37 protein-coding genes, 1 tRNA gene and 3 pseudogenes are annotated in these 44,130 nt (G+C 64.0%); 27 read left to right on the top strand and 14 right to left on the bottom strand.

The features are described 5' to 3' along the window. The first annotated feature begins 439 nt into the window (after positions 1–439). The 5 genes and pseudogenes from ACMNI9_RS07140 to ACMNI9_RS07120 all read left to right on the top strand — a co-directional run. Positions 440–1,933, top strand: coding sequence for a LuxR C-terminal-related transcriptional regulator (locus ACMNI9_RS07140; RefSeq protein ID WP_418831346.1), 1,494 nt, complete (start codon positions 440–442; stop codon positions 1,931–1,933). A 41-nt stretch (positions 1,934–1,974) separates the two neighbouring features. Continuing rightward, a complete protein-coding gene (murB, locus tag ACMNI9_RS07135; protein WP_418831345.1) occupies positions 1,975–2,901 on the top strand; it encodes a UDP-N-acetylmuramate dehydrogenase in 927 nt (308 codons plus the stop codon). A 115-nt stretch (positions 2,902–3,016) separates the two neighbouring features. After that, entirely contained in the window at positions 3,017–4,744 is a 1,728-nt protein-coding gene (gene cydD, locus ACMNI9_RS07130) for a thiol reductant ABC exporter subunit CydD (protein WP_418831344.1), read from the top strand. A gap of 29 nt (positions 4,745–4,773) precedes the next feature. Next, entirely contained in the window at positions 4,774–6,540 is a 1,767-nt protein-coding gene (gene cydC, locus ACMNI9_RS07125; protein WP_418831343.1) for a thiol reductant ABC exporter subunit CydC, read from the top strand. Between the two features lie 123 nt (positions 6,541–6,663). Beyond that, positions 6,664–6,948, top strand: a pseudogene (locus tag ACMNI9_RS07120) (peptide chain release factor-like protein); the annotation flags it as partial. A gap of 160 nt (positions 6,949–7,108) precedes the next feature. Here ACMNI9_RS07120 and ACMNI9_RS07115 read toward each other — a convergent pair. Together ACMNI9_RS07115 and ACMNI9_RS07110 are read right to left on the bottom strand one after the other, a co-directional pair. Continuing rightward, a pseudogene (locus ACMNI9_RS07115) lies at positions 7,109–7,183 on the bottom strand (transcriptional regulator); the annotation flags it as partial. A gap of 39 nt (positions 7,184–7,222) precedes the next feature. After that, the gene (locus tag ACMNI9_RS07110) at positions 7,223–7,558 is read right to left on the bottom strand and encodes a hypothetical protein (RefSeq protein WP_216528557.1); all 336 of its coding nucleotides are present in this window, start codon (positions 7,556–7,558) and stop codon (positions 7,223–7,225) included. Positions 7,559–8,153: 595 nt separating this feature from the next. Here ACMNI9_RS07110 and ACMNI9_RS07105 point away from each other — a divergent pair. From ACMNI9_RS07105 to ACMNI9_RS07060, 10 genes are all read left to right on the top strand, one after another. After that, entirely contained in the window at positions 8,154–9,215 is a 1,062-nt protein-coding gene (locus ACMNI9_RS07105; protein ID WP_418831342.1) for a nucleoid-associated protein, read from the top strand. Positions 9,216–9,470: 255 nt separating this feature from the next. Next, positions 9,471–10,055, top strand: coding sequence for a helix-turn-helix domain-containing protein (locus ACMNI9_RS07100; protein WP_114565753.1), 585 nt, complete (start codon positions 9,471–9,473; stop codon positions 10,053–10,055). 121 nt (positions 10,056–10,176) lie between these two features. After that, the gene (locus tag ACMNI9_RS07095; protein ID WP_418831341.1) at positions 10,177–11,955 is read left to right on the top strand and encodes an AMP-binding protein; all 1,779 of its coding nucleotides are present in this window, start codon (positions 10,177–10,179) and stop codon (positions 11,953–11,955) included. Then, complete coding sequence (locus tag ACMNI9_RS07090; RefSeq protein WP_216528689.1) at positions 11,955–12,674, top strand: ParA family protein; 720 nt, start codon at positions 11,955–11,957, stop codon at positions 12,672–12,674. The genes ACMNI9_RS07095 and ACMNI9_RS07090 overlap by 1 nt, the downstream gene beginning before the upstream one ends. Before the next feature lie 101 nt (positions 12,675–12,775). Continuing rightward, a complete protein-coding gene (locus ACMNI9_RS07085; protein ID WP_114565750.1) occupies positions 12,776–12,982 on the top strand; it encodes a 4Fe-4S binding protein in 207 nt (68 codons plus the stop codon). A 2-nt stretch (positions 12,983–12,984) separates the two neighbouring features. Next, a complete protein-coding gene (locus tag ACMNI9_RS07080) occupies positions 12,985–14,049 on the top strand; it encodes a 3-methyl-2-oxobutanoate dehydrogenase subunit VorB (RefSeq protein WP_114565749.1) in 1,065 nt (354 codons plus the stop codon). A 1-nt stretch (position 14,050) separates the two neighbouring features. Further along, positions 14,051–14,890 carry a thiamine pyrophosphate-dependent enzyme gene (locus ACMNI9_RS07075; protein ID WP_114565748.1) on the top strand — a complete coding sequence of 280 codons (840 nt, stop codon included), beginning with the start codon at positions 14,051–14,053 and terminating at the stop codon, positions 14,888–14,890. After that, on the top strand, positions 14,887–15,423 hold the full coding sequence (locus tag ACMNI9_RS07070) for a 2-oxoacid:acceptor oxidoreductase family protein (RefSeq protein WP_114565747.1): 537 nt from the start codon (positions 14,887–14,889) through the stop codon (positions 15,421–15,423). The genes ACMNI9_RS07075 and ACMNI9_RS07070 overlap by 4 nt, the downstream gene beginning before the upstream one ends. 73 nt (positions 15,424–15,496) lie before the next feature. Next, entirely contained in the window at positions 15,497–16,048 is a 552-nt protein-coding gene (locus ACMNI9_RS07065; RefSeq protein ID WP_216528555.1) for a helix-turn-helix domain-containing protein, read from the top strand. Positions 16,049–16,241: 193 nt separating this feature from the next. Beyond that, positions 16,242–17,915 (top strand): AMP-binding protein, encoded by a 1,674-nt coding sequence (locus ACMNI9_RS07060; RefSeq protein WP_216528554.1) that lies wholly within the window; start codon positions 16,242–16,244, stop codon positions 17,913–17,915. 120 nt (positions 17,916–18,035) lie between these two features. Here ACMNI9_RS07060 and ACMNI9_RS07055 read toward each other — a convergent pair whose 3' ends face one another. The 7 genes from ACMNI9_RS07055 to ACMNI9_RS07025 are packed head-to-tail and all read right to left on the bottom strand — an operon-like array spanning position 18,036 to position 26,379. Beyond that, the gene (locus ACMNI9_RS07055; RefSeq protein WP_225749241.1) at positions 18,036–18,395 is read right to left on the bottom strand and encodes a multidrug ABC transporter; all 360 of its coding nucleotides are present in this window, start codon (positions 18,393–18,395) and stop codon (positions 18,036–18,038) included. Beyond that, positions 18,382–18,783: an EamA family transporter gene (locus ACMNI9_RS07050; protein ID WP_225749240.1), complete on the bottom strand. Its 402-nt coding sequence runs from the start codon at positions 18,781–18,783 to the stop codon at positions 18,382–18,384. The genes ACMNI9_RS07055 and ACMNI9_RS07050 overlap by 14 nt, the downstream gene beginning before the upstream one ends. A gap of 2 nt (positions 18,784–18,785) precedes the next feature. Next, entirely contained in the window at positions 18,786–19,925 is a 1,140-nt protein-coding gene (gene rffA / locus ACMNI9_RS07045) for a dTDP-4-amino-4,6-dideoxygalactose transaminase (protein WP_114565744.1), read from the bottom strand. After that, positions 19,922–21,181, bottom strand: a complete 1,260-nt coding sequence (locus ACMNI9_RS07040; protein WP_418831340.1) for a hypothetical protein — start codon at positions 21,179–21,181, stop codon at positions 19,922–19,924. The genes rffA and ACMNI9_RS07040 overlap by 4 nt, the downstream gene beginning before the upstream one ends. Then, a complete protein-coding gene (locus tag ACMNI9_RS07035; RefSeq protein WP_114565743.1) occupies positions 21,178–22,131 on the bottom strand; it encodes a glycosyltransferase family 2 protein in 954 nt (317 codons plus the stop codon). Before ACMNI9_RS07035 ends, ACMNI9_RS07040 begins: the two co-directional genes overlap by 4 nt. Beyond that, entirely contained in the window at positions 22,128–23,444 is a 1,317-nt protein-coding gene (locus ACMNI9_RS07030; RefSeq protein ID WP_418831339.1) for an ATP-grasp domain-containing protein, read from the bottom strand. Before ACMNI9_RS07030 ends, ACMNI9_RS07035 begins: the two co-directional genes overlap by 4 nt. A gap of 4 nt (positions 23,445–23,448) precedes the next feature. Beyond that, the gene (locus ACMNI9_RS07025; protein WP_225749237.1) at positions 23,449–26,379 is read right to left on the bottom strand and encodes a YfhO family protein; all 2,931 of its coding nucleotides are present in this window, start codon (positions 26,377–26,379) and stop codon (positions 23,449–23,451) included. Positions 26,380–26,671: 292 nt separating this feature from the next. Between ACMNI9_RS07025 and ACMNI9_RS07020 the strand changes: the two genes are divergently transcribed. The 3 genes from ACMNI9_RS07020 to ACMNI9_RS07010 all read left to right on the top strand — a co-directional run bounded on the left by ACMNI9_RS07020 (position 26,672) and on the right by ACMNI9_RS07010 (position 29,301). Continuing rightward, positions 26,672–27,451 (top strand): DUF4190 domain-containing protein, encoded by a 780-nt coding sequence (locus ACMNI9_RS07020; RefSeq protein WP_418831338.1) that lies wholly within the window; start codon positions 26,672–26,674, stop codon positions 27,449–27,451. 84 nt (positions 27,452–27,535) lie between these two features. After that, a complete protein-coding gene (locus tag ACMNI9_RS07015) occupies positions 27,536–27,955 on the top strand; it encodes an XRE family transcriptional regulator (RefSeq protein WP_216528548.1) in 420 nt (139 codons plus the stop codon). A 62-nt stretch (positions 27,956–28,017) separates the two neighbouring features. After that, positions 28,018–29,301, top strand: coding sequence for a serine/threonine protein kinase (locus tag ACMNI9_RS07010; protein WP_418831337.1), 1,284 nt, complete (start codon positions 28,018–28,020; stop codon positions 29,299–29,301). A gap of 73 nt (positions 29,302–29,374) precedes the next feature. On the opposite strand, the gene ACMNI9_RS07005 is transcribed toward ACMNI9_RS07010, so the two are convergent. The 3 genes from ACMNI9_RS07005 to selA form a co-directional block, all read right to left on the bottom strand. Next, positions 29,375–29,471, bottom strand: a tRNA-Sec gene (locus tag ACMNI9_RS07005). Between the two features lie 86 nt (positions 29,472–29,557). Next, positions 29,558–31,486: a selenocysteine-specific translation elongation factor gene (gene selB / locus ACMNI9_RS07000; RefSeq protein ID WP_225749235.1), complete on the bottom strand. Its 1,929-nt coding sequence runs from the start codon at positions 31,484–31,486 to the stop codon at positions 29,558–29,560. Beyond that, positions 31,483–32,961 carry an L-seryl-tRNA(Sec) selenium transferase gene (gene selA, locus ACMNI9_RS06995; protein WP_418831336.1) on the bottom strand — a complete coding sequence of 493 codons (1,479 nt, stop codon included), beginning with the start codon at positions 32,959–32,961 and terminating at the stop codon, positions 31,483–31,485. The genes selB and selA overlap by 4 nt, the downstream gene beginning before the upstream one ends. A gap of 338 nt (positions 32,962–33,299) precedes the next feature. Between selA and ACMNI9_RS06990 the strand changes: the two genes are divergently transcribed. The 4 genes from ACMNI9_RS06990 to ACMNI9_RS06975 are packed head-to-tail and all read left to right on the top strand — an operon-like array spanning position 33,300 to position 36,158. Then, on the top strand, positions 33,300–34,127 hold the full coding sequence (locus ACMNI9_RS06990; protein ID WP_216528544.1) for a formate/nitrite transporter family protein: 828 nt from the start codon (positions 33,300–33,302) through the stop codon (positions 34,125–34,127). After that, on the top strand, positions 34,128–34,742 hold the full coding sequence (gene yedF, locus ACMNI9_RS06985) for a sulfurtransferase-like selenium metabolism protein YedF (protein WP_418831335.1): 615 nt from the start codon (positions 34,128–34,130) through the stop codon (positions 34,740–34,742). 28 nt (positions 34,743–34,770) lie between these two features. Beyond that, positions 34,771–35,922 carry an aminotransferase class V-fold PLP-dependent enzyme gene (locus tag ACMNI9_RS06980; protein ID WP_418831334.1) on the top strand — a complete coding sequence of 384 codons (1,152 nt, stop codon included), beginning with the start codon at positions 34,771–34,773 and terminating at the stop codon, positions 35,920–35,922. After that, positions 35,919–36,158, top strand: coding sequence for a DUF3343 domain-containing protein (locus ACMNI9_RS06975; RefSeq protein ID WP_114565733.1), 240 nt, complete (start codon positions 35,919–35,921; stop codon positions 36,156–36,158). The genes ACMNI9_RS06980 and ACMNI9_RS06975 overlap by 4 nt, the downstream gene beginning before the upstream one ends. 41 nt (positions 36,159–36,199) lie before the next feature. On the opposite strand, the gene selD is transcribed toward ACMNI9_RS06975, so the two are convergent. Next, positions 36,200–37,255, bottom strand: a complete 1,056-nt coding sequence (gene selD, locus ACMNI9_RS06970) for a selenide, water dikinase SelD (RefSeq protein ID WP_418831333.1) — start codon at positions 37,253–37,255, stop codon at positions 36,200–36,202. Positions 37,256–37,749: 494 nt separating this feature from the next. Here selD and ACMNI9_RS06965 point away from each other — a divergent pair. After that, positions 37,750–38,256 (top strand): annotated as a pseudogene (locus ACMNI9_RS06965) (glycosyltransferase family 4 protein); the annotation flags it as partial. A 49-nt stretch (positions 38,257–38,305) separates the two neighbouring features. Beyond that, on the top strand, positions 38,306–39,055 hold the full coding sequence (locus tag ACMNI9_RS06960; protein ID WP_418831332.1) for a glycosyltransferase family 4 protein: 750 nt from the start codon (positions 38,306–38,308) through the stop codon (positions 39,053–39,055). Here ACMNI9_RS06960 and ACMNI9_RS06955 read toward each other — a convergent pair. Beyond that, a complete protein-coding gene (locus ACMNI9_RS06955) occupies positions 39,026–40,912 on the bottom strand; it encodes an APC family permease (RefSeq protein WP_225749230.1) in 1,887 nt (628 codons plus the stop codon). The genes ACMNI9_RS06960 and ACMNI9_RS06955 overlap by 30 nt on opposite strands. A gap of 479 nt (positions 40,913–41,391) precedes the next feature. On the opposite strand from ACMNI9_RS06955, the gene pyrR reads away from it, so the two are divergent. The 3 genes from pyrR to ACMNI9_RS06940 all read left to right on the top strand — a co-directional run. Next, positions 41,392–41,979, top strand: a complete 588-nt coding sequence (gene pyrR / locus ACMNI9_RS06950) for a bifunctional pyr operon transcriptional regulator/uracil phosphoribosyltransferase PyrR (RefSeq protein ID WP_114565730.1) — start codon at positions 41,392–41,394, stop codon at positions 41,977–41,979. Positions 41,980–41,981: 2 nt separating this feature from the next. Then, on the top strand, positions 41,982–42,926 hold the full coding sequence (locus tag ACMNI9_RS06945; protein ID WP_114565729.1) for an aspartate carbamoyltransferase catalytic subunit: 945 nt from the start codon (positions 41,982–41,984) through the stop codon (positions 42,924–42,926). After that, the coding region (locus tag ACMNI9_RS06940) for a dihydroorotase (protein ID WP_418831331.1) at positions 42,910–44,130 on the top strand (1,221 nt) is incomplete at its 3' end. The genes ACMNI9_RS06945 and ACMNI9_RS06940, both read left to right, overlap by 17 nt.

Raw genomic sequence — 44,130 nt, 5'->3', positions numbered from 1 at the left:
TTCTTTTTCGCCGCCTCGCGTGGTTGCGCACGAAAAACCGCCTTCGCTGGCAGGTTTTGACGGTTTGAGGTCGTCGAGCGCGCGCTATGGGCATCCTTTCTCCGGCGTTGCTTTCGACCGGGCTTCTGACCAGGTACGATGTCGAAGCGCTTGCGCTCTGCAAAACGAAGGGCGGAAGAGACGACCCCTAACCGTCAAAACCTGCCAAAGATGGGAGTTTTTCGTGCGCGGCGGCCTATCGGGGCTTGCAGGCGGACGAAACTTTTGTGCCGTGCCGTGCCGCATGGGGGGGGGGAGGGGTGCGGGCTCCCGGCACGTCTGTGCTCCCGAACTTCGGAGACTCGCGGGAGTTCGGACGGTTCCCGCGAGCGGTTCCCATCTCCTGCTATCATGGATGCGTACTGCGTATCGTATCGTATCGAATGGAATGGAGGGGTCAGTGCAGCTCGGCTTGCGACTCGACCGGATAACCGAGCCGTCCGCGGTGCGGGCCATCTTGGGGTTCGCCTGCAATCAGGGGTTCGTGTTCTCCTTGTTCTACCTGGGCGCCAACCGCGCCTTCGGGGAGGGGGAGTTCGCTTTCGAGCGCGCCGATTTGCTTCTGACCCTGGCGTTCATGGTGCTTTCGTTCGCGATGCTGCGCAACGCGTCTCCTCGCGCGCGCGATGCGCTGCTGTCCCGCACGCTGCTTTGGTGCTATGCGGGGCTGCTGGTGCTGGGGTCGGTCGTGTCGTCTTTGGCTGGGACGGGTGCGTGGGGCATCGCCGTGGAAGGGCTGCTCGTGGGCGTGCCCGCCGGGTTCATGCTGGCTGCTTGGGGCCGTGCGTTCGGCGTTCGCCCGGTTGATCGCTGCGTGCCCGAGGTGTTCATTGCCGCCGCGGTCGCTGCGGGGTTGTGCTTGGTGTTCTCCCTTATCCCGGTCGAGCATGCGCTGCTCGCTCTCAAGCTGCTGCCGTTGGGAAGCGCGTTCGCGCTGCGCGGCTTGGAGCCTTTCGCGCGAGAAGAGGATGCTTCGTCGCGCAAAGGGCCGTCCGCCGGGCTGCAGAGCTTCAGGTTCGGCGATCTGGTCGCCACGCGCGAGCAGCATGACGAAACGGCGCGCCTGTCGAAGAAGATCATCGCGGGAACCGGGTTGTTCGGCCTGACCGCGGGTTTCATGGAAACGTTCGCGTCGGATCCGGGCATGGCTTCGACGCCGGCGTTCTCGGCCAGCTTGCTGCTGCTGGTCCTGTTCTGCGTGGCGGCGCTCCAGCTGATCTCGAGCGGGGCTTCGGCGGGTTCGGATGCCGCCGATCAGCAAGGTCCCCTCGACGGCGTGTACCGCCTTGCCGTGCTGGTGATGATGGCCGGCTTTCTGTTCGTGCCGGTTCTGGGGTCGTTCGGGGTTCCGGGCGAGTCCATCATGCTGGCAGGCTATCTGGGGCTTACGTACGTGCTGGTTTCCCTGTTCCTGGTGATGGCGAAGCTGACCGGCCAGGATGCGGCGCTGTCCTTCGCGCGGGGCTTCGCCATGCTCTACTTGGGCGAGATGGCCGGCATCGCCTTGGGCAACGCCATCGAGCTGTTCGAGCCCGTCGAGCAGGCTCCGTACGCTATCGCCGCGTTCGCAGGGCTAGCGGCCCTGTACGCGTATTTGTTCCTGTTCACCGAGCGCGACTTCCGCGCGCTCTCGGTGATCGTGCGCGACGCCGATCGATTCGACGAAGCGTGCCGGGCCATATCCCAGGATCACGCCCTTTCGAAGCGCGAGTCCGAAATCCTGCCGCTTGCGCTGCGCGGCCGCACCGGCGAGCGCATAGCGGGCGAGCTGTTCATCTCGAAGAGCACGGTGGACACGCATTTGCGGCGCATTTACGCGAAGACGGGCACTCATGGGCGTCAGGAACTCATTGACCTGGGCGAGCGCACGGTGCGCCGCCTTGGCGGCAAGTAGCGCGCTTCAGGGCTTTCGCCCTGACGTGCAAGGAGGACTGCATGGTTGACGAAGAATTGAAGAGCGCGCTGCTTCGCCGTTTGGGCGACGAAGCCGTGCGGTTCGATGTGCCCATGGCGCAGCTCACGACATTTCGCGTCGGGGGTCCGGTGGACTGCCTGGTGGAGCCTCGCGACGAAGAGGGCCTTGCCTTCGCGTTGCGGGCGTGCCGCGAGGCGGGCGTCGAGGTGCGCATCGTGGGCCTGGGCAGCGACCTGCTGGTAAGCGACGAGGGTCTGCGCTGCGTTGTGGTGCGCATCGCCGACAACCTGTCGGACGTGAGCGTTTCGGGCAACATCGTGCGCGCCTGCGCGGGCGCTTCGAACGCGAAGGTCGCGCGCGTAGCATGCGAGGCCGGGCTGGCTGGATACGAATTCGCCAGCGGAATTCCGGGTACCGTCGGGGGCGCCGCCATCATGAACGCCGGCGCTTACGGGGGAGAGTTTCGCGACGTGGCAAGGTCGTTGCGCTGCCTGACGCCGGATGGCCGCATCGTGGAGGTGAGCGCCGAGGAAGCAGACTGGTCGTATCGTCACAGCATGATGGACGACGAGCGCTACGTGGTGCTGTCCGCGGTTTTGGAGCTTTCCTTCGACGATCCCGCGGCCATTGCGGAGCGCATGGAGGATCTGGAGCGGCGTCGGGCCGAGAAGCAGCCGCTCGAGCTGCCCAGTGCGGGCAGCACCTTCAAGCGCCCGGAGGGCTACTTCGCAGGAAAGCTGGTGCAGGATGCCGGCTTGCGAGGATATCGCGTGGGCGGGGCGCAGGTTTCGACCAAGCATTGCGGCTTCGTGGTGAACGTGGACGGAGCGAGCGCCGCGGACGTGCGCCGCGTGATAGCCGACGTGCAGGATCGCGTCCAGGCGAGCGCGGGCGTTAGGCTGCAGCCCGAGGTGCGGATGTGGGGCTTTCGGGAGGAAGCGCGCTGACGAACGCTGCGAGCAGCGTGCTGGCGAAGCGCTTGCGCCTGCCCGTCTCTATATGATATAAAAGAAGTAACAAATAATCGAGAGCGACGATGCTTCGCAGACGAGGGGGCGGGCGTTGATAGACAAGGCTATCTTCGCGCTACAGGGCGTGCGCGCTGCGCTTGTCGTATTGGTCGCATTTTCCTGTGCGCGCGCGTTCGCCGTGGTGGGGCAAGCTTGGGCCCTTGCTGCCGCGATCGTGGATTTGTGGAAGGGCGCTTCGGTGTCCGACCAGGTTTTCTGGATAGCGCTGTTCGTCGCGTGCTTCGTTGCGCGGCAGGTTCTTTTGTACGCGCAGGAAACGTACCTCGATCGCTACGCGGCCGCGCGGGCCGACGAACTGCGCCAGCGGCTGCTCTCGCGCGTGTTCGAAACGGGCGCGGCGGTGGTGCAGAAGCACGGGACGGGCAACGTGACCACCCTTGTTTTAGAGGGCGTCGACCAGGTGGAGACCTATATTCGCCTGATTCTGCCGAAGGCCGTGGGCGTCGTGGTCATCCCCCTGGTGCTTCTGTGCTGGATATTCCCGCTCGATTGGGTTTCGGGCGTGATCGCGCTGGTGGCGTTTCCCTTTATTATCCTGTACATGGTCATCCTGGGACACACGGCGCAGGATGAGGCCGCCAAGCAGCACGCGACGTTTCAGATGCTGTCGAACACGTTCATCGACGCGCTGCGCGGCATCGACACGCTCAAGCTGTTCGGTCGCGGTCGCTCCTACGGCAGCAGCATCTACGCGGCGAGCGAGCGCTTCCGCGAAGCAACCATGAAAACCCTGCGCGTGGCCACGCTGTCGAGCACCGTGCTGGATTTGTTCGCAACCGGCTCGCTGGCGGCTGTGGCGATCATGCTGGGGTTTCGCCTGGTGGACGGGACGCTTGCCTTTTTCCCGGCGCTCGTGGTGCTGGTGATGGTTCCGGAGTACTTCAAGCCGGTGCGCGAGTTCGCCGCCGACTACCACGCCTCGCTCGACGGAAAGAACGCGCTGGTTTCGATCCTCGGCATCGTCGACGAGCCGCAGGCCGCGCCTGTCGACGACGCTTCGGATCCCGTGCCGACCTGGGGGCCGGATTGCGCGTTTTCCGCCTGCGGCGTGGGTTTCTCGTACCCGGGTTTCAAGGCTCTCGAGGACGTGCGGTTCGAGGTGCGCGGCTTCGCGCGCGTGGGTATCGTCGGTGCGAGCGGCGCTGGCAAGAGCACCCTGGTCAACCTGTTGGGCGGCTTCGCCGATCCAAGTGCGGGGTCGTTTCGCGTGGGAGGCGCGACTGCGGCCGGGCTGCATCGGGTCGATTGGCAGCGGCAGACGGCCTACATTCCTCAGAATCCGTACGTGTTCCATGCCACGCTGCGCGAGAACATCGCGTTTTACCGCCCCGATGCCGACGAGGCGGACGTTTCCCGCGCAGTCGAGGCGATGGGCCTTGGCGATCTGGTTTCCCAGCTTCCTGACGGCTTGGATACGGTTATCGGCGAGGGGGCCCGGTCCCTTTCGGGCGGACAGGCGCAAAGGATAGCCCTTGCGCGCGCGTTTCTGGATGCTGATCGGCGGATTCTCTTGTTCGACGAACCGACGGCGCACCTGGATATCGAGACGGAATGGGAACTCAAGGAGCGCATGCTGCCCCTCATGGAGGGGCGTCTGGTGTTTTTTGCCACCCACCGGCTGCATTGGATGTCCGATATGGACTACGTGCTGGTGGTCGACGGGGGCCGCGTGGTGGAGGCGGGTCGTCCCGAAGAGCTGGCCGTGCACGACGGGCCGTATGCGCGGCTTGCGTCTCGGTTGGGCGGTGATGTCGCATGAGCGGCGTGGATGCGAAGGGGGCGAGGGCTATGCGCAGGACGTGGCGCGAGGATCGCTGGGTCGTGCCGTTCTTCAAGCGGTACCGCAAGGTGCTCGCGCTCGCGCTGTTCCTGGGCTTCGCGACGTTCGCTTTCGCGGCCGGCCTCATGTTCACCTCCGGCTTTCTGATAAGCGGCGCCGCCGGTGTGCCCGAGTCCATTTTGGCCCTCAATTTGCCGCTCATCTTCGTGCGCATATTCGGCATAGGCAAGCCGCTGCTTCATTACCTGGAGCGGCTGTGCAGCCACGACTGGGTGCTGCGCATGACGTCCGACCTGCGTCTGAAGCTGTACCGGTCGCTTGAGAAGGATGCGCTGTTCTTCCGCGCGACGCATCGTACGGGCGATGTGCTGGGTCTTTTGTCCGAGGATATCGGGCATTTGCAGAACCTTTATTTGAGAACGGTGTTCCCGACGGTGATCGCCTGGGTACTGTGGTTCGCCCTGGTGGCGGCTGCGGGGTTCTTCTCGCCGTTTCTGGCGTGCATGCTGCTTGTCATGCTGGGGTCGGCGGTCCTGCTGCTGCCTGCGGTTTCGGTGCTGGCATGCGGCGCGCGCCGCATGCGCTACAAAGCGCTGCGAAACGATCTGTACGCCGAGCTGACCGACAACGTGCTGGGCGTGTCCGACTGGGTGTTCTCCCAGCGCGGCGACGAGTACCTGACGCGCTACCGCGCGGCCGAGCGCTCCATGAGGGAGCTGGCCGCCGCCGAGGAGCGCTTCGCCCGCCGCCGCGACGTGGTGCTGCAGGTTCTGTTCGCCGTGACGGCTGCGCTGCTCCTTGTTTGGGCGGGTTCGCATTTCGGCGGGCAGGGCGCCGATGCGGCGAACTGGATCGCAGCGTTCGTGCTGGGCTTCTTCCCGCTCATCGACGCGTTCGCGCCGCTGTCGGCGTCGGCGGTCGACGCGTTCTCGTACGGCGACTCGCTCGAGCGCTTGAACGAGCTTCCGGATGTCGACGAGCGCTCTGCGGAGCAAGCCGCGCAGCCGTGCGCGCCCCTCGATATGCTGGTGGAGGGCGTAACGTATGCGTATCCGGGATCTGCGCGGCCCGTGCTCAAGGGGATGCAGCTTGAGGTTCCCGCAGGCCAGAAGGTCGCGATCCTGGGACGCAGCGGTGCGGGGAAGAGCACGCTCGCATCGCTCATGCGCGGCGACCTCGTTCCCGACGAGGGGCGGGTTACGCTCGGCGGCGTGCCGACGCGCGACCTGGGAGACGACGCGTGCGCGTACATCGGCGTGATTCAGCAGCGCGTTTACCTGTTCAACATGACTCTTTTGGAGAACGTGCGCATTGGGAGGCCCGACGCGTCCGTTGACGAGGTGCGAAACGTTCTCGAGCAGGTAGGCTTGCGCGACATGGTCGACCGGCTTCCCGATGGGCTGGACACGATGGTCGACGAGGCTGGCCTGCGGTTCTCGGGCGGCGAGAGGCAGCGCATCGCGCTTGCGCGCGTGCTTTTGCAGGATGCGCCCGTTGTCATCTTGGACGAACCGTGCGTCGGGTTGGATCCTTTGACTGAGCAGGCCCTGCTGTCCACGCTCTTCAAGACGCTGGCCGATCGCACCGTCATCATGATCACGCATCACCTGCTGGGCGCTTCGGCTTGCGATCGGGTGGTGTTCGTGGAGGACGGCCGCGCGGTTTTGGACGGAGCTCCGTGCGAGCTCGAGCGAACGAGTTCGCGCTATCGCCGCCTGCTCGCGTTCGACCGGGGGCGGCGGCTGCAAGACGTCGACGAGTCGTGCGAGGGCTGAGGCGCTTGCGGTTTCTGCTAGTATGGAGTCATGGACCAAGACCGCCCGACATACCGAGACTTTGCCGTATGGGCACGTCAACCGCTCGACGAGGTCGAGCGCGATTGCGAGGTGCAGGCGTTTCGGGCCAGCGGGCCGGGCGGGCAATGCGTGAACACCACGGACTCGGCGGTGCGCATGGAGCACCGCCCAAGCGGGATCGTCGTGGTTTCGCGCGAGTCGCGCAGTCAGTTTCGCAATAGGCGGCTGTGCTTGCAGAAGCTGCATGCCGTGTTCGAGCGCGCGGCGATGCCCCCGAAGGCTCGCCATGCCACGAAGCCTTCCCGAAGGGCGCGCGAGGCGCGCCTGGCCGACAAGCATCGCCGCGTACAGGTGAAGTCGCGGCGCGGGCGCGTGGAGGGGGAGTAGCTGCGGTTTTGCCGAGTCGTTGGGACGGGCGGCGCTCGGGTTTCCCCCTAAGTGCGCTCCGGTTCGTCGTCGATGCGCTTGAGGATGTCGCCCGGCTGGCAAGTTCCCGGCAAATGGCGTCAAGCGTTTTGAAACGCACGCCGCTCACTTTGCCGTTCTTTATCTTCGAGAGGTTGCCGTCCGCGATGCCTACGCGCCCCGCCAAATCTCCAAGCGATATTTTTCGGTCAGCCATCATCCGATCAAGGCGCAATACAATAGTCATGACGTTTCCCTAGATGATCTCGAAGTTCTCGTCTTGGATAAGGTAGCCGTATTCGAATATCTGCCCAAGGCAGAAGATGATGCCCGCCGCAACCAAAGCGATGATGCCCGTTTCGTTGAATATCGTGAAGTAAGGCTGGCCGGTGGCGAAGCTGAGCAGCGCGTATCCCAGCCACTGCGGCAGCAGCACGGCGGCGAGCAGCATCACGGCTATCGTTTTGATCTTGCGCGGTAGTTCTTTGAGGAAAGGGGTTTGCTCGCGCCCGATACGAAGGAGCGTGAGGGCCACGTACACGAACAGGATCGCAAGGAGCGTCAGCTGGACCAAGCTGGAGACGGTTTTCACGGCAAGCCGGTCTCCGAGAATGGGGCTTAGGCTTGCCAGGGAGGGTAGGCCGAAGAACGCGAAGGTTCCGCTACATCGTCTTCGCCCAGGTTCTGTCAAAACGAACGAGTTTTGCTGGCCCTCAGGTCAGGATAAATGCAGCGCGCAAGTCTCTGACCAGGCATGATGAAAAGTGCCCCTTTGTAACCTGCCTGCGAGAGGCGGAAAATCCCCGCAAAACTCGTCCGTTTTGACAGAACCTGGAAATCTCTGTGGCGAATTGAAGCGCTCCCGCCAACCTTGCCGATCCCCATGTTCAATCCGAAAAACCTGCCGGGTTTTCGGATCGCAAGCACGAAAGGCGCCCCGAAGCGCCCCGGCATCTCGCTGCGCGGCGCGCCGCGCAGGCGTCGAGCGCACCTCGCGCGCAGCTCGTCCGTCGCTTGCACCCGCACCCCGCCCGTATCTCGCACGCAGCGCGCCTGCCGCATCCGAGCGGGCGTAATCTGCCGCTTCGGCGCGTCTGGTGATTCTTGGAACTTTGCGCCTTGTCGGTCTCGCTCCGGTATCCTTGTTGGTCGCTTACAGGAACCCCGACATTTCAAGGACGGCATCCATGCTCAAGGTGAACCGTGCGGTACTGCACGTTTTCGATTTCGTTTTGTGCGTCAACGTCTTCTCTCAGGAAGAGCTTGACCTGGACAGTAAGAACGCCAAGCGCTACGTGACGAGCCATGCGAAAAAGGCGCTCGGCAACCTGGACAACAAGCGCGGCGAGTTCTCCGAAGATAGCATGTTCGCCGAAGAGATTCGCGCGTATTTTCTGGGGCAGCGCGACTTCATCGACCTGTCCGTGCAGGTAGCCGAGTTCATCGCTACCGAGCTGGGCCGTATGGAGAAGGCCGAGTCGACCGATCTTCTGGTCATCGACTTCGAGGACGACACCGACTCTAACGTGCGGAACATGACCGACGAGGAGGCCGAGGCGGCCTATCGCGGCGAAGGGAAGCGCTACTTCGCGCTCCTTCTGCTGGAAAGCAAGCAGGCGTTCATGCACGAGGTGGGCCGCGGCGAGGAGGGCGGCACGCGCGTGGACGTGGCGCGTCACCATGCGATCCTTCCGAACTCCTCGCAAAAGGTTGCTTCCTACGCGTTGATCGAGTCGAAGTCGCTCGCGGTGCTGTTCTGCGACAAGAAGCGAACCATCGCTGGCGAAGACCGCTGGCTCATCCCCGACGGGTTGCTGCAGTGTTCCATGGAGGCGTCGAGCAAGGAGGTGTTCGACACGGTCGCGCGCATCGCGGAAGAAGTTGCCGAGGAATACGGCGCCAACACGGCGATGGCGGTTTCGAAGGCGAAGGCCTATGTGGCCGAAAACGCCGAGGAGTCGGACGAGCTTGCGCCGTGGGATCTTGCTGACGAGGTGTTCGAAGACGAGCCTTTGCAGAAGCGCTTCGAGGAAGCGCTCGCCGAGGAAGCGCTGCCGGAGCGCGTGGTCGTGGAAAAGGCGGTGGCCCAGCGCGTGGCGAAAAGCCACAAGATCGTTACCGATACGGGCATCGAGGTGAAGTTCCCAGCCGAATACTCGCAAAGCCCCGAGTTCATCGAGTTCGTCAGCGCGCCGAACGGGCTGATCTCTATCGAGCTGAAGAACATCGGGCGCATCGAGAACCGCTAAGCGCCCGCGGCTTCAGGAGGGTCGAGGGACCGATCGGGCCGTGGCGAAGCGAGGGGATGCCCCGTTGCTGCGCCTTGCCCGGTCGGTTCTGGGATTTTGTCCATCTGCCCCTGCGCCGCTGGCAGAGTTTTCCGGCTTCCTCCTTTCTTTCCGATCAAGTTGCTATACAATAGATTAACTTTTCATCCGACAGGCACCGCCGACCACGCTCGCTGGCGACGATGCTGCGATTCGCCAGAAGGAGGTCTAGCGACTATGGAGCCGAACATCGAAGAGGTGGCAGGGCGCATTCGGGCGCTACGCGAAGACCTCGACATCACCATGCAGGAAATGGCGGATGCTACCGGACGTTCCGTGGCGGAGTACGCCGCGCAGGAATCCGGTGATCAGGACCTGTCGTTCACGTTTCTGTACAAGTGCGCCGAGCGGTTGGGCGTCGACGTCATTGAGCTGCTGACCGGCGAAAACCCGCATCTGTCCGGCTACTCGCTCACGCGCGCCGCCGATGGCCTGTCCATCAAGCGCCGCGCAGGCTTCGAGTACCTGCACAAGGCTCCTCACTTCAAGAACAAGCTGGCGGAGCCGTTCCTGGTAACCGCTCCTTATCTGGAAGAGGAGCAGGACCGCCCCATTCACCTGTCCTATCACGTGGGACAAGAGCTCGACTACATCATCTCGGGACGCATGCGCTTCGCGTACGAGGACCATGTTGAAGAGTTGGAAGCCGGCGATCTGCTTATGTACGATTCCGGCCGCGGCCACGGCATGATCGCCACCGGAGGCGAGCCGTGTACGTTTCTGGCCATTGTCATGAAGCCCCACGGGGAAACGATTATCTAGGCGCTGCCGACCGCCGCTCGCGCACTGCGGGCGATCGCGCGCCTGACAGCGCCTTCAATTCGATGATCGTATCCGTCTCGCGGCGGACTGGCCGCCGCATATCCTGCAAGGAAGAACACCTATGAGAAACATCAACCTCCGTTACGTGAACGAAACCTACGACTGCGAAGGCAAACTGTCCGATTTCCAGGTCAAATGCCCCGAAGCCTTCAACTTCGGCTACGACGTGGTGGACGACATCGCGCTGAACGACCCCGATCGTCGCGCCATGGTGTGGTGCAACCCCGAAGGCGAAGAGCACGTGTTCACGTTCGGCGACATGAAGCGCTGGTCGGACAAGACCGCCAACTTCCTGGCGGACGCCGGCATCGGTCGCGGCGACTACGTCATGGTGATCCTGCGCCGCCATTACCAGTTCTGGTTCGTGGCCACGGCGCTGGCGAAGCTGGGCGCGGTCATGGTGCCCGCCACCTTCATGCTCAAGGAGCACGACCTGGAGTATCGCCTGAACGGCGCTTCCATCAAAGCCATGATCGCCACGTCGCTGGGCGACATCGCCGAAGTGACCGACGCCGTGGAGGCGTCGTGCCCGTCGCTCACGGCGAAGATCCTGGTGAACGGCGCGGGCGGCGGTTTGACGCCCGAAGACGAAACGGGCGCGATCGTGCTGCCCGAAGGCGAGCTCATCGGTCCCGCCCTGTCCGGGCCGGAGGGCGTGTGCGCGGCTCCCGCCGTGCGCGAGGGCTGGCTCGATTTCAACACGGGGGTGCGCGCCGCCTCCGACGAGTTCGCGCGCCGCGAGACGGCCGCCGCCGATCCCATGCTCATGTACTTCTCGTCCGGGACGTCGGGCAATCCGAAAATGGTGCTGCACGATTCCGAATACGCTATCGCGCACCTGGTCACGGCCAAGCATTGGCACAACGTGGATCCCGAAGGCGTGCATTTCACCATCGCGGACACGGGTTGGGGCAAAGCCGTGTGGGGCAAGTACTACGGACAGTGGCTCATGGAGGCGTGCGTGTTCACGTACGACTTCGACCGGTTCCATCCGTCCGAGATCCTTTCGCTCATCGGGCGCTACGGCATCACCACGCTGTGCTGCCCGCCCACCATGTACCGCATGATGATGGCCGAGGACATCGATTCGTTCGACCTGTCCACGCTTGCGTACTCCACCACGGCGGGCGAGGCGCTCAACCCCGACCTGTTCGATTTCTGGAAGGAGCACACGGGACTCACCATCTTCGAAGGGTTCGGGCAGACCGAAACGCCGCTGACCATCGCGAACCTGACGGGGTCTTCTCCGCGTCCCGGCTCCATGGGCAAGCCCATCCCGCTGTACAACACGCAGATCCTGCGCGAGGACGGCTCGCGATGCGAAACGGGCGAAACGGGCGAAGTGTGCATCGACGTGCGCGAGAAGGCTCCCGGCATCATGCTGGAGTACTACCGCGATCCCGAGAAGACGGCGGCGGCCATGCACGACGGCTGGTACCACACGGGAGACACGGCCTGGCGCGACGAGGACGGCTACTTCTGGTACGTCGGCCGCAACGACGACGTCATCAAGTCGAGCGGTTACCGCATCGGCCCCTTCGAGATCGAAAGCGTGCTGCTCGAGCACGAGTCCGTGCGCGAGTGCGCGGTCACGGGCGTGCCCGACCCGGTGCGCGGCAAGGCCGTCAAGGCCACCGTGGTGCTGGCGGAAGGGTTCGCGGGCTCCGACGTGCTCACGCGCGAGCTGCAAACCTGGGTCAAGCACCGCACGGCTCCGTACAAGTACCCGCGCATCGTGGAGTACGTCGAGGCGCTGCCGAAAACCGTGAACGGCAAGATCCGCCGCGCGGCCATCCGCGAGGTGGACGAGAGCGCGAAGCCCGTGGAAGGGCTCGTGTGATGAGCGCGCAGCGCTATGCCCCCGACGCGTCGGTGGTGGTCGTGTGCGGCCACTACGGCGTGGGGAAGACGAACTTCTCGCTCAACCTGGCCTTTGACGCGCGCGAGCGCGGCGTGGACGTGACCCTGGTCGATTTGGACGTGGTGAATCCCTACTTCCGCTCGAGCGACTACCGCGCGCTGCTGGAAGAACGGGGGATTTCCGTGATCGCTCCGGTGATGGCGGGAACCACGCTCGACAGCCCCAGCTTGTCCGGGGCCGTCGGCCCGGCCGTCGAGTCGGCTCGCAAGGACGACGGGCGCGAGCGCCTGCTCATCATCGACGCCGGGGGCGACGACGTGGGCGCGACGGCGCTCGGCCGGTTCGCCGGTTCGGTTGCGGCGGCTCCCTACGAGATGCTGTACGTGGTGAATCGCAGCCGCAACCTTACGCAGGACCCGGCCGAGGCGGTCGACGTGCTGCGCGAAGTGGAGGAGAAATGCCACCTGCACGCCACTGCGATCGTGAACAACACGCACCTCAAGCAGGATACCGACGAAGCTACGGTGAGGCAGGGCGTGCCCTTCGCGCAAGCGGTCGCGGAGCAGGCGGGCCTGCCTTTGGCGTGCACGACGGTCCCGATAAGCCTCGCAGACCGGAAAACTGCCCTCTTTGGACTGAATGACGGTCGGCAAACGCTCTATCCTGTGCAAGTATATGTACGTACTCCTTGGGAATAATGCGAGAGTACGCGTTTCAGCGGGTTTGTCCGTCTGATGCGCGTTGAGCTCCTGTGCCCGCGGCGCGGCGCAGGAGCCTACAAGACGAGGAAGGTTCCATCATGCCGAGAATACTGGTAGACGATCATTTTTGCAAAGGGTGCGGCCTGTGCGTCGACGCGTGCCCGACGCACATCATCGAACTCGATCACGAGCGCATCACCGCGAAGGGCTACCATCCGGCGCGCCTGATCGATGCCGAGCGTTGCACGGGCTGCATGTCCTGCGCGCTCATGTGTCCCGACGTCGCGATTACGGTGGTGAGGTAGCTATGGCAGAGAAAGTGCTCATGAAGGGCAACGAGGCGATGGCCGAGAGCGCGATTCGCGCCGGGTGCCGATTCTTCTTCGGATACCCCATCACGCCGCAGACCGAGCTTGCCGCGTACATGTCCAAGCGCTTGCCGAAGGAAAACGGCACGTACCTGCAGGCGGAAAGCGAGGTCGCGGCCATCAACATGGTGTACGGTGCCGCGTCCGCGGGCGCGCGCGTCATGACGTCCTCCTCGTCGCCGGGAATCTCGCTCAAGGGCGAGGGCATCTCCTACATGGCCGGCTGCGATCTGCCGGGCGTCATCGTGAACGTGCAGCGCGGCGGCCCGGGCCTCGGCGGCATCCAGCCGTCGCAGTCCGATTACTGGCAGGCCACGCGCGCAACCGGCCACGGCGACTTCCAGATCATGGTGTACGCGCCTTCGACCGTGCAGGAAATGGCCGACTGCGCCTACCTGGCTTTCGACAAGGCCGACGAGTACCGCATCCCCGTCATGATCTTGGCCGACGGCATGCTGGGCCAGATGATGGAGCCGGTGGTCCTTCCCGAGCGCAAAGAGCAGTTGCCCGAGAAGCCCTGGGCCACCACGGGCCACAAGAACGCCCGCGCCCACAACATCATGGACTCGCTGTACCTCAAGGCGGAAGACCTCGAGCGCCTCAACCGCGAGCGGTTCGAGCGCTACGACCTGATCAAGGCCAACGAGCAGCGTGCCGAGTCGTTCATGGTCGACGACGCCGACATCGTGCTGGTCGCGTTCGGCGCCTCCGCCCGCATCGCGCGCAGCGCGGTCGTGTCGGCTCGCGAGAAGGGCATCAAGGCCGGTCTCATCCGTCCGATCACGCTGTGGCCGTTCCCGACCGACGCGCTGGAGCATGTCATGGGCACCGCCAAGACGTTCCTGTCGGTCGAGATGAACATGGGCCAGATGGTCGACGACATTCGCTTGGCGGCCGCGGGCCGCGTTCCGGTCGAGTTCTTCGGCCGTACGGGCGGCATCATCCCCACGCCGGTGGAGGTGCTTGCCAAGATCGAGGAACTGCAGGGAAAGGTAGGTGCGTAGCATGAGCGCCGAAGAGAAGATCGTGTTCGAGCGTCCGCATGCGCTCCTTCCCGTCATCACCAATTACTGTCCGGGCTGCCCGCACGGCATCGTGCATCGTTTGGTGGCCGAAACCATCGACGAACTGGGCGTTGAGGGCGACACGATCGGCGTCGCGCCGGTCGGCTGCGCCGTCACCAACCCCGACTTTTTCTCCTGCGACATGGTCCAGGCCGCGCATGGGCGCGCGCCGGCGGTGGCCACCGCGGTGAAGCGCGTGCTTCCCGACAGCGTAGTGTTCTCCTATCAGGGCGACGGCGACCTGGCTTCCATCGGCATGGCCGAGACCATCCACGCGGCAACGCGCGGCGAGCACATCACCGTCATCTTCATCAACAACGCCATCTACGGCATGACGGGCGGCCAAATGGCTCCCACCAGCTTGCCGAACCAGGTGACGCAGACCTCGCCGTACGGCCGCGACGTGTCCACGGCGGGCTACCCGGTGCGCGTGTGCGAGATGCTGAGCACGCTCGACGGCGTGGCGTACCTGGAGCGCGTGACGGTGGACAGCCCCAAGAACGTGCGCAAGGCGAAGAAGGCCATTAAGAAGGCGTTCCAGAACCAGATCGACGGCGTGGGGTACTCGCTGATCGAAGTGGTGTCCACGTGCCCGACGAACTGGGGCCTCACGCCGCAGGATTCGTTTGCGTGGATGCGCGAGAACATGCTGCCGTACTATCCGCTGGGCGTGTACAAAGACGTGGTGGCCGACGGGTTCGCCAATGCAGCCGAGGCTGCGTCGGCGCGCAACGCCGATTGCCCGGTGGCGCATCCGGTGACGGAAGGGGGTGCGCGATGAGCCGCACCATGAACGCCGTTCTGGCGGGCTTCGGCGGCCAGGGCATCCTGTTCGCCGGCAAGATCATCGCCATCGCCGGCCTGATCGAGGACCGCGAGGTTTCGTGGCTGCCCTCCTACGGCCCCGAGATGCGCGGCGGCACCGCGAACTGCAGCGTGTGCCTGGCCGACGATCCCATCGGCAGCCCGCTCGTGCTGACGCCCGACGTGCTGGTGGTCATGAACCAGCCTTCGCTCGACAAGTTCGAGGGCAGCGTGCAGGAAGGCGGCACCGTGGTGGTGGACTCCACGCTGGTGCAGCGCATCCCCGAGCTTCCCGGCGTGAACGTGTTCGCCGTTCCGGCCACGCAGCTGGCCGAAGAGAACGGCTACAAGGGCCTGGCGAACGTGATCCTGGTAGGGAAGCTGTTCGCCGAAACCGGGTTCTGTTCCGAAGAGACGCTTAAGGCGGCTGTCGAGAAGTGCGTGCCCGCGAAGAAGATCGCGAAGCTCCCGGCGAACCTTGCCGCGCTTGAGCTGGGAATGAAGTCGTAGGTCGTGCCGAGGGGCGCATCGCAAGAGCGCCCCGCCCGCGCGCGGCGCGGGCGAGTGAGGTGGAGGGAGCCACATGGTAGCTGAACTGGCCGAGATCGGCCTGCGCATCAAGGGCCTGCGCGAGGCGTGCGACGTCACGCCCGAGGATATGGCCGCCGAGCTTGAAGTGCCGCTGGAGAAGTACCTCGAATGGGAGGAAACAGGCGCTGACGTGCCTATTTCCGCCATTTACCACCTGGCGCACACCTTCGGCGTGGAATTTACCGAGATCCTGACGGGAACCGCGGCGAAGCTGAACACCTACCAGGTGGTGAAGAAGGGGGAGGGCCGCGAGGTCGATCGCTACCCCGGCTACCACTTCGAGGATCTGGCTTGGCGCTACACCGGCAAGATCATGCAGCCTTTGCTGGTGGTGCTCGATCCGTCGGACGAGCCGGCGAAGCTGGTTACGCACACCGGCCAGGAGTTCAATCTGGTCCTCGAGGGCACGGTCGTCGTGACGTGGGAGGACAAGGAATTCGAGCTGCACGCCGGAGACAGCATCTACTTCAACCCGGAGCATCCGCACGGTCAGCGTTGCGGAAGCGACGTGCCCGCCAAGTTCGTCACCATTATCGCGGAGTGATCCGATCCGCCGTTCTCCGAACGGCGGATCCGCTCGACGCTGCGAAGCGCTGCGGCGGCCCATCTTGCCGCTCCAAGCCCTCGTCGCGTACCCACGGTACGCTTCCTCGGGCTTTCACGGCAATCTGAGCCACCGCAGCGCTTCTCGCTGACCTTGCTGGACCGATAAGGCGTGAGAAAGGAAAGCTGCGCCCGTGAATCACATCTTGAAGAAATACTGTCCGCGCATCGAGTTCGATTCGTACGAGGACTTTTACGAGAACTTTCAGATCGACGTGCCCGAGGCGTTCAACTTCGGTTTCGACGTAGTGGACGAATGGGCGCGCGTGGAGCCGGGCAAGCAGGCGCTCGTGTGGTGCGACGACCACGATGCCGAGCATGCGTTCACGTTCGAGGAGCTTGCGCGTCTATCGAACCGCGCCGCTCACGGCTTCGCGCGACTGGGTATCGGCAAGGGCGACGTGGTCATGATGATCCTGCGCCGCCGCTGGGAGTACTGGGTGTGCGCCGTGGCGCTGTGCAAGCTGGGCGCCACCATCATTCCGGCGTCGTTGCAGCTGACGAAGAAGGACATCGTGTACCGTGCGGCCAGCGCGCAGGTGAAGGCCGTCGTATGCGTGAACGACGAGTACGTGTGCGAGCAGATGGAGGAGGCGCTGCCCGAGTCGCCGTCCATCGCAAATCGCATCATCGTGGCCGGTCAACGAGACGGTTGGACCACGTTTAACCAGCTGATCGAGGGCGAGTCCGACGAGTTCGAGCGCCCCGTGGGCGAAGCCGGCGTCACGAGCAAGGACATCATGCTCATCTACTTCACGTCGGGCACCACCGGCATGGCGAAGGCCGTGTGCCACAACTTCGCGCATCCTCTGGGCCATATCATCACGGCGAAGTACTGGCAGCAGGTCGAGGAGAACGCGCTGCACATGAGCGTGACCGACAGCGGCTGGGCGAAGTTCGGCTGGGGCAAGATCTACGGGCAGTGGATTGCCGGCGCCACCGTGTTCGCCTACGACATGGACAAGTTCGTGCCGGAAAAGCTGCTGCAGAAGATCCAGGATCATAAGCTGACCACGTTCTGCGCGCCGCCCACCATGTACCGCTTCATGCTGCAGGAAGACGTGAGCGCCTACGACCTGTCGAGCGTGCGCACGTTCGCCACGGCAGGGGAGCCGCTCAACGCTGAGGTGACGCTTGCGTGGGAGCGGCTGACGGGCAAGAAGATCCGCGAGGGCTTCGGCCAGACGGAGGGCCCGGTGCTGCTGGCGACGTTCCCGTGGATCGATCCGCGTCCCGGCTCCATGGGCAAGCCGTCCCCGCTTTTGAACGTCAAGTTGCTCGATGACGACGGCGTGGAGGTTCCCGATGGCGAAGAGGGCGCGATCTGCGTCACGGGCCTGAAGGAAGCGTATCCGCCGGGCCTGTTCGTAGGGTACTACCAGGACGAAGAGCGTACGCGCGAAGCCGTGGGCGGCGCGTACTACAACCTGCACGACATGGCGTGGCGCGACTCGGACGGGTACTGCTTCTTCGTCGGTCGCAACGACGACGTCATCAAGTGCTCGGGTTACCGCATTGGGCCTTTCGAAGTGGAAAGCGCGCTCATCGAGCATCCGGCAGTGGTCGAGTGCGCCGTGACGGCTGCGCCCGATCCGATCCGCGGCAAGGTGGTCAAGGCCACGATCGTGCTCGCTCGGGGCTACGAGCCGTCCGACGAGCTGGTCAAGGAGCTGCAGAACCACGTGAAGCACGTGACCGCCCCGTACAAGTACCCGCGCATCGTGGAGTTCGTCGACGAGCTTCCCAAGACCATCGGCGGCAAGATCAAGCGCAAGCTGATCCGCAACAACGACGGTATCGAGGACTAACGGCGATCGGGCCGGCCTCGTTTCCCGGCCCGATCGGCTTCAACGGCGCTCTCGGAAAGATTGTCGCCCGAAACGTACGGTTTTCGCTTGGAAACCGTACGTTTCGGGCGACAATCGTTTCTACCACAAGCCTGCTGCGTACACGAGGATGCCCAGCATGATGACCGCGAGCGCGATCGCCTTGGGGCGGCTGACCCGCTCCTTGAAGATGAAGACACCGAACACGGTGACGTAGAGGTAGCTGGTCGCCTCGAGCACCGGCGCCATGGACAGCGGGATGCCGCGAAACGACACCACCAGCATGAACGTGGACGCCAACATGAGCACGTATCCGCCGATCACCAGCGGGTTGAGGTATTCCTGCATGAAGCTGCCATGCGGCTTCACCGCTTCTTTCTTGAGCATGACCTGCGCGATGGAACTGACGAACACGCCGAGCGCGCCGATGGCGATGTAGGGGATCATCTCAGCGAAGGGCATGGTCGACCGCCTTCTTCGCCGGTTCGGGCTGATCCGCGTCGGCTGCGTCGGCGCGCGAGTACAGCACCACGCCGGCTACGACGATGGCCGCGCCGAGCACCTTCAGGAAGTTCAGCTCCTCTTGGAAGAAGAGCACTCCCCAAACCAGTCCCCAGAACACCGTGATGGCCCGGTTGGAGAACGCCGTGGTCAACGGCAGGCGCTTTATCACCTGCTGCCAGCCGATGGCGTACAGGAACAGCACCGCCAGCACAGCGGCGTAGAGCAGGTAGAATCGCACGTCGTCGAACGCGAACGAGGCGGCCATCTTGCCGAACAGGTCGGTGAGCGAGTACAGCACGAACAGCAGGTGCAGCGAGACGAACGATTTGAGGTTGACGTGCTTCACGATTACCGACCCGCAGAAGCGAAGAACGCGCACGCAGCTTCGATGACGTGCGCGCGATGCTCTTCGGAAAGCGCGTAGTACAGGGGCAGGCGTACCAGGCGCTCGCTTTCCTTCGTGGTGTGACGATCTTCTCCGAAGAACCTTCCGAACTTCTTGCCCGCAACGGAGGAATGTAGCGGAACGTAATGGAACACGCAGAGAACTCCCTGTTCGCGCATGTGCGCGATGAACGCGCTGCGCTGCTCGAGGTCCCTGCACTTGAGGTAGAACATGTGGGCGTTGTGGGTGCAGTCGGGCGGTACGACGGGCAGCGAGCACGCTTTCGCTTCGGCGTACGGGGCAAGCGCCTCGTAGTAGGCGTTCCAAGTGGCCAGACGGTCGTCGTTGATCTCGTCTGCGCGTTCGAGCTGCGCCCACAGATAGGCCGCGTTCAGCTCGCTGGGCAGGTAGCTCGAGCCGTAGTCGACCCAACTGTACTTGTCCACCTGGCCGCGGAAGAACCGCGACCGGTCGGTGCCTTTCTCGCGCAGGATCTCGGCAGCTTCGTTGTAGGAGGGGTCCTTGGTCAAAAACGCGCCGCCCTCGCCCATGGAGTAGTTCTTCGTCTCATGGAACGAGAAGCAGCCGAAGTCCCCGATAGTGCCCAAGGCTTGCCCTTTGTAGGTGCTCATAACGCCCTGGGCAGCGTCTTCGACCACCAGGATGCCGCGGCTGTTCGCGATGCCGTTGATGGCGTCCATGTTGCACGCCACGCCCGCGTAATGCACGACCACGATAGCGCGAGTGCGCTCGGTAATCGCCTGCTCAACCTGATCTTCGTCGATGTTCATGGTGTCGGGGCGTATATCCACGAACACAAGCTTGGCGCCCGCCAGCACGAAGGCGGTCGCGGTGGACGAGAACGTGTAGCTGGGCAGGATCACCTCGTCGCCCGGCTTGATGCGGCACAGGAGCGCCGCCATTTCGAGCGCGGCCGTGCCGCTTGTGGTGAGCAGGGATTTCTGCACGTCGAAGCGCTGCTCGATCCACTCGCTGCAGCGCTTCGTGTAGGGGCCGTCCCCGCAGACGTTCCCGCTTTCGATGGCGTTTCGGATGTAGTCGTACGCTTGCGGCACGCGAGGCGGCTCGTTGAAGGTGATCATGAGGATTCCTCGCTTTCAGCGGATGCGTTGTCGAAGGTGGCGGCGCTTGGGGCGCCGGGCCTTGCGGGTCGCCAGGAAGCTTCGCCGACGTCCGTGAAGCTTCCGTCGGCTTTGCGGACGTAGACGTGCGGGGCGAAGCGAATGAAGAACCCGGGCGTGAACGACATCGAATAGGCGCCTGCGTGCTTGATGACGATCAGGTCGCCTTCTGCGAGTTCCGCCTCGTTCTCCAGGATGCAGAGCCGATCGCTTTCCATGCAGGTGTAGCCGCAGAGCACTTGGCGCGCCAGGCGGCGCGGGGCGGCTTCGGGATCGTGCCGGACGATCTCGTAGGCGTAGGCGGTCTTCTTCATCTCGTGGTCGATATTGATGCGGGACAAATCGCATGTCACGAATCGATCGTAGGTGGTGTCCTTCGCGTCGAGCACGCGTCCAACGTAGCGTCCGGGGGTGCAGATCACGGCCCCGCCCGGCTCCACCAGCAGCCGCGTGCGCTCGGGGTCGAACGTGGCGGACAGCTCGGCGGCGATGGCCTGGGCGTAAGCGTCGTAGGCTCCACGGTTCGCTTCGCCTCCGCCGAAGAAGCCTCCGCCGATGTCGACGAATTCCAGGTCAAGGTCGAGTTCACGGGCGATGACGGCCGCATGGCGCGCAAGGACGCGGTACACCTCGACCGTGCGGCTGCGTGTGGTCACGTGCATGTGCAGCCCTGCGATGCGCACGTTCGGCCCGATCGCGCGGACGGCCTGCACGGCGCGCGCCAGCTCGCCGTTCTCGTAGCAATAGCCGAAACGTCCGCCCGCGGCTCCCGTGACGGTTTGACCGGGGCAGTGCGACTCGAGGTCGATGCTCGCACGCAGGCCGACGGAAAGCACGCGATCGGTCGTGCGCGCGATCTCCGCAAGCCAGCGCAGCTCGCGCGCCGAGTCCAGGTTGACCAGGCTTCCCTGCTCAAGCGCCGATTCGAAGCGCGCCCGTCCCTTGATGGGCCCGTTGAAGACGATGCGCTGCGGTTCGAATCCGCATGCGAGCGCCAATTCGTACTCCTCGTCCGAGACGGCTTCCGCCATGCAGCCGCACGTGCGCGCCGTGCGAAGAATCCAGGGCAACGGGTTGGTCTTGATCGAGTAGGCAACCTCGGAGGCGGGGCTCCAATGCGCATGCAGCGCGCGGGCGAAGTCGTGGAAGTTGTCCGCCAGCTCCGTTTCGTCGAACACGAAGCAGGGCGTTTCCAGCTGGAAGAGGGATTCGTTCATCGAGAGGCTCCTTCGCCGATTTGGTTCTCGGACGAGACGTTGCAGCGAGTCCTGATCAGAAACTGGGGGTTCTTGTTGGTCGTCATGAACAAGCGGCCGACGTATTCCCCGATCACGCCCATGAACAGCATGATGACGCCCGAGCACACCAGCATGGTCACCATGACCGAGGCCCAGCCCATCGGCATCGTGGGGTTGTGCAAGCGCTCGAAGAACAGCCAGATCGCGCCCACGAGTCCCGCACCGCCCATGAGCAGGCCCAGCACCGAAGCGATGCGCAGCGGCGTTACCGAGAAGTTCAGGATGGTCGACCACAGTCGCAGCAGGCTTTTCAGGGTGTATCCCGACTGGCCTTCCGCGCGGTCGTAATGCTCCACTTCCACGTTCACTATGCGGTCGGTCGTGCGGAATACGAGGCCCTGCACGTACACCGAGGCGCTTGAGTACTCGACCATGACGTCGCTCACGCAGCGGCGCATGATCAAGAAGTTGCTGTCGGTGACGCCTTTCGGGCATCCAGCCAGCACGCGGATGGTGAACATGGCGAAGCGCGAGCCCAGCCTGCGGTACCAGTTCTCCCGATGCTGGCGAAAGGCGGCGAACACCACGTCGACGCCGTCTTCCAGGCCCGCGATGAGCGCGAGGCATTGCGACGGGTGCGTTTGCATGTCGTCGTCCATGAGCATGACCGCATCTCCGCTCGCCTCGCGCAGACCGGCCATGATGGCGTTGTGCTGGCCGAAGTTGCGCATGAGGTCGATGCCCTTCACGCGCTCGTCCTCGGCGCACAGCTTCGAAATCTCCCGGAACGTTCCGTCTTTCGATCCGTCGTTGACCAGGATGAACTCGTAATCATAGCCGGCATTGACCAGCTCGGTGCGGGTCATGCGCACCACGTCGCCGATCATGCGCTCCGAATAGTAGCAGGGGATGACAACGGATATGTTCATGAGACAGGCTGCTCCTTCGCAGTCGTTTCGCTCGCTTGGGATGCGCGGCAGGCGCTGGGAAGCCGGTTGGGCACGGCGAGGTCCTTGCCGTCGGGGTCGGCGATGGAGAAGTTTTCGAACATCCGCGCGCTTGCGGCGTCCAGCTCGCCGTACGACTCCGCTGCAAGGAACGCGCGCGCGGCATAGGGCTGTCCGCCGCGCGCGTTCTTGACCGTTTGCCCTGGTGCGTAGTACAGAAGGGTCTCCTGCACGCAAGGGCCTTGCAGCGCGGCTTGCGCGGCGTCAAGGCTTGCCACGATGCCGTCGCGCGCGTGAAAGTACAGCCCGCAGCTGCATTTCGGCATGGAGCGCGCGTCGTGGGCTTCAAGGCGGCGTGCAAGGGCGTCGCGGTCGAGCGCCGTGTCAAGCAGCAGATCCTCCACGGACAAGCCGGACGCGTATTCCAGCAGCTCGTGCTCGTAGCCGAACACGCGGCCCGTCACCTCGCATACGTGTATGCCCGAGTCGGGGGACCAGAAAAACTGCATGCATAAAGGGCCGTGCTCGATCCCCGCGAACTCGACGATGCGCTGCGCGTATGCGAGCGCATCGGGCAGGACCTCGTCGGTGAAGCGACTCGGGTACACGATCCTGCTGACGTGGGGAAGATCCTCGAACGCGCACACGGTCTTTTCGCGGTCGGCTACGGAAACGGGGAACACGCGCCCGTGCGACGCCCAGGTGATCATGTTGAACTCGTGCCCGCCGTTGTACTCTTCGAGGACCACGCTGTTCGCGCGCCTCGATTCCTCTGCAACCGAGGCAGCCGATTCGATCGCTTCGACTGCGGTGCGCACGACGCGGACGCCGTACGAGCCGTAGGCATCGACCGGCTTGATGACGCAGGGGAAGCGCAGGGACTCGCACGCCCGTTCGACCTGGTCGAGCGGCATGACGCAGCTGTTCGGGTAGGGCACGCCCAACTGGTCGAACATGTTCTTCATGAGCTGCTTGTTCCTGAGGAATTCCAACTTGTCCAGCGAACAGGGGGCGGGAAGGCCCGCCGCATGCGCAACGCGGCAGCCCTCTTCGAACAGCACGTCGGAAAACGAGGTGATCAGCGCGTCGACGGCTTCGTCGCGACATAGGTTGACCAAGGCTTCGGTGTCCGTGACGGGAATCGTGAACGAGGCATCCGCATGCGCGCGAGCGGGGCCGTGCTCGTAGCCGTCGGCCACGAGCACGCGACAGCCGCGTTCCTTGGCGCGTTGCACCAGAAGCGCGAACTCGTCCATCGAGCCGAGTATCAAAAGGGTTTTCCGTTGGTCGTGCATGGGGTTACCTCGAATTCCGTTCGTGCTCTTCTTGCCGCTGCGGGCTTGCCTGCACGTCCGCGCGCGCCGATGCCGATGCGGTCGTCTGCGCGCGCCGTACGCGGGTGCTCAGGATGCGACGCACGAGCGCCAACCCGGCAAGCGCGGCCAAGCCGATGCCCGACAGGATCATGCCTTCTCGCAGGCCCGGGGTCAGGTAGCGCAGCTCGATCTCGTGATGGCCGGGTTCAAGCTCCAAGGCCATGAACGCGGTGTTCGCCCGCTTGATTTCGGCGGGCTTTCCGTCCACCGTGGCGGTCCATCCCTTCGAGTACGGCACGCTCAAGAAGAGGGCTTTGGGCTTGCTTGCGTCGATCGAGGCCGTGATCTCGTTCGTGCCGAACTTCAAATCTTCTACCGGGTCGGCTTTCAACGCATCGATGCGGTTCGACATGTTTTTCACAGGCTGGCAAACCACCGACATGTTCGTGAAGCGATAGTCTCCCTTGAGGTCGAAGTGCAGCGTGATCGATGTTTGGGGCTCTTTCGAATACCCCATGTTGACCAGCCATTCGTCCTTGCCGCCGTACAGATGGGAGGCGTTCGTGTAGTTGTCGATCTGGCGCATGCCGGGCGCTTTGTCGGAGCCGAGCCCGATATTGTAGCGTCGGGGTTCGGTCCAGTTCATGTCCTTTTGAAGCAGAAGCGCCTTGCGGAACCAGGCGAGGTTGTCGAATTCCCCTTTGCGCTTGGACTCTTCGACAGGCGACACGCCTTTGAAGTGCAGTCCGTCGACGTAGAAGTACGTCTCGCTGTTGGCGATGCCTTCGAAGCTCAAGGTCAGCGTCGCTCCCGGTTTCAAAACGCGTATCACGCCGTCTTCCACCGAAAGGCCGTTGCTTGCCGACACGACGGAGGGCACCGTGCGGGATTCCTGCTTTCTGTCGGTTGCGGGAAGCGACGACTCGTCGAGCACCACGCCCTGCAGCAGCGCTTCCTGCCGCTGGGCGGGGGAGAGGGAAAGGTACTCGCTGCGGGGAACGTACGAATCGTAGGCGAAGGCCAGCGGCAGGACGTTGGATCCTTCGTGCACCTGGTACGGGATGTCGCGCACGACGCCCGACGCTACGATCTTGTTCGGATCGTCGTACAGGTACACCGGGGGAAAGCCCGCTTTGGTGCTCAGGTAGTATTTCACGCCCATGAGCGACTCCAGGATTGCTCGGCCTCCCAGATCGTTGTACGAGAAGTTGATGTTGGTCCTGTTGAGGGCAAGCTCGGTATGGAAGTCGTCGATGGCGCTGTTGTACGAGCTGTTGTAGAAATCGAAGCCCTTGAGCCCCAGCACCAAGCTGTCGTTGCGCGTGCGCTCGATGGCCGACGAGCTTCCGTCGTAGCGCCACAGCCCGGGAGCGTTCAGGTCCGAGACCAGGTGGTTGGGGGAGTCGGACGTGATGCGGGGGTAGGCGTAGCCCAACGGCGACGAGAGCTTGCCCACGCCGCCTTCGTCAGGGGATACGAAATAGAAGGCGTTCACGGTCAGGCCCGCCGTCAGGCAGCAAACGACGGCCATCCGTCGCGTCTTGGCCGCCATGCCCCGTTGCGCCACGACGAACAGGGTGGCCGCCAAAACGACACCGGCGGCCAGCATGGCCTCGGTGCGCATGGGCGCCACGGCGAAGACGATGGCCCCGTAGGCGATAGACGCGATGACCAGCACCTTTACGGATCGCTTGTCAAGATGGAGCATGCTCGGAAGCATGCGGGCCACAATGAAGCAAACCACCAGGGCGTAAGCCCATACCCAACGGTTGGTGGCGTAGTTCATGCCGTTGAGGAAGCTTCCGACGGCAGGGACCATGAGCATGATGGTGCCTGCGACGAACGCGATCTTGAGCGACGTGTTCTGCCGGCGCTTCGAAAAGAGCAGGACGCAGGAAAGAAACGCCAGTCCGCCGAACCCGATGTAGCAATCGCTCCCGACGCCCGCCATGCTCAGGAACCCGGATGCGAGCGAGGTGTAGTAGTGATGCGAATAGAACAGCGGGACGGTGACCGAGTTGTCGGTGAATCGCTCAAGTCCAAACAACCCGACAAGCGAAGGAACCAGCGCGAAGCAGGCGATCAAAACGCCGATGGCCAGGAGGCCGAAAAAGCGTAGGGTCCAACCAAGGAAACGCACCGCGTTGACGCTTTTCTGCGTTTGGAAGACGCGCACCGCGCAGTAGGGGAGCAGCAGCAAGCACGCCATGTACGAGAAGTAATAGGATATGATGAAGAATGCGGCGACTGCTGCGATGAACGTGTAGGGCCGCTCTTTCGCGATCACCTTTTCCACGCCGAGCAGCAGCAAGGGGAACAAGACGAGCGGCCACGCTCCAGCCGGCCAGTAGGCAACCGCCATCGCGGTGCCGCACAGCGCGTACAGCAAGGCGCCTACCAAGGTGGGGAACCGCCCGATTTTGAAGCGCAAGGCAAGAAGCGAGAACGCAGCTCCGGCCAGGTACAGGCGAAACACCACAAGGAATTGGAAGAGGTATTCCGAATAGCGTTCCGGGCACAGGCCGGAAAGCAGGTTGAGCGGGTCGAAGAACGTGTCGAGCGTGGAGGGAACGTCCATGCCGTAGCCCAGTTCGTGCACCCAAAGCGGAATCTGGAGCCCTTGCCCGGAAAGCAGGTTGCTGACGATTTCCCTCAGCCATTGGCCTTCGTACACGAAGAAGGGATAGTACTGCTCGATGCCGTCGATGTTCCAGATCAAGGCGCGGCCGTTGGACGGGTAGACGAACAACGTGATGAACGCTACAACGATGAAGGCCGCCGTGTAACAGCCGAAGTAGACGCGTCGTTTGCGGGACGGGTCGTTTCCCTCCCAAGCGCGTATGTGCTGCTTTTTGCGCTCGACCCTGCTTCGCAGGCTCGAAGATGCTCGATCCGTGGTTTTGGAGGGCGCCAAATTTGCTCGCTTCTGATATGGAACAATATTCTCGATAAAGTGCACGATTTATCCAATTCTATTCTACTACGGATCTTCGGAACGGAACTCGTGGGAACCGGTCGTTTCCGATTTGTAATTTGCAGTTTGGAAGCGGGCGCGCCTCTCGCTTCCGCAGCGGCTCGGTCTTTTCGTCAAGCGGTTCGCCGTCGAGAACTTAGCTGCGAGCTAATGCTTTTATCGGTACGTTTCCCTAGCATATGCGGCATCTGCCCAGTGAAGGTTTCAAAAACCTCATGAAGAAAGGAACCATATGCGCGAATATCGAAGCTCCGAATACCCGGACGGCATGGGCCGAATGCGGGTCCATGCCCTTCCTCTGCCCTTGTCCGCCATGGCGGTGGCGGGATTTGTCTTGAGCATTGTTGCGCTTGCGCTTTCCGCCGTGCCCATTATCAACAACATCGCGTTTCTTCTTGTGTTGCTGGGCTTGCCGTTCTCTATCGTTGGATTGGTGGCTGCGAACCGCAAGACGAAAAGAGGGAAGGCTTTGGCGATAGCCGGCATCGTGCTTTGCTCGCTGTCGCTCGTCGTCGTGATCGCGTCGCAGAATGCGTACAGCACCGCTGTTGAGGAAGCGTTTTCGGGGCCGAGCGTAACGGGCTCTTCCGATTCGGCTCAGCTGCAGGGCGCTCAGGAGAATACGGCTTCCGCACAAGGGGCTGACTACAGTTCCATGGCGGTTGGCTCGGCAGCCGATTTGAGCAATGGACTGACGGTGAGCGTCGATTTCGTGCAAACCGGACTGGTTAATTACGATGGATCGCCCATTACCGGCGTTACGGTAACCTACGTCAACAAAGGATCGAGCGAGGCGTCGTTCAACATGTTCGACTGGAAAGGCCAGGATGCGAACGGCGCGCAGCGCTCGACAACGGTTTACATGAATGGCGAGAACGCTCTGAGCAGCGGAAGGCTTGCGGCGGGAGGAACGGTTTCCGGCAACGTCTACTTTGACGGCGATGTTTCGAAGGTCCTCTACTACTCGTCGGTTTTCAGCAAGAGTTCCCAGGTGGCATGGAATATCTCGTAACGAGGGCCTGCCGTGTTGCGAGGATGCGGGATACGTGCTGATACAATGGAAGCAAGGAAGAAGCGAAAGAAAAGGAAGCGTCGCGTGAAGGAGCCTCTGACCGAAGAACTGCTCGAAGAGCTTCTCGAGGCTCCCGATCCGATACGGTTCGCCGAAGAGAACCACATTGCCACGCGCAGTCTTTCGGATTACTTGGAACAGCTTCTTGACGAAAAGGGTCTTGAGCGGGCTCGCGTCGTTCGAGAGGCGGGTTTGAACGAGACGTTCGGCTATCAGATATTCATGGGCCAGCGAGGCGCTTCGCGCAACAAGGTGCTGCAGCTCGCCTTCGCCATGCGCTTGTCGCTTCGCGAGGCGAACAGGTTGCTGCAAGCTGCCGGATCGAACGGGCTTTACTGCAAGAATCGACGCGACGCGATAGTCATATTCTGCCTTGAGCGCGGGCACAGTCTTCAAAAAACCGATGAAGAGCTGTATCGCTTTGGGGAAGAGACCATTTGCTGACGGGCCGCTGTTCGCTATGGTCCGCTTCCGATCCTTCGGGATCTGCTACCATGGGCTTCACTATGCATGATGAATTGGCCGAACACTTGAACGCGCTCGAGCGGGACGAGTGCTACCGCGTCGACGCGGTTTTGAAGAACGCCGCTCACGAAGTGACCGAGCGGGTATTCTTCGTCGGCGCGAACGGCGCCGAACTCGGCCCGTTCGTCAGGAAGCGGATCGATCGCGCATCCGGCTTGGGAGCCGCCTATCGCAACATGTGCCGCGCGCAAAGGTCGGGCCGCCGTTTCCGCTATCTTCCGCGCATTATCGAATGCTGCGAGGCGGGCGGCGAGTTCGTCGTGATCATGGAGCATGTGGATGGGGAGACGCTTTCGGACGTCGTGTATCGCTGCGATCCTTCCGTAGCCCTCGCCTGTGACGTGTTTCCACGGCTGTGCGACGCGGTTGCGGAGCTGCACGAAGCGTTCGATCCCCCGATCATCCATCGCGACCTCAAGCCTTCGAACATCATGCTCTCTCAAGATAGCTTGACCATCATTGATTTCGGCATTGCGAGATCGTTCAAGGAGGATGCCGAAGAGGACACCTGTCGTTTCGGGATGAGAGCCTATGCCCCTCCCGAGCAATTCGGGTTCGGTCAGACCGATGTGCGCAGCGACATCTACGCGCTGGGCATGCTCTTGTACTTCTGCTTGGCCGAGAAGACGCCCGACGCGAAGGTGCGCAAGGCGAAGTTTCGATCGCCTTTGGTTCCCGAGCCGTTTCGTCAGGTGATCGAGCGCGCCGTTTCGTTCGATCCCGAGGGTCGCTATGCGAGCGTGTCGGCTCTCAAGCAGTCGTTTGCCGACGCGTTGTCGGAGTTTTGCGAAGTGGACCAGGCTCGGCCCGCTTCGGCGGCGACGCGCTCGGCGACGGGGTCCTTGGGAAGCGGGCAGGTTGCGCCTTCGGATGGGAAGGGCGGCGGCTTTGCGCGCATTGGCCGCGCGCTTTCGAAAATCCCGCGGTGGGCGGGCATTGCGTGGGACGTAGCGCTGGCCGTCTTGTTCGCGGCTTTGAGCGTTATGTGCGTCTTGCTGACCGTAGATGCTTCCTTGGGCTCGGCGCAGTATGCAGCCGCTCCTCTGTGGTTGCGCGCGGTTTCTTACGGAAGCCTTGATCTGCTTATCGTGGCGCCGATCCTGTTCGTCTTGAGCGATAGGCGTCCTTTGCGGGCGCTGTTCCCTCCGCTTGAGCGCATAGCGATCGAGCGCGACATGGCCGTATCCCTTGTCGTGGTGGTTATCGGCTTGATCGTGTTCTTTTGGACGGGGTCGCAGATTCCCCCTATCGATAGCATTCGTTGACGAATGTGCCGACCCGATCGGACGAGCGACGGCTTCGATTGGCGGCGCGGAGCAAGGGCTTCCGAACGTGAAATGGCGGAGATGCGTGCGAATCGAACACACCCGAGACGTTCTGCGCGCCTCACAACGGCTTTGAAGGCCGCGGGGCCCACCAGGACCCATCCATCTCCCCATGAAAGATGCGCCGGAACCGGCGCATCGCTATAATACCGCAACTTGATCGGAGCACGCCGACGTTTAGGCGAAAACCCCACATCTACCCGTTCAGGACGCGAACGTCTCCTTCTCGACGCGTCACGCCGTTCGCGTCGAAGTACTCGAGCAGGGGGATGGCGTACTTTCTGCTGGTTTCCATGGCGTCCTTCAGCTCGGCGGCTGTTGCCGGACCGTGCGCCAGCCGGTTTCTCACGGCTTTCTCGAAGGCTTCGAGCGCCGCTGCGTCGAAGCAGAAGTCTTTTCCGACCCGTCGCGCAAGCCCTTGCTTTTCCAAGATTCCGAGCGCCTTGTACCCGAGCGAGGAATCCAGGTCCGCGTGGCTTACAAGGTCGGCGATGGTCGGCGGGGCCCCTGCCGCGCTCGCGAGCGCATCGCCCAGCTTTTTGGCCGCTTGCTCCTCTTTCATGCGCGCACCCGCGCCTGCGCGCGGGTGGCTGACCTCGCCGCCCGCCACCACGGCGGCGCCTTGGGCGACTGCGTAGGCCAGCAGCGCGTCGAAGCAGGCGGCGTCTGCGCGCGGCAGGCTTCTTTGCCGCAGGGCGTCCTTCGCGATTCCCGTGGAATCGGGGTTCTGGGAATGGAACCTCAACAGCTCGTTCTCGATGGTCGAGCGCGCTTTCTGCAGCGTCTGCGCGCTCGCGTAGCGGGTTTGCGGGCCGTCTAGGCGCACGGCTGCGCGCTTGGTTGCCAGCGCTTCAAGCTCGCGCGCGGCCTGCGACGCTTCCAGCCCCGAGGCTTCCGCCAGCTCGTTGGCCAGGATGGGCAGCGTCGCCAGGGAGAATGCCGCCTGGGCCACGGCCGCTTCGTCGTCGGCGCGCAGCGCTTCCAGCAGATGACGGGCAGGCTCGGACAGCGTGGTGGTGCGGCGGGGGTGCGCGCGCAGAATCACGCCGCCGCCTATGACGTGCACCGGGGAGTAGGAGCGGATGACGAAGCGGTCCCGCCATGCGGCGGGCAGGGGCTCGTCGAGGCGGATCTGCGCGAGCGCGCGCTCTCCGGGCGCGAGGCTCGTCCGGCCCTCCATGAGCAGCACGCGCGCCGTGACCTCGCGCGTTCCGTGGGCCACGTGCACGCGCGAGCCGCTTTCCAGGGGCTTCGCGTCTCGGCCGGGAATTCCCAGGTAGGTCAGGTCGGCGTCGAAGCGGTCTGTCGGGCGCATCGCGCCCGGCGTTGCCAGGAAGTCGCCCGGACGCACCTCGGCCGTCGAGAGCGCGTTCAAGTTCAAGGCCACGCGATGGCCGGCTTTGGCGCGCTCGACCGGGCTTCCATGCACCTGGATGCCGCGGATGCGCGTGCGCAGGCCGCCGGGGAGCACCTCGACCTCGTCGCCGACGGACGCTTCTCCGTTCCAAAGCGTGCCCGTCACCACGGTGCCTGCGCCTTTGATGGTGAAGGTTCGGTCGACGGGCAGGCGCAGGTGCGCGCCCTTTTTGACCCGGGACGTGGCGCGCGCGGCGCGAACCAGCTCGTCTTTGAGCGCGTCGAGCCCACGTCCCGTTCGGCTGGAAACGCGTACCACGGGCGCGTCCGCGTACGGCGTGGTCTCAAGGCGGCTGCGGATCTCGTCGGCCATGAACGCCGCCCATTCGTCGTCGACCAGGTCGATCTTGGTCAGCGCGACGACGACCGATGAAATGCCCAGAAGCTCCAGTACGGCAAGGTGCTCGACGGTCTGGGGCATGACACCGTCGTCGGCCGCGATGCACAGCAGGGCCAAATCGATGCCCGTGGCGCCAGCGATCATCTGGCGCACGAAGCGCTCGTGGCCCGGAACGTCCACCACGCCCATGGTCAAGCCTCCGGGCAGGGAAAGCTGCGCGAAGCCCAGCTCGATGGTGATGCCGCGCTTCTTCTCTTCGGACAGGCGGTCGGGATCGGTTCCGGTGAGCGCGAGCACGAGCGACGACTTGCCGTGGTCGATGTGCCCGGCGGTGCCCAGCACCAAGTCAGGGTGCGACGGCGTGCTCATGAGCAAGTCTCCTTCCGTGCGTCCAGGTTGTTGAAGTAAGCGCCCAGCGATTCGGCTATCGCGGGAAGGTCCTCTTCGCTCAAGGTGCGGGCGTCGAGCAGCACGCACTCCTTCTTGATGCGGCCCACCACCGGAACGGGCGCGCGCTTCACCAGGTACTCTTCGCATTCCTGCGCACTGCCCTGCAGGAACGACACGCGTACGGCGAACGTGTCGATGTCGCACATGGGAAGCGCTCCGCCGCCGGCGCGCCCGGTTTCCGGCACCACGTCGACGCGGGCGAAGCGATCGGCTACGGTTTTCGATACCTGTTCGCTCAGGCGCTCGGCGCGCGTGCGGACGACGGCTGCGTCCTCCGAGAGCATGCGAAGCGTCGGGACGGCCTGCATGGCTCGCTCGGGGTCCAGGTAAAGGCGCAGCGTCGCCTCGAGCGCGGCAAGCGTCATCTTGTCCAGGCGAAGCGCGCGCGCGAGCGGGTTCTTCTTCAGGCGGTCGATGTGGCGCTTCGAGCCCGCTATGATGCCCGCCTGCGGGCCTCCGAGCAGCTTGTCGCCGGAAAACGAGACCAGGTCGACGCCCGCTTGCAGCGATTCGGCCACCGTGGGCTCAGCGTAATCGCCGAAGCAGTCCAGTCGCAGAAGCGCGCCCGACCCCTGGTCTTCGTAGACCATTACCTCGGGAAGGGGCGGCGTCTGCGGATTGGCGCGCCGGCGTTCGTTCTCGGCGTCGGCGATGCGTCGCAGCTCGCGTATGCCCACGCTTTCGGTGAACCCGACCATGCGGTAGTTCGAGGGATGCACCTTCAGCAGCATGGCGGTGTCCGGGCCGAGGGCGCGCTCGTAATCGGCCGGATGGGTCTTGTTCGTGGTGCCCACTTCCACCATGGCCGCGTTCGACAGCGCCATGATGTCGGGAATGCGGAAGGATCCGCCTATTTCCACAAGCTCTCCGCGGGACACGACGCCCTCGTGCCCTGCGGCGAACTCCGTCAGCACCATCATGACGGCGGCGGCGTTGTTGTTCACGGCGATGGCCGCTTCCGCCCCGGTCAAGGCGCAGATCAGATGCTCTACATGATCGTGGCGGCTGCCGCGCGCAAGGGCGTTCACGTCGTACTCCAGCGTGGAGTACCCGCGCGCCGCCTCCACGACGGCCTCGACGGCTTCCTCGGCAAGCGCGCTGCGTCCGAGGTTCGTGTGGACCACCACGCCCGTGGCGTTTATCACGCGGCGCAGCGACGGCGCAAGGTTGGCGAGCGCGCGGGCGCAGGCGTCGTCCGCGACGGCGTTCGCGTTCACAGCGGTTCGGCGGCCCGCCAGCACCTCCTGGCGCGCTTCGTCGATGGATGCGCGGGCGCAGTCGGCCAGGATGCGTCGGGGCAGCAGCGCATCGAGCGCGCGCAGCTGCGGCGCGTTGAGCGTTTCCTCCACCTGCGGGAGGGTTCGGAGTATGTCTTGAACGGAAGCGGGTTTCATGGACTGCCTTTCTTTGACGCGCGTGGATCGCGTAAGAGTATACCAAGGCGCGCCCGCGCGCGGCTCCTGGGCCAAGAACCGGCTTGCGGGGCCGCGTCGGCGGTCGGGGCGGCTCGGTTCGGAAGGCTTCGGGGCGCACGAAACGACCTTCCGCAAGCCGTTCCGCCAGATTTCCCGTAGGCGCGGTGCGACGAATGTGCAACAATGCGATGTTGTTCGGTGATCGGGCCTGCAACAGGCTCGGACGGTGAGGAATCAAGGATGAACGGCAACGGTGCTGCGGCCTTCGCCGGGCGAGCGGCGCGTTGTCGGCGACGAGAGAAGGGGATGCGGGCTCCATGAACGTGAGCAACGAGGATTTGAGGGCTCTCAAGCCCGACGCGCTGTCTCCCGCGGAGACGGCGTTGAAGGCCGAAACGCTTGGCAAGACGAAGGCGGCCATGCCGTTGGGCAAGTGCTTCGTCTCGGCGATGCTCGCGGGCGCGTTCATCGCGCTCGGCGGCCTGTACTTCTGCGTGTTTTTGGGCGATCCCGCCATGCCCTTCGCCGTGCAGCGCATGGTGGGCGGCGTGTGCTTTTGCCTGGGTTTGGTTCTGGTGCTGTGCTGCGGCGCCGAGCTGTTCACGGGGAACACGCTTTTGATCTGCGCTAAGGCTTCGCGCAAGATCAGCTGGAGCGCTACGTTGAAGAATTGGACCACGGTGTGGATCGGGAACCTGGTAGGCGCGCTCGTCATCGTGGGGATGGTGTACATGGCGCAGGTGTTTCAGATGAACGGCGGCGCGGTGGGCGAGGCTATGGTGAGCATCGCCGCCGGAAAGGTGTCGCCCGACTGGATCACGCTGTTCTTCAAGGGCATTTTGTGCAACGTCTTGGTATGCTTGGCCGTGTGGATCGGCTTTTCGGCGCGCACGGTTGCCGATAAGGTTCTGGGAGTGCTTCTTCCCGTGTCGGCGTTCATCGCCTGCGGGTTCGAGCACTGCGTGGCGAACATGTTCCTGCTGCCGTTGGGGTTCGTTCTGAACGGCATGGGCTTCGGCGCTGCGGACGCGGTCACGCTAGGTGGGATGCTGGCGAACCTGTCGGCGGCTACCCTGGGCAACATCGCGGGCGGCGTTCTGGTGGGCTTGGCGTACTGGTTCATTTACCGGAAGAAGGAGTCTTAATTGGAGCAAGTTGACGCGCGCGGGCAGGCGTGCCCGCTGCCGGTGGTACGCGCGAAAAAGGCGCTCGCGGCTATGGACGCCGGTCTGTTGGAAGTGCTCGTGGACAATGCGACGGCCGCGGACAACCTGGAATCGCTCGCCCGCGCCCTCAAGTGCACGGCGCACCGCGAGGATCGTGACGACGGGGCGTTCGCGGTGACCTTTTCGAAGGGCGCCGTTGCTGCGGGCGCTTCGCAAGCTGCTCTTGCGGCGGAGCCTGCTGCGGTTTCCGATGCCGGGGCTGCAAGCGCGGTCGTCATCGCGTCAGAATTCATGGGGTCGGGCGACGACGAGCTGGGCGCGGTGCTCATGAAGGGCTTCGTGTTCGCGCTGACGCAGCTCGACCAGCTGCCTTCGACGGTGCTGCTGTACAACTCGGGCGTGAAGCTGGCGTGCGAAGGGTCGGCTTCGCTCGAGGATTTGACCGCGCTGCAACGTGCGGGGGTCGAGGTTATGAGCTGCGGGACCTGCCTGGCGCACTTCGGCTTGACCGAGCGTTTGGCGGTGGGAGAGGTTACCAACATGTACGCCATCGTCGAGAAGCAAGCGGCTGCCGCTACGGTGATCAGGCCGTAATCGGCTGCGGCAAGGAAGGAAGCGCGCCATGATCTACCTGGACAACGCCGCGACGACCGCGCGCAAGCCGCCCGAGGTCGCGAAGGCGGTCGCTCGCGCCATCGACGGGTTCGGCGGTGCGGGCAGGGGCGCGCACGGAGCTTCGCTCGATGCCGGGTTGGCGGTCTTTCGCGCCCGTGAGCGCCTTGTGCGTCTTCTGGGCGCGGCGGGTCCGTCGCGCATCGCCTTCGCCTGCAACGCCACCGAGGCCCTTAACGCCGCCGTGCTCGGCCTTTTGGAGCCAGGCGCGCATGCGGTTACCACGGCGGCTTCCCACAATTCGGCGCTGCGGCCGCTGTACCGCATGCAGGACGAGCACGGCTGCGGCTTGTCTATCGTTGACGTGGGGCGGGACGGCTCCCTCGATTACGACGCCTTCGACGCCGCGTTTCGCCCGGACACGAAGCTTGCCGTGGTGACCCATGCCTCGAACCTGACCGGGGACGTTTACGACATCGCCCGATTGGCCCGCATCAGCCACGATCACGGCGCCCTTCTGGTGGCGGATGTTGCCCAGACGGCCGGTTTGCTCGACATCGACATCGAGCGCGACGGCATTGACGTTGCGGCGTTCACCGGGCACAAGAGCCTGTACGGCCCGCAGGGCACCGGCGGCCTAGCGGTGGCCTCGCATGTTGAGGTCAGGCCGTTCAAGGTTGGCGGCACGGGCGCGCGCAGCTACGACAGATCCCAACCTGCTCAGATGCCCGACCGTCTGGAGGCGGGCACGCTCAACGCCCATGGAATCGCAGGGCTGGAGGCGGGCTTGGCCTACATCGAGGAGCGGGGCGTCGCGTCGCTTGCCGCCCAAGCGACCCAGCTTGCCCGACGGTTCGAACGCGGCGTGCGCGCCGTTGCGGGCGTGCGGGTGTACGGCGGGGGCGGCGATGCCGGCAGGTGCGGGATCGTCGCGCTCAACGTGGGAGCGTGCGACTCTTCAACGGTGGGCGACATCCTGAACGCCGAGTTCGGCATCTGCACGCGTGCCGGCGCCCACTGCGCGCCGCTCATGCACGAGGCATTGGGCACGCGCGAGCAGGGTGCGGTGCGGTTCAGCTTCAGCTCCTTCAACACCGAGGCCGACGTGGACGCGGCGATTCGCGCCGTGGTCGAAATAGCGGCGGAGGTCGAAGGTCGATGAGGAGCAAGACGCCGAAGGCGGTTGCGACGTTCGCGTCTTCGAGCGATGCGCTGGCCGTGGAGTCGCAGGCGCGCGACGGCGGAATTCCCGGTCGAGCCATTCCCGTGCCTTCGGAGATAGCGGCTGGCTGCGGCATCGCCTGGTGCGTTCCGGCGGCAGAGCGCGACGTGCTCGAAGCCGCGCTGCGGGAGCGCGGCTTGGCTTTCGAGGGCATGCACGAAGTCTACCTGTACTGAGAACGTCGAGCGGTTTCGGATCGACGTTGCTCGACGCGCGCTCAAACCATCCTGATGCGTCCCGCTTCGCCCACTTCCACCCAGCCGATGCGCGAGGGCGCGCGCCCCGTCCTTCGCTCGAACGCTTCCGAGAACGCGTCGGCTTCGTTTGGGCTGACGGCCACCAGCAGGCCGCCTGAGGTTTGCGGATCGCACAGAACGCCCATGCGGTTGTCGAATTCCTCGTCGTCCAGGCCCTCTGAAGACACGTACGCGCTGGCCCACTCGATGATGCCGAAGCTCTTCCCGGGTCGGCAGTAGTCGCAGGAAAGCTGGTACACGCCGTCGAACAGGGGCAGCGCGTCCCAGTCGAGCCGGGCGGCAGCCCCGCTTGCGGCAAGCATCTCGTGAAGGTGCCCCGCCAACCCGAAACCGGTCACGTCGGTGGCGGCGTGGACGTTCGCTTGGAGCATGGCGCAAGCGGCGTCCTTGTTGAGTTCCATCATGGAGTCAATGACGGGCCGCATGCCCGCTTCATCGACCAATCCGGCGCGATAGCCCGCGTTCATGATGCCCGATCCCAGCGTTTTGGTGTAGAACAGCACGTCGCCCGGCTGCGCCCCGCCGTTGCGCACGATGCGGTCGGGATGCACGGTTCCGAAAACCGAAAGCCCGTATTTGGGCTCGTCGTCTTCGATGGAATGGCCGCCCACCACGAACGCTCCGGCTTCGCGCACCTTGTCGGCCCCTCCGCGCAGCACGTCGCTTACCACGTTCGTGCCCAAGCTGCAAGGGAACGCGAGGATGTTGAGCGCCGTCAAGGGCTTGCCGCCCATGGCGAACACGTCGGAAAGAGCGTTCGCCGCTGCGATGGCTCCGAATTCGTAAGGGTCGTCCACGACGGGCGTGAAGAAATCCAGCGTGAGCACGGCGGCCGTTTCGTCGTCGAGACGGTACACGGCGGCGTCGTCGGACGTGTCGAATCCCAGCAGCAGATCGGCGTCGGGCGGCGGCGCGATGTCCTTCAATATGGCTTCGAGGTCACCCGGACCCCACTTCGCTGCTCAACCGCCTTTTTCGGTCAGGCGGGTTAAGCGTATGCGCTCGGTTTCGCTCATGATGCGTCGCTTTCTGCTCATCGGCCGCCGCGTCGGGCGGCGCGTTTCGGTCGAGTATAGCATGGGCGGCGAACGGCGACGCGCGTACCCGCCGGGCGAGCGTCGACCTGGGGCTGACGGTGGGATTCGCGCCCGCGGCGCCGAGACGCGACCCGGAAGCGAGCTTCGCAGAACCCGGCTCCGCCCCGGTTTCGCTCGTTCTGTCAAAACGGGCGAGTTTTGCTGGTCCTCGAATCAGGATAAAAGGTGCTGGCAAGCTCATGACCAGGTGCGATGCAAAACACCTTCAGCCGGCAGTTTCTTCAAAGGCGGAAAACCGCCGCAAAACTCGTCCGTTTTGACAGGGTGCCACTACGATGCCCGTCGCAGCCTCGGGGAACGCCGCCGCGGCGCTCGTAGCAGCCTCCGGGAACGCGGTCAGACCGCGTTGGTCTCGCCTTGTTCGCTAGCTTCGGCGGTGTTGCGGCGGTTGCGGCCGAGTGCCGCCTGCCCGGATGCCTTCCTTCGGCGCGAAACCTCGTAGTATCATGGGAGGCCGACAACAGGAGGAGACGCCCATGAGGATATTGACGATCAGCGCGCAGAAGCCGGACAGCACGGGCAGCGGCGTGTACCTGGCCCAGACCGTGCGCGCGTTTCGCGCCGCCGGCCACGAAGTCGCGGTGATCGCGGGTGTCGACGCGGACGACGATCCTGCGCTTGGCGAGGGCGTCCTGTTCCATCCGGTGCGCTATCGCACGCCCGACCTGCCGTTTCCCGTGTGCGGCATGAGCGATCAGATGCCGTACGCCTCCACGCGCTATCGCGATATGACACCGGATATGGTGGCACGCTTCGAAGCTGCGTTCTCGGCCGCCATCGCCGACGTGGCGCGTACGTTCGAACCCGACCTGGTGATCTGCCACCACCTGTACCTGGTTGCCGCGGTGACGGTGGAGGCGGGCTTGCCCTGCCCGGTGACGGCGGTGTGCCATTCCACCGACCTGCGCCAGATGCGCAGCCACGGCTTGGAGCGCGAGCGCATCGTGTCGGCTGTGCGCGCTCGATCTGGTGTTCTCGCTGCACGAAGCGCAGAAGCGCGAGATCGAGGACGTGTACGGCGTGCCCGCCGAGCGCATTCGGGTGGCGGGCACGGGCTACGATCGTACCGTGTTCCGCGAAGGATTGAACCCTCGTGCGGTCGATCGCGCCGAGGTTGCCTACGTGGGCAAGATCAGCCGCAAGAAAGGCGTGGAGAGCCTTCTTCGGTGCCTGGATCTTCTGCCCCTGCCGAAGGATCGGCTTGCAGTGCGCTTGGTAGGCGGCCATTCGACGGAGGACGATCTTGCGCGCATGCGCGCGCTTGCAAAGGAAGTGCGCTTTCCCGTGGAGTTCGCGGGCAAGGTGGATCAGGACGAGCTGGTGCGCACGTACCAGAGGGCGCACGTGTTCGTGCTTCCCTCGTTCTACGAGGGCTTGCCGCTCGTGGTGATCGAGGCGCTTGCCTGCGGGTGCCGGGTGGTGGTCACCGACCTGCCCGGCATTCGGGAATGGCTGGACGAATCGGTGCCCGGCGCGCCCGTGACGTACGTGCAGCCGCCTCGCATGGTCGGGGTCGACGAGCCGGCGCAGGAGGACCTTCCCGCGTTCGAGCAACGGCTGGCTCGCGCCATCGAGCGCAGCGCGCAGGAAGCGCTGCAGCCCGCGCGCTGCGAGGACGCTCCCGTCGACATGGCGCGCCTTTCGTGGAATGCGCTCGGAGCGCGCATGTTGGAGCTTGTCGCCGCGACGTCATTGCAGGTCGGTGCGGCGGCTCTCTGACGTGGGCGGGCAGTATATCAGGTACGGTATCGTGATCAGCGCCACGTCGCGGCGCTCTATCAGCTCGGACTCCAGAAGCAGCGTGGTCTGATTGTGCAGCGGCATCTGCCATGGTTTCGTCACCAGTTGGGGCATGACGATGGTGAGCGTCTCGTGCTTTTCCAGGAGCGCAAGCCGTGCATCGATGTGGTTGATGAGGACTTCCTGAACGTTGCGGTAGGGGGCTTTCTCGATGACGAGCGGCGCATCGACCCCCAGCCTTTGATAGTCGGCCTTGAATCGTCGCGTGGCGGCCGCGCTGACTTTCACGTGGTACACCTCGATGTCGTTGCTCAGGCTTCGCGCGTAGTTGAGCGTTTTGATGAACGGCCGGTTGACGGAGTAGGCGGGCACGACCACGTGGGTGCGGGGTATGTCCACCTGCAAAAGCGCACGGGCCTTCTCGTCGTCGTGGATGGCCAGGCTTTCCTTGACGTCGCGGTAGTGCCTGTTGATGACTGACATGACGGCGACGATGCAGCCGATGGCCACCAGCGAGATCCATGCCCCGGCGAAGAAGTTCGTGGTGATGATGACGACGAACACGCCTGCTGTGACAATCGCTCCGAAGCCGTTGATGCTGGCGCGACGAAGCCAGGGACCCGTGCGGTTGCGCCGCCAATGGACGACCATGCCGCCTTGGGCGATGGTGAACGACAGGAACACGCCGGCCGCGTACAGCGGGATGAGCATGTGCGTGTCCCCGGAGAACGCCAGCACCAAAACGATGGCGAATGCCGAGGCGAACAGGATGCCGTGCGTGTACACGAGCCGCGATCCCTTGTCGGCGAAGCGCTTCGGAAGGAATCCGTCGAGGGAGAGCAGGGACATGAGCTGCGGCAGGCCGTTGTAGGCGGTGTTGGCGGCTAGAAGCAGGATGAGCGCCGTGGCCGCTTGGATCACGTAGAACATGATGCTGTCCGCCCCGAACACGCTGGTGGCGATCTGCGCCACCACGGTCATCTCGGAAGACGGCGTGACCTGGCAGAGCATCGCGAGCAGGCACACGCCGCCGAAGATGACCAGCACCACGATTCCCAGCAGGTTCAAGGTCGCCTTGGCGTGCTGGCGCGCCGGAGCCGCGAAGTTCGGCACGCTGTTGCTGATGGCCTCGACGCCGGTGAGCGCGGAGCATCCCGAAGAGAACGCTCTCAACACGAGGAACAGCGTGAGGTCGCCCGTTGTTTGGGAGAGGGCCGCCGCCTGCTGAACCGGCGTGGTCAGGCCGAGGGCCGACTTGACCACGCCGGTCACGATCATGACCAGGACCGATGCAATAAAGAAATAGGTGGGCAGCCCGAACATCTTCGACGACTCGCGCAGGCCGCGCAGGTTCCCGATCGTCATGAGCACGACGAACGCCACGATCAGGGGGACTTTGAAAGGGGTTGCCGCGGGCAGGGCCGACGTGACGGCCGCCGCGCCCGAGCACGAGCTCACGGCGATGGTGAGCACGTAGCCCAGGATGAGGCCCGAAGCCGCCACGAGCGACGGGACGCGCCCCAGGTTCTCGCGCGCCACGCTGTAGGCGCCGCCGCCTTGAGGATAGGCGTCGATGACCTGGCGGTAGCACAGCACCAGCATGAACAGGAGCGCGATGATGGCTCCGGCCACGCCGAGCATGGGCGTGTAGCTTGCCAGGGCGAGCACGGGAACCAAGACCAGGAGGATTTCCTCGCAGGCGTAGGCGACCGACGAGATCGCGTCGCTCGAAAGGACCGGCAGGCCCCATACCACGCCGTATTTCTGCGACTCGATCTCCGAGCTTTTGAGCGGCTCGCCGATGAGCCGATACTTCAACGCGTTCGCGTTCAACATGACCCTCCTACCGGTTCGCCTCGGGACGTTGCGCTCGAGGCGGCGAAACCCCTCAGTTCGAGGTGATGACGGTCTACTCCTATTTCCCCGTACGGTCAAGATGCGAAACGGTGCGTGTGCGGCATCTTTTCGGCTGCGCACACGCCGTTCGCCGCGCAGTTCAGCGAGGCTTTTGAACTGGTTTTGCATACATTCCCCGTAAATCTTGAATAAAGGGGTTACCAAATCGCGGAAAACCGCATATACTTCCACCAGTCCTTTAAAAGCGGTACAGAGAGACCGACAAGGTAACAACTTAGCAGCGTTCACCCGAACAAGAACGCGCATGCTGTAAGCCTTTGTCTGTCGCGGAGGCTTTTTTCATGCCCTCGCGCAGACGCCGCCAACTCGGGGGCGACGCGGGTCGGCGCGAGCCGAAAAAGCGAAACCCGGCGGTGACCTGGTCCGTCTGTACGCACTCGACGAAAGAAAGGGTGTGTATGAACGACGTAAGCACGGTCAAGACCGTCTGCATGGATGCAGACGAAATCGAGCGGTCGCTGACGCGCATCGCGCATCAGATCCTCGAGACCAACAAGGGCGCGGACAACATCGCGCTCGTCGGCATCGTGACGCGGGGCGATCTGCTCGCGAAGCGCCTGGCCGAGAAGATCGAGCAGATCGAGGGTGCCAAGGTGCCGCTCGGAAAGCTCGACATCAGCTTCTATCGCGACGACTTCGCGACGCATCTCTCTCCCGAGGTGCATTCCACCGACATCTTCTTCGACCTCGACGGCAAGACCGTCGTGCTGGTGGACGACGTCCTGTACACGGGCCGCACCATCCGCGCCGCGCTCGACGCGCTCATGGACATCGGCCGCCCGGCTGCCGTGCAGCTGGCGGTGCTGGTCGATCGCGGGCACCGCGAGCTTCCCATCCGCGCTGACTTCGTGGGCAAGAACGTGCCTTCTTCCTCCGAGGAGAACGTGCGCTTGTTTCTGGAAGAGGCCGACGGCAAGTCCGAAGTAGAGATTCTTGAAATGGCTCCGGGCTCCCGCGCGGGTTCGGCACCGCTGGGGGGTGAATAGAGATGGGCTTCAACCACAAGCACCTGATCGACATCACGGAGTATTCCGCTGACGATATCATGACCGTCCTGGAGACGGCTGTCCGCTTCAAAGAGGTCAACGAGCGCCGTATCAAGCAGGTGCCCACGCTCAAGGGCGTGACCGTGGTCAACATGTTCAACGAACCGTCCACGCGCACGCGCTCCTCGTTCGAGATCGCCGAGAAGCGCCTTTCCGCCAACAGCTTAAACTTTGGCGGCAGCTCGACCTCGCTCGTGAAGGGCGAGAGCCTGGTGGACACGGTGGAAACGCTGTGCGCCTACAAGATCGACATGATCATCGTGCGCGACAAGCACGCCGGCGTGCCCCGCAAGATCGCCGACGTGTCCGGCGCCCACGTCATCGACGCCGGCGACGGCAAGCACCAGCATCCTACCCAGGCGCTTTTGGACCTGTACTCCATCTGGGAGAAGAAGGGCGACCTGAACGGCCTCAAGGTGGGCATCGTGGGCGACATCGGCCACTCCCGCGTGTGCGGCAGCCTGATCCCCGCGCTCAAGATCATGGGCTGCGAAGTGACCGTGGTGGCGCCGCGCACGCTCATGCCTGCCCGCCCCGACGTTCTGGGTGCCGACCATGTGACCACGAACCTCGACGAGGCGCTGCCCACCCTGGACGTGGTGTACATGCTGCGCATCCAGCGCGAACGCCTGGAGGGCGCGCCGTATCCCAGCCTGCGCGAGTATAACCAGCTGTTCGGCCTGACCCGCGAGCGCGAGCATCTGATGAGGCCCGATGCGCTCATCTGCCACCCCGGCCCCATCAACCGCGGCGTCGAGCTTGACAGCTACATGGCCGACCATCCGAACCGCTCGGTCATCCTCGACCAGGTCTACGCCGGAATACTCACCCGTATGGCTGAAATGTATCTTCTTCTCGGAGGGAGCGAAGATGGCTTTGCTGCTTAAGAACGCCCGTGTGATCGACCCGCAGGTGGGTCTGGACGAAACGGCCGACATCCTGGTCCGCGACGGCAAGATCGTCGAGGTGGGCCAAGGCCTGACCATGGAGAAGGGCGTCGAGCGCGACCTTTCCGGCAAGATCGTGGTTCCGGGCCTGGTGGACATGCACGTGCATCTGCGCGAGCCCGGCTTCGAGCAGAAGGAAGACATCGCTTCCGGAACGCGCGCGGCGGCTCACGGCGGCTTCACGGCGGTGTGCTGCATGCCCAACACCAAGCCCATTATCGACAACGCGCTGGGCGTGGAGTACGTCAAGTCGCGCGCAGCCGCAGTAGGCAAGTGCCGCGTGCACGTGTCGGGCTCTTGCAGCCAGGGGCTCAAGGGCGAGACGCTCTCCGAAATGGGCGACATGGTGGCTCATGGCGCGGTGGCCTTCACCGACGACGGCCGCGGCGTGCAGGATGCGGGCATGATGCGCCGCGTCATGGATTACGGCGCGATGTTCGACAAGGTCATCATGAGCCATTGCCAGGACGAAGACCTGGTGGGCGACGGTCAGGTGAACGAGGGCGTTGCCTCTACGCGCTTGGGCATGCTGGGTTGGCCGGCGGAAGGCGAGGAGCTGCAGATCTCCCGCGACATCGCGCTGTGCCGCCTGACGGGATGCCCGCTGCACATCCAGCACATCACCACGGCTCGCGGTCTTGACATGGTGCGCGCGGCGAAGGCCGAAGGCCTGCCCGTCACCTGCGAGGTCACGCCTCATCACCTGTTCTTGACCGAGGACGCCATCGGCGACGACTACAACACCTTCCTTAAGGTGAACCCGCCGCTGCGCACGGCCGATGACGCGGCCGCGCTCATCGAAGGCGTGAAGGACGGCTCCATCGACGCCATCGTAACCGACCATGCGCCGCATGCCGCATGGGAGAAGGACTGCGAGTTCGAGATTGCCATGTTCGGCATGACCGGCCTGGAAACCTCGCTTTCGCTGATGATCACGAACCTGGTGGCAACCGGCGCGATCGACTACGCGAAGCTCGTCGAAGTGATGGCCGTTAACCCGCGCGCCATCCTGCGCGTGGAGCCGGTCAAGATCGAGGCGGGCAGCACGGCCGACCTCACGGTGATCGATCCCGAGGCCGCCTGGACGGTCGAGGTCGACGGCTTCGTCTCGAAGGCGAAGAACTCCGGCTTCATCGGCGCCGAG

Source organism: Paraeggerthella sp., from assembly GCF_048427265.1.
GTDB classification, from domain to species: domain Bacteria; phylum Actinomycetota; class Coriobacteriia; order Coriobacteriales; family Eggerthellaceae; genus Paraeggerthella; species Paraeggerthella hominis.
Note: the sequence above shows the minus strand (reverse complement) of the source record. Positions and strands in the feature narration are given on the sequence as shown.

Bases quoted from the DNA above. Each gene is read 5' to 3' on its own strand.
- murB (WP_418831345.1), top strand. From the start codon at position 1,975: ATGGTTGACGAAGAATTGAAGAGCGCGCTGCTTCGCCGTTTGGGCGAC.
- cydC (WP_418831343.1), top strand. From the start codon at position 4,774: ATGCGCAGGACGTGGCGCGAGGATCGCTGGGTCGTGCCGTTCTTCAAG.
- ACMNI9_RS07105 (WP_418831342.1), top strand. From the start codon at position 8,154: ATGCTCAAGGTGAACCGTGCGGTACTGCACGTTTTCGATTTCGTTTTG.
- ACMNI9_RS07100 (WP_114565753.1), top strand. From the start codon at position 9,471: ATGGAGCCGAACATCGAAGAGGTGGCAGGGCGCATTCGGGCGCTACGC.
- ACMNI9_RS07095 (WP_418831341.1), top strand. From the start codon at position 10,177: ATGAGAAACATCAACCTCCGTTACGTGAACGAAACCTACGACTGCGAA.
- ACMNI9_RS07090 (WP_216528689.1), top strand. From the start codon at position 11,955: ATGAGCGCGCAGCGCTATGCCCCCGACGCGTCGGTGGTGGTCGTGTGC.
- ACMNI9_RS07085 (WP_114565750.1), top strand. From the start codon at position 12,776: ATGCCGAGAATACTGGTAGACGATCATTTTTGCAAAGGGTGCGGCCTG.
- ACMNI9_RS07080 (WP_114565749.1), top strand. From the start codon at position 12,985: ATGGCAGAGAAAGTGCTCATGAAGGGCAACGAGGCGATGGCCGAGAGC.
- ACMNI9_RS07075 (WP_114565748.1), top strand. From the start codon at position 14,051: ATGAGCGCCGAAGAGAAGATCGTGTTCGAGCGTCCGCATGCGCTCCTT.
- ACMNI9_RS07070 (WP_114565747.1), top strand. From the start codon at position 14,887: ATGAGCCGCACCATGAACGCCGTTCTGGCGGGCTTCGGCGGCCAGGGC.
- ACMNI9_RS07065 (WP_216528555.1), top strand. From the start codon at position 15,497: ATGGTAGCTGAACTGGCCGAGATCGGCCTGCGCATCAAGGGCCTGCGC.
- ACMNI9_RS07055 (WP_225749241.1), bottom strand. From the start codon at position 18,395: ATGCCCTTCGCTGAGATGATCCCCTACATCGCCATCGGCGCGCTCGGC.
- rffA (WP_114565744.1), bottom strand. From the start codon at position 19,925: ATGATCACCTTCAACGAGCCGCCTCGCGTGCCGCAAGCGTACGACTAC.
- ACMNI9_RS07040 (WP_418831340.1), bottom strand. From the start codon at position 21,181: ATGAACGAATCCCTCTTCCAGCTGGAAACGCCCTGCTTCGTGTTCGAC.
- ACMNI9_RS07035 (WP_114565743.1), bottom strand. From the start codon at position 22,131: ATGAACATATCCGTTGTCATCCCCTGCTACTATTCGGAGCGCATGATC.
- ACMNI9_RS07030 (WP_418831339.1), bottom strand. From the start codon at position 23,444: ATGCACGACCAACGGAAAACCCTTTTGATACTCGGCTCGATGGACGAG.
- ACMNI9_RS07020 (WP_418831338.1), top strand. From the start codon at position 26,672: ATGCGCGAATATCGAAGCTCCGAATACCCGGACGGCATGGGCCGAATG.
- ACMNI9_RS07010 (WP_418831337.1), top strand. From the start codon at position 28,018: ATGCATGATGAATTGGCCGAACACTTGAACGCGCTCGAGCGGGACGAG.
- selB (WP_225749235.1), bottom strand. From the start codon at position 31,486: ATGAGCACGCCGTCGCACCCTGACTTGGTGCTGGGCACCGCCGGGCAC.
- selA (WP_418831336.1), bottom strand. From the start codon at position 32,961: ATGAAACCCGCTTCCGTTCAAGACATACTCCGAACCCTCCCGCAGGTG.
- ACMNI9_RS06990 (WP_216528544.1), top strand. From the start codon at position 33,300: ATGAACGTGAGCAACGAGGATTTGAGGGCTCTCAAGCCCGACGCGCTG.
- ACMNI9_RS06980 (WP_418831334.1), top strand. From the start codon at position 34,771: ATGATCTACCTGGACAACGCCGCGACGACCGCGCGCAAGCCGCCCGAG.
- ACMNI9_RS06975 (WP_114565733.1), top strand. From the start codon at position 35,919: ATGAGGAGCAAGACGCCGAAGGCGGTTGCGACGTTCGCGTCTTCGAGC.
- ACMNI9_RS06955 (WP_225749230.1), bottom strand. From the start codon at position 40,912: ATGTTGAACGCGAACGCGTTGAAGTATCGGCTCATCGGCGAGCCGCTC.
- pyrR (WP_114565730.1), top strand. From the start codon at position 41,392: ATGAACGACGTAAGCACGGTCAAGACCGTCTGCATGGATGCAGACGAA.
- ACMNI9_RS06945 (WP_114565729.1), top strand. From the start codon at position 41,982: ATGGGCTTCAACCACAAGCACCTGATCGACATCACGGAGTATTCCGCT.